Here is a 57,076-nt window from a genome sequence, read left to right on the forward strand (position 1 = left end):
TGCTGCTGCTTGTCGGCGGCGGCGTCCTCGTCCCGCTGGACAAGTTCCCGGACGCGGCCCGCGCCGCCCTGGAACTGCTGCCGATCTCGGCGCTCTCCGGCGGTCTGCGCGCGGTGCTCCAGGACGGGGCCGCGATGCCCTGGCGGGAGCTGGGGATCCTCGCGGTCTGGTCGGTGCTGGGGCTGGGCGCGGCGGGCCGGTTCTTCCGCTGGGAGTGAGCCCGGGGCCTGCGCCTCCGGGCGCGCCCGCGGGCGTACACCGGCCTCGGGCGCGGGCATGCGGGCCTCGGGCGCGGGCGCGCGCTGCCCGCGCCGGGCGGGCGAGAGGCGCGGATACGTCCGCCTCGCCCCCCTCGTGAAGCCGTGCACAAGCGGGCGCCTACCATGGTGCGCGTGCCGAATCTGACCCGCGCCGAGTCGATCTCCGCCCTGCGCAACCCCCTCGCCTTCCTCGCCGGACGCTGGACGCCCACCCCGCGGACCGTCCAGCGCGCGGCCCTGGCCGCCCTCGTGATGGCGGTCGCCATCGTGGTCACGGGCGGCGCCGTCCGTCTCACCGGCTCCGGGCTCGGCTGCCCGACCTGGCCCAAGTGCACCGAGGAATCCCTCACCACCACTGGCGAGATGGGCCTGCACGGCGTCATCGAGTTCGGCAACCGGATGCTCACCTATGTGCTCTGCGCGGCGGTCGGCTGGGCGATCATCGCCGCCCGCGCGGCGAAGCCGGGGCGCCGGGACCTGACCCGGCTCGGCTGGACGCAGTTCTGGCTGGTGATGGGCAACGCCGTACTCGGCGGAATCGTCGTCCTGGTCGGCCTCAACCCCTACACCGTCGCCTGCCACTTCCTGCTCACCACGGCGCTGATCGCGGTGGCCACGGTGATGTGGCAGCGCACCCGCGAGGGCCAGGCCCCGCCGCGTCCGCTGGTCGGCCCGGCGGTGGTCCAGCTGGTCCGGGTCCTGACCGCCGCGACCGTGGTGCTGATCGCGGTGGGCACCGTGGTCACCGGGGCCGGGCCGCACGCGGGCGACTCCAGCGATGTGGAACGGATGCCGCTGGACTGGGAGACCGTCAGCAAGGTGCACGCGGTCTTCGCCTGGATCGTGGTGACCCTCGCCTTCGCCCTCTGGTTCGTCCTCAAGGCGGTCGACGCCCCCCGGGGCCCGCTGCACCGCACCCGCGACCTCTTCCTGATCCTGCTCGCCCAGGGCGCCATCGGCTACGTCCAGTACTTCACCGACCTGCCCGAGGTGCTGGTCGGGGTGCACATGCTCGGCTCCTGCCTGGTGTGGATCGGGGTCCTCCGGGTCTGCCTCTCGCTGCGGGAGCGCCCCGGCGCCCCGGCGGGGGTGCCCGAGCCCGCGAAGGACGAGGTGCTCGAAGGCGCGGCCGCCGGCTGAGCCGCGGGCCCGGTCCCACCGCTCAGCGGTACGCGGCCACCAGGGCGTCGATCGCCGGGGCCAGAAAGTCCCGGGTGAGCGCGGCCCGCCGCCCGAGCCACGCCCCGTCCGCGCCGTCCTTCCGCACGCCGTCCGCCCCCTCGCCGCGGGACTCGCGCGACTCGGCCTCTCCGTAACGGCGTTCACGGATGTCGGCGAGGACCTCCGCGGGCGCCCCGGCCCCGGCCAGTACGGTCAGCGCCTCCCCCTTGGTGATCAACCGGCCCTCGCGCAGCGCCACCGCGGCCCTCGCGTGGGTCAGCAGGCCGAGGTCGACCCAGATGTCCCGGCGCCACAGCTCCGCCCGGTCCACCGCGGGCCGCCAGTAGTCGCGCTGGTCGCGGACGAGGAAGTCCCGCAGCTCCGCGGGGTCCACCGGGGGCAGCAGGTCCACCGGGCCCGGGCCCTGGAAGACCCGGCCGAAGGCGTGCAGTTCGCGGCGGGTGACCGGGGTGACCGGGCGGTCCAGCAGGCGTTCGTGCGCCCAGGCCGGGTGCGCCAGGTCCGCGTCGGTGAGCCGCTCGCGGTCGAGGTAGCCGCAGTGCAGGCGCGCGGCGAGCGGATGGGTGGCGCGCAGGTTCCGGTGCAGCCGGCGCAGGCGGCTCCGCAGGTCCTGGGTGACCGGCCCGTCGAGGACCGCGATCAGGTCGAGGTCGCTGCGGCCCTCCTGGTAGTCGCCGCCGGCCAGCGAGCCGTGCGCCCAGACGGCGACCGGGCGGACGCCGGTGCGCAGCGCGGTGACGAAGTGGTCGAGGAGCAGCGAGGTGGATACGTCGGGCATGGGCACACTCTCGCGGCTCGGGCACGGGCGTTCCAGACCGCTCGCCGCGGGAAACAAGCCACAGAACGGCGAGAACCGGGCGGCGGCACTGGGCCGCACCCGGTTCTCGTATCCGTCTTCTCGGACCCGTCTTCTCGGGGCCGTGTCTCGCGGGACGGTACCCGAGGGGCCTCAGCCGTTCTTCGGGCCGCCGATCTGGATGCCCGCCATGCGCGACCACTCGTACCGGCCGGTCTTCACCTTGGCCGCGAAGTCGCCGTCGAAGTCCTCGTGCACCTCGATACCGGCCTTCTCCACGGCCTGTTCGGCGATCGCGACGGAGGGGGCGACCAGGGTGCCCCACTCGCCGTCCTGACCGACCAGGGCGATCCGGGCGCCGCGCTCGCCGATGTAGGCGATCTGGCCCTCGGTGCCGCCGTGCTCCTTGGCGAAGGAGCCGATCTGCTTGGCGAGCCTGGCCGCACGGCGCTCGGCGCGTGCCGCCTGCTTACTGTCCTCAGCCTGCTGCGTTTCTGCCATAGCTGGATGCTACCGGCGGGTAGATCATCCCGCGACGGCCCTGCGGCGTGGCCTCGGCCACGTGGGCGGGCCGGTTCAGCGCAGGAAGGGGTCCACCGCGACGGCGACGAAGAGCAGCGAGACGTAGGTGATGGACCAGTGGAAGAGACGCATCTCCTTGAGCTTCGCGCCGGTCAGGCCGCCTTTGGCGCGGTTCTGCAGACCGTGCGCCTCCCAGAGCCACCAGCCGCCGGTGACCAGGGCGACGGTGGTGTAGAACCAGCCGGTGTAGCCGAGCGGGGTGAGCAGCAGCGAGACGAGGACCATCACCCAGCTGTAGAGCACGATCTGCTTGGCGACGACCTTGTTGGAGGCGACCACCGGCAGCATCGGGACGCCGACCCGGGCGTAGTCCTCGCGGACCTTCATGGACAGCGGCCAGTAGTGCGGCGGGGTCCAGAAGAACATCACCAGGAAGAGGACGACCGGGGCCCAGGACATCGAGTCGGTGACCGCGGACCAGCCGATCAGGACCGGCATGCAGCCCGCGATGCCGCCCCAGACGATGTTCTGCGAGGTACGGCGCTTGAGGATCATCGTGTAGACGACCACGTAGAAGAGGAGCGCGCCGAGCGAGAGCCAGGCCGAGAGCCAGTTGACCAGGAGGCCGAACCAGAGGGTGGAGACCACCGCGAGGGCGAGGCCGAAGGCCAGCCCCTCGCGCGGCGAGACCATGCCGGTGACCAGCGGGCGCTGGGCGGTGCGGTCCATCAGCGCGTCGATGTCGCGGTCGATGTACATGTTGAGCGCGTTGGCGCCGCCCGCGGAGAGGTAGCCGCCGAGACAGGTGACGAGGACCAGCCACAGGTCCGGGACGCCCTGTTCGGCCAGGAACATCACGGGGACGGTGGTGATCAGCAGCAGCTCGATGATCCGCGGCTTCGTCAGCGCGACGAAGGCCAGCACACGGGCGCCGAAGGGGCGGCGGCCCGGACGCCGGCCGGCCGTGGTCCTGCCGGCGCGGGGGGCTTCCCCGGCCGCCATGCCCTCAACGGCACGGGCGGTGCCCCCAGGACGGGAATCGACGGCCGTCACGCACACCCCTGACAGAGACAAAATCAAAGCAGGCCCGGCGACGTGAAGTCCCCGTCGAGGCCCGCGCGTACCACGCCACTCTAGACGTTGCCCATACCTCGCCCTCCGCCGGGGTGGCCCGTGTCCGGTGGGGGGAGGGAGGTGAACGGGCAGTGATCACCCTCGCGGGAGCCGGCTCGGACGAGCACTCGACTGAGCGCGCTTTGCCCCAGTTGGGCACCCCTCGGCTGAGCACCGCCGCACCCGTTTGTGAACGGCCCTCAAAGTGCCGGATGCCTTGTCAGGAGGCGGATCCCGGCATCGGCGGGCACTCTGGATTCGCGGGCCGGACCGGGACCGCACGGGCGGTAGGCTCGGCAATGGCCGGTGCGCGTCAAGACCGCCGGCATCCGACTTGTGGAGAGGAGCCCTGACTCAGGGTGAGCACCAAGCCGACCACCACAGACCTTCAGTGGACCGATCTGGACCAGCGGGCGGTGGACACCGTTCGCGTACTGGCAGCGGATGCCGTGCAGAAAGTGGGCAACGGTCATCCCGGGACGGCGATGAGCCTGGCCCCGGCCGCCTACACGCTGTTCCAGAAGGTGATGCGGCACGACCCCGCAGACACCGACTGGACGGGCCGCGACCGGTTCATCCTCTCCGCGGGCCACTCCTCCCTGACCCTCTACATCCAGCTGTACCTGGGCGGGTTCGGGCTCCAGCTGGAGGACCTGGAGTCCTTCCGCACCTGGGGTTCGAGGACGCCGGGCCACCCGGAGTACGGGCACACCCCGGGCGTGGAGACCACCACCGGGCCGCTCGGCCAGGGCGTCGCCAACGCGGTGGGCATGGCGATGGCCGCCCGCTACGAGCGCGGCCTCTTCGACCCGGACGCCGCGCCCGGCACCTCCCCCTTCGACCACTACGTCTACGCGATCGCGGGCGACGGCTGCCTCCAGGAGGGCATCTCCGCGGAGGCCTCCTCGCTGGCCGGCCACCAGAAGCTCGGCAATCTGATCCTGCTGTGGGACGACAACCACATCTCGATCGAGGGCGACACCGAGGCCGCGATCTCCGAGGACACCGTCGCGCGCTACGAGGCCTACGGCTGGCACGTGCAGCGGGTGGAGCCGAAGGCGGACGGCGACCTCGACCCCGAGGCACTGTTCCGCGCGATCGAGGCGGCCAAGGCCGTCACCGACCGCCCGTCCTTCATCGCGATGCGCTCGATCATCGCCTGGCCCGCCCCGAACGCGCAGAACACCGAGGCCGCGCACGGCTCGGCGCTCGGTGACGAGGAGGTCGCGGCGACCAAGCGGGTGCTCGGCTTCGACCCGGAGAAGTCCTTCGAGGTGGGCGAGGAGGTCCTCGCGCACACCCGGGGCCTGCTGGACCGCGGCCGCGAGGCCCGCGCCGAGTGGGAGAAGTCCTTCGCCTCCTGGCGCACCGCCAACCCCGAGCACGCCGCGCGCTTCGACCGGATCGCCGCGGACGAGCTGCCCGAGGGCTGGGAGAAGGAGCTGCCGGTCTTCGAGACGGGCAAGTCGCTGGCCACCCGCGCCGCCTCCGGCAAGGTGCTCCAGGCCCTCGGCCCGGTCGTGCCGGAGCTGTGGGGCGGCAGCGCCGACCTCGCGGGCTCCAACAACACGACGATCGACAAGACCTCGTCGTTCCTGCCCGCGGGCAACCCGCTGCCGGGCGCCAGTCCGTACGGCCGCACCATCCACTTCGGTATCCGCGAGCACGCGATGGCCGCCTCCATGAACGGCATCGCGCTGCACGGGAACACCCGTATCTACGGCGGCACCTTCCTGGTGTTCTCCGACTACATGCGCAACGCGGTACGCCTCTCCGCGCTGATGCACGCGCCGGTCACCTACGTCTGGACGCACGACTCGATCGGCCTCGGCGAGGACGGCCCGACCCACCAGCCGGTGGAGCAGCTGGCCTCGCTGCGCGCCATCCCGGGCCTGAACGTCGTCCGCCCCGCCGACGCCAACGAGACCGCGCTCGCCTGGCGGGAGATCCTGCGCCGCCACACCAAGGTGTACGGCAAGGGGGCCCCGCACGGCCTGGTCCTCACCCGCCAGGGCGTGCCCACCTACGAGCCCGACGAGCGCACCGCCAAGGGCGGCTACGTCCTCCAGGAGGCCGAGGACAAGGACGGGCAGACCGTCGAACCGCAGGTGGTGCTCATCGGCACCGGCTCCGAGGTGCAGCTCGCGGTCGGCGCGCGCGAGCAGCTGCAGGCCCAGGGCGTGCCCGCCCGGGTGGTCTCGATGCCGTCCGTGGAGTGGTTCGAGGAGCAGGACCAGGCCTACCGGGACTCGGTGCTGCCGCCGTCGGTGCGGGCCCGGGTCGCGGTCGAGGCGGGCGTGGCCCTGACCTGGTACCGCTTCGTCGGGGACGCGGGCCGGATCGTCTCCCTGGAGCACTTCGGTGCCTCGGCGGACGGCAAGGTCCTCTTCGAGGAGTTCGGGTTCACCGCCGAGGCCGTCGTCGCCGCCGCGCGGGAATCCCTCGACGCCGCAGGACGCTGACGCGAGCAGACGGCAACCGAGCCGTCGGTCCTCGCGTCCACCGGGGCGCACGAAGCGGTGCGCCCGCCGAGCTGAACAAGCAGACGAAGCAGGAGATGCAATTTCCATGACAGACGCACTCAAGCGCCTCTCCGAGGAGGGCGTCGCGATCTGGCTGGACGACCTGTCGCGCAAGCGGATCACGTCCGGCAACCTCGCCGAACTGATCGACCAGCAGCACGTCGTGGGTGTCACCACCAATCCGTCGATCTTCCAGAAGGCGATCTCCGCCGGGGACGGCTACGAGACCCAGGTCGCCGACCTCGCGGCCCGCAGGGTCACCGTCGAGGAAGCCCTCCGCATGATCACCACGGCGGACGTCCGGGACGCCGCCGACATCCTGCGCCCGGTCCACGAGGCGACCGGCGGCCAGGACGGCCGGGTCTCCATCGAGGTCGACCCGCGCCTCGCGCACGACACCCGGGCCACCGTCGCCGAGGCCAAGCAGCTGGCCTGGCTGGTGGACCGGCCGAACACCCTGATCAAGATCCCGGCGACCGAGGCGGGCCTGCCCGCGATCACCGAGGTCATCGGCCGGGGCATCAGCGTCAACGTCACGCTGATCTTCTCCCTGGAGCGCTACCGGGCCGTCATGGACGCCTACCTGGCGGGCCTGGAGAAGGCGAAGGCCGCGGGGCTCGACCTCGCCACGATCTACTCGGTGGCCTCCTTCTTCGTCTCCCGGGTCGACTCCGAGATCGACAAGCGCCTCGGCGCGCTCGGCACCGACGAGGCGAAGGCGCTGCGCGGCAAGTCCGCCGTCGCCAACGCCCGCCTCGCCTACCAGGCCTATGAGGAGGTCTTCGGCTCCGCCGACGGCTCGACGGCCGCCCCCGGCCGCTGGGCCGCCCTGGAGAAGGCGGGCGCCAACCGCCAGCGCCCGCTGTGGGCCTCGACCGGCGTGAAGGACCCGGCGTACAAGGACACCCTGTACGTGGACGACCTGGTCGCGCCCGGCACCGTCAACACCATGCCGGAGGCCACCCTGGAGGCGACCGCGGAGCACGGCTCCATCACGGGCGACACCGTCCGGGGCACCTACCAGCAGGCCCGGGCCGATCTCGACGCCGTCGAGAAGCTGGGCATCTCCTACGACGAGGTGGTGCTGCTCCTGGAGAAGGAGGGCGTCGAGAAGTTCGAGTCCTCGTGGAACGACCTGCTCAAGTCGACCGAGGCAGAGCTCAAGCGCCTCGCGCCCTCGGAGGGCTGACACCTTGTCATCTGCGCACGAAGCGAATCCGCTTCGTGATCCCGCGGACCGGCGGCTCCCGCGTATCGCGGGGCCGTCGGGTCTGGTGATCTTCGGGGTCACGGGCGATCTGTCCCGCAAGAAACTGATGCCCGCGGTCTACGACCTGGCCAACCGCGGACTGCTGCCGCCCGGCTTCGCCCTCATCGGCTTCGCCCGCCGCGACTGGGCGGACGAGGACTTCGCCCAGATCGTGCACGACGCCGTCAAGGAGCACGCCCGCACCCCCTTCCGCGAGGAGGTCTGGCAGCAGCTGCTGCAAGGGATGCGGTTCGTCCAGGGCGACTTCGACGACGACGCCGCATTCGAGCAGCTGGGCGCCACCATCCAGGACCTGGACAAGGCGCAGGGCACCGGTGGCAACTTCGCCTTCTACCTCTCCGTACCGCCGAAGTTCTTCCCCAAGGTCGTCCAGCAGCTCAAGAAGCACGGGCTGGCCGACGAGCAGAACGGCTCCTGGCGGCGCGCGGTCATCGAGAAGCCCTTCGGGCACGACCTGGCCTCCGCGAAGGAACTCAACGCGATCGTGCACGAGGTCTTCGCCCCGGACCAGGTCTTCCGGATCGACCACTACCTCGGCAAGGAGACCGTCCAGAACATCCTGGCGCTCCGCTTCGCCAACACCCTCTTCGAGCCGATCTGGAACCGGTCCTACGTCGACCACGTGCAGATCACCATGGCCGAGGACATCGGCATCGGCGGCCGCGCCGGGTACTACGACGGCATCGGCGCCGCCCGCGACGTCATCCAGAACCACCTGCTCCAGCTGCTCGCGCTGACCGCGATGGAGGAGCCCGCCTCCTTCGACGCGGCCTCGCTGGCGGCGGAGAAGACCAAGGTGCTGCGCGCGGTCCGGCTGCCCAAGGACCTCGGCTCCGCCACCGTGCGCGCCCAGTACGCGGCGGGCTGGCAGGGCGGCGAGAAGGTGATCGGCTACCTCCAGGAGGAGGGCATCGACGCCAAGTCGAAGACCGACACCTACGCGGCCGTCCGGCTCGGCATCGACAACCGCCGCTGGGCGGGCGTGCCCTTCTATCTGCGCACCGGCAAGCGCCTCGGCCGCCGGGTCACCGAGATCGCGGTGGTCTTCCAGCGCGCGCCGCACTCCCCCTTCGACTCCACCGCCACCGAGGAACTGGGGCAGAACGCCCTGGTCATCCGGGTGCAGCCGGACGAGGGCGTGACCCTGCGCTTCGGCTCGAAGGTGCCGGGCACCTCGATGGAGGTGCGGGACGTCTCGATGGACTTCGCGTACGGCGAGTCCTTCACGGAGTCCAGCCCCGAGGCGTACGAGCGGCTGATCCTCGATGTGCTGCTCGGCGACTCGAACCTCTTCCCGCGCACGGAGGAGGTGGAGCTGTCCTGGGAGATCCTCGACCCGATCGAGCAGTTCTGGGACCGGTCCGGCAAGCCCGCGCAGTACCCCGCGGGCACCTGGGGCCCCGTCGAGGCGGACGAAATGCTCGAACGAGACGGACGGAGCTGGCGTCGGCCATGAAGATCGACCTCACGGACACCACGGCCAGCAAGATCAACAAGGCGCTGGTGCAGGGCCGCCGCGCCATCGGCACCCCTGCCGTCGGCATGGTGCTCACCCTGGTCATCGTCACCGACGAGGAGAACGCCTACGACGCGATGCGCGCCGCGGGCGAGGCCTCGCGCGAACACCCCTCCCGAACCCTCGTCGTCATCCGCCGCGTCTCGCGCACGCCCCGGGACCGTACGAGCTCCCGGCTCGACGCGGAGGTGCGGGTCGGCGCCGACGCGGGCACCGGCGAGACCGTGGTGGTCCGGCTGTACGGCGAGGTGGTGGGCCACGCGCAGTCGGTGGTGCTTCCGCTGCTGCTGCCGGACGCCCCGGTGGTGGTCTGGTGGCCGGTCAACGCGCCGCTCGACCCCGCGCAGGACCCGCTCGGCAAGCTCGGCCAGCGCCGGGTGACCGACACCTACGCCGCCGAGCAGCCCATCGAGGAGCTGACCGCGCGCTCGGAGGCCTACACCCCCGGGGACACCGACCTCGCCTGGACCCGGATCACGCCCTGGCGCTCGATGATCGCCGCCGCGCTGGACCAGGTGAACTGCACGGTGACCTCGGTCGTCGTGGAGGGCGAGGAGTTCAACCCGAGCTGTGAGCTGCTCGCCATGTGGCTCGCGGAGCGCCTCGGCGTACCGGTGGAGCGCACCCTCTCGCCGGGCCCCGGACTGACCGCGGTGCGGATGGAGACGGACTGCGGGCCGGTCGCGCTCGACCGCGCCGACGGCTCGCTCGCCACCCTCTCGGTGCAGGGCCAGCCGGAGCGGGCGGTGGCCCTCAAGCGGCGGGAAACCGCCGAGCTGATCGCCGAGGAGCTGCGCAGGCTCGACCCGGACGACACCTACGCGGCGGCGCTGAGCTTCGGCGTGGAGCACCTCTACGACGCGACCGGTGCGCCGGTGCGCGAGCCCGGTTCCGAGGCCCGGGAGACCGCCGGGCCGGACGGGGAGCAGACCGGCTCCGGCGCCGCGGAGAAGAGCGCGCCGGCGAAGAAGGCCCCCGCCAAGAAGGCCCCGGCGAAGAAGGCGACGGCGAAGTGAGCGCACCGCAGCTCGTCGTCCACCGCGACAAGGAGCTGATGGCCCAGGCCGCGGCGGCCCGGCTGATCACCCGGATCGTGGACGCCCAGTCCTCCCGCGGCACCGCCTCGGTGGTGCTGACGGGAGGGCGCAACGGCAACGGCCTGCTCGCCGCGCTCGGCGCCTCGAAGGCCCGGGACGCGATCGACTGGTCCCGGCTCGACCTGTGGTGGGGCGACGAGCGCTTCCTGCCCGAGGGCGACCCGGAGCGCAACGCCACCCAGGCCCGCGAGGCGCTGCTCGACGCGGTGCCGCTCGACCCGGGACGGGTGCACACCATGCCCGCCTCGGACGGGGCGCACGCGGATGTGGACGCCGCGGCCGAGGCCTACGCCCGCGAGCTCGCGGCGGCGGCCGGCCCCGAGGACCACTCGGGGGTGCCCGGCTTCGACGTGCTGCTGCTCGGCGTCGGTCCGGACACCCATGTCGCCTCGCTCTTCCCGGAGTTGCCCGGGGTCCGCGAGCGGGAGCGCACGGTGGTCGGGGTGCACGGCGCGCCCAAGCCGCCGCCGCTGCGGGTCTCGCTGACCCTGCCCGCGATCCGGGCGGCCCGCGAGGTGTGGCTGCTCGCGGCGGGCGATGACAAGGCGAACGCGGCGGCCATCGCGCTCTCCGGCGCGGGCGAGATCCAGGCCCCCGCCGCGGGCGCCCGGGGCCGCGCCCGCACCCTGTGGCTGCTCGACCGGGCGGCGGCCTCCCAACTCCCGGTGGAGCTGCGGCCCCCGGCGGTCGCCTGAGCCCGGGGCCCCCGGCCCGCGAAGAGGCCCGTACCGCGGTGGCGGTACGGGCCTCAGGCGGCTTCGGCCAAGCGGTAGTGGCTGCCGTCCCGTTCGCGGACGAGGAGGCCCTCGATGACGCAGTGGCGCCGCAGGGCCGCGGTGTCGTCGTGCACCTCGGCGAAGGCCTCGTTGATCTCCCGCTCGGTGTAACTGCGGTCGGCGGCGAAGAACTTGGCCGTCAGGTGGACGAGGAGTTCATGGCGGACCGCGGGCCGTACCGGGATGGCGGTCAGGCGGCCGCGGGCGAAGAAGCCGACCAGGGCCCGGGGCACCTCGGGTCTCGGCTCCGCGGGGCGGACCCGCCGGAAGACCTCCGGGTCGGCGGTGAGGCTCCCGTCCTCCTGCCGCTGGACCAGACCGCTCTGCAGCAGCCGGGCGAGCGGGCGCCGCACCTGCTCGACCTCGCGGGGCGCGAGCTGCCCGAGCACGATCCGCGCGTACAGCCGCTGGCGTTCGGGGTCCGCGAGCGCGGCCAGCAGGTGGTCCATGGGTCTCTCCTCGGGAGTCGGGGGGTGCCCGCGCAGTCTTGTCCACGCGGGCGGCTCCCGCATCCCCATTACGGGCGGCGCGGGCGCGGGAACGGGCGCTGTCCGCGCGCCCCCGCGCCCTGCCGCGTGCGGGTCAACGCCCCCGGTACTGGCGGTACTTGGCGACCAGTGCCCGGGTGGAGGGGTCCAGGCCCGGCACCTCGGCGCCCTCGGTGAGCGCGGGCTCGATGCGCTTGGCGAGGACCTTGCCCAGCTCGACGCCCCACTGGTCGAAGGAGTCGATGTTCCAGATCGCGCCCTGTACGAAGACCTTGTGCTCGTAGAGGGCGACCAGCTGCCCGAGCACCGAGGGGGTGAGCTTCCCGGCCAGGATGGTGGTGGTGGGGTGGTTGCCCCGGAAGGTCTTGTGCGGGACGAGTTCCTCGGGGGTGCCCTCGGCGCGTACCTCCTCGGGGGTCTTGCCGAAGGCGAGCGCCTGGGTCTGGGCGAAGAAGTTGGCCATCAGCAGGTCGTGCTGGGCGATCAGCCCGGGCTGGAGGTCGTGCACCGGGTTGGCGAAGCCGATGAAGTCCGCGGGGATCAGCTTGGTGCCCTGGTGGATCAACTGGTAGTAGGCGTGCTGCCCGTTGGTGCCCGGAGTGCCCCAGACGACCGGTCCGGTCTGCCAGTCGACCGGCTCGCCCGCGCGGTCCACGGACTTGCCGTTGGACTCCATGTCGAGCTGCTGGAGGTAGGCGGTGAACCGCGAGAGGTAGTGCGAGTAGGGCAGTACGGCGTGCGACTGGGCGTCGTGGAAGTTGCCGTACCAGATGCCGAGCAGACCCAGCAGGAGCGGGGCGTTGGCCTCGGGGGGCGCGGTGCGGAAGTGCTCGTCGACCAGGTGGAAGCCGTCGAGCATCTCGCGGAAGCGCTCGGGGCCGATGGCGATCATCAGCGCGAGGCCGATCGCCGAGTCGTAGGAGTAGCGGCCGCCGACCCACTCCCAGAACTCGAACATGTTGTCCGTGTCGATGCCGAAGGCGGCCACCTTCTCGGCATTGGTGGACAGCGCCACGAAGTGCTTGGCCACGGCCTCCTGACCGGCCCGCAGCTCGGTGAGCAGCCAGTCCCGGGCGGAGGTGGCGTTGGTGATCGTCTCGATGGTGGTGAAGGTCTTCGAGGCGATGACGAAGAGGGTCTCGGCGGGGTCCAGGTCGCGGACGGCCTCGTGGAGGTCGGCGCCGTCGACGTTGGAGACGAAACGCACCGTCAGCGCGCGGTCGGTGAAGGAGCGCAGCACCTCGTAGGCCATGGCGGGGCCGAGGTCGGAGCCGCCGATGCCGATGTTGACGACATTGCGGATCGGCCGCCCGGTGTGGCCGGTCCACTCGCCGCCCCGGACCCGGTCGGCGAAGGCGCTCATCCGGTCGAGGACGGCGTGCACCTCGGGCACCACATCGGCGCCGTCCACCTCGATCACCGCGTCCCGCGGGGCCCTGAGCGCGGTGTGCAGCACCGCCCGGTCCTCGGTGGTGTTGATCTTCTCGCCGCGGAACATCGCGTCCCTGAGGGCGAACACCCCGGTGGCCTCGGCCAGTTCCCGCAGCAGCCGCAGGGTCTCGTCGGTCACCAGGTGCTTGGAGTAGTCCAGGTGCAGATCGCCGACCTGGAGGGTGTACGCGTCCCCGCGCCCGGGGTGCGCGGCGAACAGCTCCCGCAGCCGCACCTCCCCCAGCTCCTGCCGGTGCTTGTCCAGCGCCTGCCACGCGGCGGTCCGGTCGAGCCGGGAAGGGCTTGTTGCGTTCATACGGGCTTCCGCCTTCTCTCGTCCTTGCGTACGTCGTGCCCCGCCGCTCCAACCTAATTGATCAGAGCGGGCGGCGGCGGACCGCAGGGCGGAGCCGGTGCCCGGGGCACGCGCGCGGCGGAACGGACGCGCCCCAGCGGTGCCGTCCCGCGCGCGGCCCGTGGTCAGGCCGCCGTCAGGACCCGTGAAAACACCGCGGGCCGGGCGCACTTGGGCACCCGGCCGGCATTCTCAGATCTCGCCCCGCAGCTTGGCGAGGGCCTCGGCGAGGATCGCCTCGCCGTCCTCGTCGCTGCGCCGCTCCCGTACGTACGCGAGGTGCGTCTTGTACGGCTCGGTGCGCGGCGGGTCCGGCGGGTTCTCGCGGTCCTGCCCGGCCGGGAAGCCGCAGCGCGTGCAGTCCCAGGTGTCGGGCACGGTCGCGTCACTGGCGAAGCTGGGCTGGGTCTCGTGTCCGTTGGAGCACCAGAAGGAGATGCGCGCCCGGGGCGCGGACTCACCGCGCTCGGCCTCGCCCATCGGCCCCGCCCCGACCCGGCTTCCCCGGATCGCGTTGCCACTTGCCACGGTCGTAACTCCCTGCGTGAAGTGCTGCACTGCGTCGGCAGCGGCTGTGCCGCGAGGGACGACCCCCCTCCGCTGCGGCGCCTGAAGTCTGCGTAAGGCTCAACCCGCGTCCGGTGAGGGGAGAGAACGGCCCCGGCGGACACGCAAGCCCCATGATAGGCCGCGCTCGCGAGCGCGTACCCGGCATGGGGCCGGCGTCAGGTCATACGGCACGGTGGTGCACGTCAGTTGTTGACCTTCATCAGCAACCCGAGCACGACAATGCACGCGAACCACAGCAGACCGACCACGACCGTGATCCGGTCGAGGTTGCGCTCGGCGACCGAGGAGCCGCCGACGGACGACTGCATACCGCCACCGAACATGTCGGAGAGGCCGCCGCCCTTGCCCTTGTGCATCAGCACAAGCAGCATCAGCAGCAGGCTGAAGACGATAAGGGCGATCGAGAACCCCAATTCCACGGCTGGACTCCCTTTCCGGGGCATTCCCCCGGATCTGTACGGACAGCGGGGCCGGACTCAGGTGCTCCGGCCCCGCAAGAGTACGACGGAACTGCGCTAGCGCATACTCACTGGTCGCGGAAGCGCACGATCTTGACGAACTCGTCCGCGTCCAGTGCGGCGCCGCCCACCAGGGCACCGTCCACGTCGGGCTGCGCCATGATCGCGGCCACATTGCCCGACTTGACCGAGCCGCCGTACTGGATCCGCACCTTCTGGGCCAGCTCCGGCGAGTACAGCTTGGCCAGGGAGTCGCGGATCGCCCCGCAGACCTCCTGGGCGTCCTCGGGGGTGGCGACCTCGCCGGTGCCGATCGCCCAGACCGGCTCGTAGGCGATGACCACGGACTCGGCCTGCTCGGCGGGGACGTCCTTCAGTCCGCCCTCGACCTGGGCGAGGGTGTGCGCGACCTGGTTGCCGGCCTTGCGGACCTCCAGGCCCTCGCCCACGCACATGATCGGGGTGAGGCCGTGCTTGAAGGCGGCCTTGACCTTGGCGTTGACGATCTCGTCGGTCTCGTCGTGGTACTGGCGGCGCTCCGAGTGGCCGATGGCCACATAGGTGCACTTCAGCTTGGCGAGCATCGGGCCGGAGATCTCGCCGGTGTAGGCGCCGGAGTCGTGCGCGGAGACGTCCTGGGCACCGTACTTGATCTTCAGCTTGTCGCCGTCGACCAGGGTCTGCACCGAGCGCAGGTCGGTGAACGGCGGCAGGACGGCGACCTCGACGGCCTCGTAGTCCTTGTCCGCGAGCGCGAAGGCGAGCTTCTGGACGTGGGCGATGGCCTCCAGGTGGTTGAGGTTCATCTTCCAGTTGCCCGCCATCAGCGGCGTACGGGTCTCACTCATCAGGTGTTCAGTCCTTTAGTGCGGCGAGGCCGGGGAGCGTCTTGCCCTCGAGGTATTCGAGGCTGGCGCCGCCGCCGGTCGAGATGTGGCCGAAGGCATTCTCGTCGAAGCCGAGCAGGCGCACGGCCGCGGCCGAGTCACCGCCGCCGACGACGGTGAAGGCCGGGCTGTCGAGCAGGGCCCGGGCGACCGCCTTGGTGCCCCCGGCGTAGTCCGGGTGCTCGAAGACACCCATCGGGCCGTTCCAGAAGACGGTGGCCGCGTCCGCGAGCTTGGCGGCGTACAGCTCCTGCGTCTTCGGGCCGATGTCCAGCCCCTCCTCATCGGCCGGGATGGCGTCCGCGGGGACGGTGGTGGGGTGGGCGGGGGCCTTGGTCTTCAGGTCCGGGAAGTCGGGGGCGACCAGGACATCGACGGGGAGCACGAACTCCACGCCGCGCTCCTTCGCCCGGTCCAGATAGTCCCGGCAGGCCGGTACCTGGTCCTCCTGGAGCAGCGACTTGCCGACCTCGTGGCCCTGGGCCTTGAGGAAGGTGTAGGCCATGCCGCCGCCGATCAGGATGCGGTCGGCCTTCTCCAGGAGGTGGTCGATCACGCCGAGCTTGTCGGAGACCTTGGCCCCGCCGAGCACGACCGCGTACGGGCGCTTCACGTCCTCGGTGAGCTTCTGCAGGACCTCGACCTCGGCGCCGATCAGATAACCGGCGTAGTGCGGCAGCCGGGCCGGCAGGTCGAGGACCGAGGCGTGCCCCCGGTGCACCGCGCCGAAGCCGTCGCCCACGTACACATCGGCGAGCGCGGCGAGCCGGTCGGCGAACTCGCCGCGCTCGGTGTCGTCCTTGCTGGTCTCGCCCGGGTTGAAGCGCAGGTTCTCGATCACGGCGACCTGTCCCGGCTGCAGGCCGTCGACGGCCGCCTGCGCGGCGGGTCCGGTGGTGTCCTCGGCGAAGGCGACGGGCGCGCCGAGGAGTTCACCGAGCCGCTCGGCGGCGGGCAGCAGCGAGAAGGCCGGGTCGGGCGCGCCCTTGGGGCGGCCGAGGTGGGAGGCGACGACCACCTTCGCGCCCGCCCCGGCGAGCGCCTCGACGGTGGGCAGCACGGCGCGGATGCGGCCGTCGTCGGTGATGGCGCCGTCGGCGAGCGGCACGTTGAGGTCGGCGCGGACGAAGACCCGCTTGCCTTCGACACCCGCGGCGAGAAGTTCGTCGATCGTCTTCACAACTCAACTCCTAGGAGAGCTCTGAGGTCAGGGGGCTGCCCGGCAGGCATGCGCGACAGGGCCCGGGCGTGCTGCCCGAGCCCTGTCGATCACATCGCGGTGCCTGCCGTGTCAGATACGGATCAGAGCTGCTCGCCGACGAAGACCGTGAGGTCGACGAGGCGGTTGGAGTAGCCCCACTCGTTGTCGTACCAGCCGATGATCTTCACCTGGGTGCCCTCGGCCATGGTCAGCGAGGAGTCGAAGGTGCACGACGACGGGTCGGAGACGATGTCCGAGGAGACGATCGGGTCGGTGGTGTAGGTGAGGCGGCCCTTGAGCTCGGCGCTCTCGGAGGCCTTCTGGAAGGCGGCGTTCACCTCGTCCTTGGTGACCTCGCGGTCCAGGGTGACGACCAGGTCGGTGACCGAGCCGGTCGGGACCGGGACGCGCATCGCGATGCCGTCCAGCTTGCCCTTGAGCTGGGGCAGGACCAGCGCGGTGGCCTTGGCGGCACCGGTGGTGGTGGGGATGATGTTCTCGGCGGCGGCGCGGGCGCGGCGCAGGTCCTTGTGCGGGAAGTCCAGGATGCGCTGGTCGTTGGTGTACGCGTGCACCGTCGTCATCAGGCCCTTGACGATGCCGAAGTTCTCGTCGAGGACCTTGGCCATCGGCGCCACGCAGTTGGTGGTGCACGAGGCGTTGGAGATGACGTGGTCCTTCGCCGGGTCGTACTTCTCCTGGTTGACGCCCATCACGATGGTGATGTCCTCGTCCTTGGCCGGAGCCGAGATGAGGACCTTCTTGGCGCCGCCGGCGAGGTGCTTGGCGGCGTCCTCACGCTTGGTGAAGATGCCGGTGGACTCGATCACGATGTCCACGCCCAGCTCGCCCCAGGGGATGTCGGCCGGGTTGCGCTCGGACAGGACCTTGATGGTGTGGCCGCCGACCGTGATGCTGTCCGCGGTGTGCGACACGTCCTCCTTCAGGCGTCCGAGGATGGTGTCGTACTTGAGCAGGTGCGCCGTCGTCGCAGTGTCACCCAGGTCGTTGACAGCCACGATCTCGATGTCCGCACCCTGCTCAAGGAGCGCACGGAAGTAGTTACGCCCGATGCGGCCGAAGCCGTTGATGCCTACGCGGATCGTCACGAACCGATCTCCTCGTTGGTACGCCGGGTTTCGACGCCGGCGAGTTGTATGGGATGTCCCCGACCGCCTCCGACCCTACCTCTCCCGGCTCCCTTCAGTGACATCGAGCCGCCCCGTGAACGGGCCGGCGGCCACTACCCGTGAGTACGGGTGGTGGCCGCCGCGGCGGTGCACTCGAAGGGGGCCGGTCAACGGGGCCGCCGCGTACGCCCTTCGGCGGCTCGCGGCCCCCGCGGTCCGCTCCGTGAACGGTCCTCGGTCAGCCCGCGAGATTGTCCGCGAGCTCCTCGCTCAGATTGGACTCGGTGCCGGGGATCCCGAGGTCCTGGGCCCGCTTGTCGGCCATCGCGAGCAGGCGGCGGATCCGGCCCGCCACCGCGTCCTTGGTCAGCGGCGGATCGGCGAGCGCGCCCAGCTCCTCCAGGGAGGCCTGCTTGTGCTCCATGCGCAGCCGGCCGGCGGCCGCGAGGTGCTCGGGCACCTCCTCGGCGAGGATCTCCAGGGCGCGCTGCACCCGGGCACCGGCGGCGACCGCGGCCCGCGCGGAGCGGCGCAGATTGGCGTCGTCGAAGTTGGCGAGGCGGTTGGCGGTGGCCCGCACCTCGCGGCGCATCCGCCGCTCCTCCCAGGCGAGCACCGACTCATGGGCGCCGAGGCGGGTGAGCAGGGCCCCGATGGCGTCGCCGTCGCGGACCACCACCCGGTCGACGCCGCGCACCTCGCGGGCCTTGGCGCCGATGGAGAGCCGGCGGGCCGCGCCGACCAGGGCGAGGGCGGCCTCCGGTCCCGGGCAGGTGACCTCCAGCGAGGAGGAGCGGCCCGGCTCGGTGAGCGAGCCGTGCGCGAGGAAGGCCCCGCGCCAGGCGGCCTCGGCGTCACAGGTGGCCCCCGAGACCACCTGCGGGGGCAGCCCGCGGATCGGGCGGCCCCGGCCGTCGACGAGTCCGGTCTGCCGGGCCAGCTGGTCACCGCCGGCGACCACCCGTACGACATAGCGTGAGCCGCGGCGCAGTCCGCCGGGGGCCATCACGATCAGTTCGGAGCTGTGCCCGAAGATCTCCAGGATGTCGCGCTTGAGCCGCCGGGCCGCCATCGCGGTGTCCAGCTCCGCCTCGATCACGATGCGGCCGCTGACGAGGTGCAGCCCGCCCGCGAAGCGCAGGATCGCCGAGACCTCCGCCTTTCTGCAGCAGGTCCGGGTGACGGGGAGCCGGGAGACCTCGTCCTTGACCTCTGCCGTCATCGCCATGGGCCGATCCTTCCATGCATCCGGAAAATACGGTCGTACGCGGCGGCCAGCAGCTCCGGGTCGTGCCTCGGGCTGCCGTCGGTCCGGGCCACCGGAGCCAGTTCGACCGCGGCGCCGAAGCTCTTGGCGGCTTCGGTCAGCACCTCGCGGTCGGGCACGGCGGCCTCGTCGGCCAGCACCACGTCGAGGGCGAGTTTAGGGGCGTGTCGGCCCAAAACCTCCAAATGACGCTGCGGGGAGAAGCCCTCGGTTTCGCCGGGTTGGGGCGCGAGGTTCAGCGAGAGCACCCGGCGCGCCTTGGTGCGGGTCAGGGCCTCCAGCAGTTCGGGCACGAGCAGGTGCGGGATCACCGAGGAGAACCAGGATCCGGGGCCGAGAACCACCCAGTCGGCGTCAAGCACCGCCGCGACGGCCTCCGGTACGGCGGGCGGGTCCTCGGGCACCAGGTGCACGGACTGCACCTCGCCGCGGGTGAGCGCCACGGTGGCCTGCCCGCGGACGGTCTCCACCTCCTCGGGGCGCGCGGGGTCGTGCCCGCGCACCAGGGCCTGGAGTTCGAGGGGGACCGCGGACATCGGAAGGACCCGGCCGTGTGCGCCGAGCAGGGTGCCGACCAGGTCGAGGGCCTGGACGTGGTCGCCGAGCTGCTCCCACAGGGCGACGATCAGCAGATTGCCGACCGCGTGGTCGTGCAGCTCGCCCTGGGAGTGGAAGCGGTGCTGGATGACCCGGGCCCAGGTCTGGCCCCAGTCGTCGTCGCCGCACAGCGCGGCCAGCGCCTTGCGCAGGTCGCCCGGGGGCAGCACGCCCAGCTCGTCGCGGAGCCGCCCGCTGGAGCCGCCGTCGTCGGCGACGGTGACCACGGCGGTCAGGTCCCCGGTGATGCGGCGCAGGGCGGCGAGCGAGGCGGAGAGCCCCATCCCGCCGCCGAGGGCGACCACCTTCGGCTGGGTGCCGCGGCGGCTGGCCCGGCGTGCGCGGCCGGTCCGTGCCGCCGGTACGGCGGGGGTCTCCCGGAGCATTCTGCGCAGCCGGGAAGTGCTCGATGTCATTCGCGTCCCATGTCCCGGTGGACGACGACGGTCTCCACACCTTCGGTGGCGAGTCGGGCGGCGAGCTTCTCCGACATGGCGACGGACCGGTGCTTGCCACCTGTGCAGCCGACCGCGATCGTCACATAGCGCTTGCCCTCGCGGCGGTACCCCGCGGCGATGAGCTGGAGCAGCTCGGTGTACCGGTCGAGGAACTCCTTGGCACCGGGCTGGTTGAAGACATACCCCGACACCTCCTCGTTGAGTCCGGTGAACGGCCGCAGCTCCGGCACCCAGTGCGGGTTGGGCAGGAAGCGGCAGTCCACCACGAGGTCGGCGTCGACGGGCAGCCCGTACTTGTAGCCGAAGGACATGACGGTGGCCCGCAGTTCGGGCTCCTCCTCGCCCGCGAACTGGGCGTCGAGTTTGGCCCGCAGCTCGTGGACGTTGAGGCTGGAGGTGTCGATCACCAGGTCGGCGTCGCCGCGCAGTTCGCGCAGCAGCTCGCGCTCGGCCTCGATGCCGTCGACGATGCGGCCCTCGCCCTGCAGCGGGTGCGGGCGGCGCACCGACTCGAAGCGGCGCACCAGGGCCTCGTCGGAGGACTCCAGGAAGACGATCCGGCGGGTGACGTGCCGGGTCTCCAGATCGGCGAAGGATTCGCGCAGATTGTCGAAGAAGCGTCTGCCGCGCACGTCGACGACGACGGCGATCCGGGCGACGTTGCCCTGCGAGCGGGCGCCGAGCTCGACCATGGTCGGGATCAGCGCGGGCGGCAGGTTGTCGACGACGAACCAGCCCAGGTCCTCCAGACACTTGGCCGCGGTGGAGCGGCCCGCCCCGGACATGCCGGAGATGATCACCAGCTCGGGGATGACCGGTTCGGTGCCCGCCTCGGGCGCCTGCTGCCGGTCGTCGGCCGGGCCGGGCGCCGGTGCGGTGCCGGTCTGCTGTGTCTCGTGCTCGCTCATGATTCCTGCCCCCGTTGTCGGTCGGTGAGGTCCGCGGTGTCCGGAGCGGGGCCGTGGTCGGGGACCGTCGCGGTCCCCGGCTCCCGCTCCGCGACCCAGTCTTGCGCCTCCGCGGACTCCTCGCTGTCCATGATCTCTCCGGTGGCGGTGTTCACGGCGGGCGCGGAGGGTGCCGAGCCGGCCAGGGCGGCGGCGATGGTCTCGGCCGTCTTGCGGCCGACGCCGGGCACCTCGCAGATCTGCTCGATGGTCGCGGCCCGCAGCTTCTTCACCGAGCCGAAGTGCTTGACCAGCGCCTGCTTGCGGGCCTCGCCGAGCCCCGGCACCGCGTCGAGCGGTCCGGACCGCAGCCGCTTGGTGCGCTTCTTGCGCTGGTAGGTGATCGCGAACCGGTGCGCCTCGTCGCGCACCCGCTGGAGAAGGTACAGCCCCTCGCTGGTGCGCGGCAGGATCACCGGATCCCCCTCGCCCGGCACCCAGACCTCCTCCAGGCGCTTGGCGAGTCCGCAGACCGCGATGTCGTCGATGCCCAGCTCGCCCAGGGCCTTGGCCGCGGCGGCGACCTGGGGCGCGCCGCCGTCGACGACGACCAGCTGCGGCGGGTAGGCGAAGCGCCGGGGGCGGCCGTCCTCCTCGCGGGGGCCCGCGGCCTGCTCGCCCTCCGGCTCCTCGCCGTCGACCCACTCCCCCGTCCGCTCCTTCTCGGCCAGGTACCGGCGGAAGCGGCGGGCGACGACCTCGTGCATGGAGCGGACGTCGTCCTGCCCCTCGCCGTGCCAGACCTGGGTGTCCCCGACCCGGCCCTTGATCTGGAAGCGGCGGTACTCGCTCTTGCGGGCGAGGCCGTCCTCGAAGACGACCATGGAGGCCACCACGTCCTCGCCCTGCAGGTGCGAGATGTCGTAGCACTCGATGCGCAGCGGGGCGCTGTCCAGGCCGAGCGCCTCGGCGATCTCCTCCAGGGCGCGGGAGCGGGTGGTGAGGTCGGAGGCGCGCTTGGTCTTGTGCAGACCGAGCGCCTGGAGGGCGTTGCGCTCCACGGTCTCCATCAGCGCCTTCTTGTCGCCGCGCTGCGGGACGCGCAGCGAGACCTGCGAGCCGCGCCGCCCGGAGAGCCACTCCTGCACCGGCTCGACCGGTTCGGGCAGCGCCGGGACGAGCACCTCCTTGGGTACGGCGTCGCCGCGCTCCTCGCCGTAGAGCTGCTGGAGGGCGTGCTCGACGAGGTCGGCGGTGGTGACGGCCTCGACCTTGTCGGTGACCCAGCCGCGCTGGCCGCGCACCCGGCCGCCGCGGACGTGGAAGATCTGCACGGCGGCTTCGAGTTCGTCCTCGCTGACCGCGATGAGGTCGGCGTCGGTGGCGTCGGCGAGGACGACGGCGTTCTTCTCCATCGCCTTGCGCAGGGCTTCTATGTCGTCGCGCAGCCGCGCCGCGCGTTCGTACTCCATGTCCTCGGCGGCCTCGGTCATCCGCGCCTCCAGGCGGCGGATGTAGGTGCCGGTGCGTCCGGCCATGAAGTCGCAGAACTCCTCGGCGAGTTCGCGGTGCTCCTCGGCGTCGACGCGGCCGACGCAGGGCGCCGCGCACTTGCCGATGTAGCCGAGCAGGCAGGGGCGGTCGGTGCGCACCGCGTTCTTGAACACCCCGGCGGAGCAGGTGCGGACCGGGAAGACCCGCAGCAGCAGGTCGACGGTGTCCCGGATCGCCCAGGCGTGGCCGTACGGACCGAAGTAGCGCACGCCCTTCTTCTTCTGGCCGCGCATCACCTGGACCCGGGGGAACTCCTCGTTCAGCGTGACCGCGAGGTACGGATAGCTCTTGTCGTCGCGGTACTTGACGTTGAACCGGGGGTCGAACTCCTTGATCCAGGAGTATTCGAGCTGGAGCGCCTCGACCTCGGTGGAGACGACGGTCCACTCCACGGAGGCGGCGGTGGTGACCATCGTCCTGGTCCGCGGGTGGAGGTGGGCGAGGTCCTGGAAGTAGCTGGCGAGCCGCTGGCGCAGGCTCTTGGCCTTCCCGACGTAGATCACCCTGCGGTGGTCGTCGCGGAAGCGGTAGACCCCCGGGGAGTCGGGGATCTGTCCCGGTTTCGGGCGGTAGCTGGAGGGGTCGGCCATGGTCCACACCCTACGTCCGCGCACCGACGGAGCGGGCCCCCGCGGGCGCCCGCCGGGACGCCCGCGGGGCCCGCCCGCGCCGCTTCCCGGGGCGGAGGGCCGCTCGGGCGGGGCCGCAGGAGGAGCGGCCCCGCCCGGCCTCAGCTCACCGGGCGTTGCGGCGGGCGCGCACCAGCCAGGCCCCGCTCAGGCCGAGCGCCGCGAGGGCGCCCGCACCCGCGAGGGCGGAGGCGGTGGTGACGGCCGGATCCGCGGACTCCCCGGCCCGGGGCGCGGCCGGGGGCGCGTGGCGGTGCCCGGCGGCGGGCTGGGTGACGGCGCCCTTCTGGTCGAAGCCGCCGGCCTCGCCCGCCTTGTCGTAGGCGGAGCCGGGCAGCTTGTCGCCGTAGGCCCGGTGCACGCGCTTCTGGTAGGCGGCGAGGGTGGTGCCCTGTTTGCCGACCGCCTTCTTCGCGTCGGCGTTCAGCGGCAGGACCCGCTGCCCGCCCTGGACGTACCAGGCGCCGATCTGCGGCTCGTGGAAGACCGTGCCGCCGGGCAGCTTCCGCTCGCCGAGGGCGGCGTAGCGGGTCTCGTCGTCGCCGGTGGCGATGTTGACGACCTGCCAGCTGCCGCCCTGCTTCGCGGTCCACAGCGAGGCCTTCTGGCCGTCGGAGGCGACCGCCCTGCCCGCGAGGAACTGCAACTCCCCGACGGCGGCGTCCTTCTCACCCGCCACGAACCGCGGCGAGAGGTAGTAGACGGGCACCGTCTCGGCGCCCACCTCGGGGTCGGCGGCGGCGCGGGAGAGGGCGCCGTCGCGGGCGAAGAAGCGGGCGAGGGTCTCCCGGGTCTCGGCGGAGTCGGCGGCCCGGTGCGCGGCCGAGAGGCTGGCGCCGGAGGGGGCGGCCGGCTTGTCCTGGGCGGTGGCCGCCGGGGCGCCGAGCCCGAGGACGAGCGCGGCGGCGGCCGAGGTGACGAGGGCCGCGGGCAGGCGGCGGTGGAGCGCTGCGGTCATCGTCCTCACGCCCCGATCCGGTAGAGCGAGTGGGTCCAGTCGAAGGAGTTGTTGCTGGTGTACCAGGAGTGCGAGGCCCAGTTGTAGCGGTCGCTGGAGGGCCAGGGGTCGCCCCAGTAGACCAGGCTGCTCGCGGTGTCGAAGCCGTAGATCACGTGCATGTGGCCGCCGCCGCTGGTCCAGCCGATGCGGGTCTCGACGGGCCGGTCGGCGTTGATCTCGCTCTGCACGGTCGAGTAGTTCAGCCAACCGCTCACATACGAACCGGAGTTGATGCCCGCCCAGTCGAAGGCGTTCTGCACGTCACCGAGGGTGGCCTGCGAGTTGGGGCAGCTGCTGTCGGTGGCCCGGCCGAAGGCGGCGTTGCAGAAGGTGTTCTGGCTGTAGTCGTGGCCGTAGTAGTCCGCGATGGTGTTGCCGCTCGCGGCCCAGCACCAGTTGTCCTGCTCCTGCGCCTGCATGGTGATGCCGAGCTGGTTCGAGGCGGCCGCGGCGGCCGGGGCCGTCTGGCCCGTGGGCGCGGGAGCGGCGGAGGCGGTCGTGGCCGGCACCGTGAAGAGGGCCGCGGCGGCGAGCGTGAGCGCGGCGAGCCGTCTGTGCCGGAGGGGGGTTGGGTTTCTGTGACGCATCGTGTTCCTGCCTGCCGTGGGGTGGAGGAGGTGAGGAGCACGTCCGGACGTTGCGATGAGCATCGGGTGTTGTCCAGTGCAGGTCAACACGCTTCAATACGGGATGACCCGCCGACGTGAACGCGCGGCGTACGGATGTGAACGCACCGGCCACGCCCACCAGGGAGCCCCGCCGCCCGGACCCGGCGGGAGCGGCCGGGCGCTGTGAACATTCACAGAAAGGCCAGTTGTATGCCCCACGCCGGCCATGTGGACGCCGCCACGGTGCGCCTCGAAGAGGCCCTGCGCACCGGCCCGTTCGCCCTCGCGCTGCGGGCGGCCCTGGCCGCGCGGCGGATGCCGCTCCAGCGGGTGCAGCACCATCTGGCCCGGCGCGGGGTCAAGCTCGGTGTCACCAGCCTGAGTTACTGGCAGCAGGGCGCCCGCCGCCCGCAGCGGCCGGAGTCGCTGCGGGCCGTGCGGATGCTGGAGGAGATCCTCCAGCTCCCGCAGGACTCGCTGATCCGGCTGCTCGCCCAGCCCGGCGGGCGCGCCGACCCCGAACGCCCGCCCGCCCGCTCGTACCGGGCGATCACCGGCGAGTCCGCCGCGGTGGAGAGCCTGCTCGGCGAGCTGGACGCGCCCCTGGACGGCGGGCTGCACACCCTCAGCCACCACGAGGGGGTGCGCATCGGCGCCCGCCGGGAGCTGCTTGAGCGCGACTCGCACCACATCGTGCGCGCCCACAAGGAGGGCGTGGACCGCTATGTGGTGATCCACCAGGGCGATCCGGGGTGCGCGCCGGAGCGCGTCGAGGTGCGCGCCCTGGAGAACTGCCGCCGGGGGCGGGTGCGGTGGGACGGCGACTCCGGGGTGGTCGTGGCCGAGCTGCTCTTCGACGTCCGGCTGAGCATGGGCGACACCCATGTCTTCCGGTACGGGATCGGTGACGGCACGGCGGGCGAAGCCACCGAGTACATGCGCGGCTTCAGCTTCGCGGGCGGGCAGTACGCCCTCCAGGTGCGCTTCACCGGCGAGGTGCTGCCGGTCCGCTGCCACCGCTTCGCCCGGCTGACCGCCACCGCCCCGCCGAGCGACCGCCGCGAGCTGACCCTCAGCGGCCGCCACCGCTCGGTGCACCTGGTGGAGACCGACGTCACCACGGGGATCCTGGGCATCGGCTGGGACTGGGACTGAGCGCGGGCCCGCCCCGGATCCGGCGCGGGCGCGGGCCCCGGCCCCCGGACCCGCGGCCGCGACCCCGGCACCCCTGACCTGCGCGCACCCCCGGCCGCGATACGTTCGCCGGGCGGCCCCGCCCCGCGCCCTCGGCGTGGCCGCGCCGGAGGACCAGCCGTCCGCACACCGAGAGGACCCGCCACGTGATCGCCGTCGCCGGGGAGGCCCTGATCGATCTCGTGCCCGGGGAGCCGGGTGCCCTGTCCGCGCTGACGCCCTCCCGGGGCGGCGGCCCGTACAACACCGCGGTCGCGCTCGGGCGGCTCGGCGCGGCCCCCGCCTTCCTCTCCCGGATCTCCACGGACGCCTTCGGGCAGTCCCTGATGGCGGGGCTGCGGGAGGCGGGCGTGGACGTCTCGCCGGTGCAGCGCGGGCCGGAGCCCACCACACTGGCGCTGGCCTCGGTCGGCGAGGAGGGCTCCGCCCGGTACACCTTCTACGTCGAGGGCACCGCGGACCGGCTCTTCCGCCGCCCCGAGCGGCTGCCCGAGGGCCTGCGCGCGCTCTGCTTCGGCACCTGCTCCCTCGCGCTGGAACCCGGGGCGAGCGCCTACGAGCAGGTGCTCCGCCGGGCCTCCGCGCGCGGGCTGTTCACCATGCTCGACCCGAACATCCGGCAGGGCCTGATCCCGGACCCCGGGGCCTACCGCGCCCGGTTCCGCTCCTGGCTGGCGGACACCACCCTGCTGAAGCTCTCCGAGGAGGACGCCGAGTGGCTCGGCGGCACCCCCGAGGAGTGGCTCGCGGCGGGGCCCGAGGCGGTCGTCGTGACCCGGGGCGCCGGGGGCCTCGACGTACTGGGGCGGTGGGGGCGGTGCGAGGTGCCCGCGGTGCCGGTGCGGGTGGTGGACACCATCGGCGCGGGCGACACCGTCAACGCGGCGCTGCTGCACCGGCTCTCGGCCCAGGGGGTGCTCGCGCCCGGGTCGCTCGGCGAGCTGGGCGCGGAGCGGTGGCGCGATGTCCTCGGCTACGCCGCCCGGGCCGCCGCGCTCACCTGCTCCCGCGCGGGGGCGCAGCCGCCCACGGCCCGGGAGATGGAGACGGGGGAGGAACCGGAGTACGGCCCCTCCCCCGCCGATCCGGCCTGATCCGGCCGGGATTCAGCCCGCGGTCTTCTTCGCGGCGCGCTTGCGGGGCGCCGCCGTCTTCTTCGCGGCCGTCGCCTTCGCGGCGGTCGTCTTCCCGGCGGCCGCCTTGGCGGACTTCGCCCTGGTCGCGGTCTTCCGGGCGGGCTCGGAGGAGGCGGCGTCGCTGACCCGGTCCGCGCCGAGCACCTCACGCAGGAACTTGCCGGTGTGGCTGGCGGGCACCGAGGCGACCTGCTCCGGGGTGCCCTCGGCGATCACCAGGCCGCCGCCGCTGCCGCCTTCGGGGCCCATGTCCACGACCCAGTCGGCGGTCTTGATGACATCGAGGTTGTGCTCGATCACGATGACCGTGTTGCCCTTGTCGACGAGTCCGGACAGCACGCTGATGAGCTTGCTGATGTCCTCGAAGTGCAGACCGGTGGTGGGCTCGTCGAGGACGTAGACGGTCCGCCCGGTGGAGCGCTTCTGCAGTTCGCTGGCGAGCTTGACGCGCTGCGCCTCACCGCCGGAGAGGGTCGGCGCGGACTGGCCGAGGCGGACGTAGCCGAGACCGACGTCGTTGAGGGTCCTCAGATGGCGGGCGATCGCCGGGACCGCCTCGAAGAAGGCGAGGCCCTCCTCGATGGGCATGTCCAGGACCTCGGCGATGGACTTGCCCTTGTAGTGCACCTCCAGGGTCTCCCGGTTGTAGCGCGCCCCGTGGCAGACCTCGCAGGGGACGTACACGTCCGGCAGGAAGTTCATCTCGATCTTGATGGTGCCGTCGCCGGAGCAGTTCTCGCAGCGGCCGCCCTTGACGTTGAAAGAGAAGCGCCCGGGCAGATAGCCGCGGACCTTCGCCTCGGTGGTCTCCGCGAACAGCCGCCGCACATGGTCGAAGACCCCGGTGTACGTGGCCGGGTTGGAGCGCGGGGTGCGGCCGATGGGCGACTGGTCGACGTGCACCACCTTGTCGACCAGGTCGTCGCCGTCGACGCGGGTGTGCCGGCCCGGTACGCCCCGGGCGCCGTTCAGCTCGCGCGCCAGGTGCGTGTACAGGATGTCGTTGACCAGCGTGGACTTGCCGGAGCCGGAGACGCCGGTGACCGCGGTGAGCACGCCGAGCGGGAAGGAGACGTCGATGTCGCGCAGGTTGTTCTCGCGGGCGCCGTGCACGGTCAGCTGCCGGCCGGGGTCGGCGGGGCGGCGCAGCGGCGGCAGCGCGATGGCCCGCTTGCCGGCCAGGTACTGCCCGGTCATCGACTCCTTGTTGGCGAGGAGTCCCTTCAAGGGGCCGCTGTGCACGACCTTGCCGCCGTGCTCACCGGCGCCCGGGCCGATGTCCACGACCCAGTCGGCGACCTTGATGGTGTCCTCGTCGTGCTCGACGACGATGAGGGTGTTGCCCATGTCCCGCAGCCGGACCAGGGTCTCGATGAGCCGGTGGTTGTCGCGCTGGTGCAGGCCGATGGAGGGCTCGTCGAGCACGTACAGGACGCCGACCAGGCCGGAGCCGATCTGGGTGGCGAGCCGGATGCGCTGGGCCTCGCCGCCGGAGAGGGTGCCCGCGGCGCGGTTGAGGGAGAGGTAGTCGAGGCCGACGTCGACGAGGAAGCGCAGGCGTTCGTTGACCTCCTTGAGGACCCGCTCGGCGATCTTCTTGTCGCGGGCGTTCAGCGTCATCTCGCCCAGGAAGTCCGCGCAGTCGCTGATCGACATGGCGGAGACCTCGGCGATGGACTTCCCCATCATGGTGACGGCGAGCACGATCGGCTTGAGCCGGGTGCCCTCGCAGGTCGGGCAGGGCACCTCGCGCATATAGCCCTCGAAGCGCTCGCGGCTCGCGTCGCTCTCGGCCTCGCTGTGCCGCCGCTTGACGTAGGGCAGCGCGCCCTCGAAGGCGGTGGTGTAGACCCGCTCGCGGCCGTAGCGGTTGCGGTAGCGCACCTCGATCTGGGTCTTGTGGCCGTTCAGCAGGGCCTTCTTGGCGCGCTGCGGCAGACCGGCGAAGGGGATGTCGGTACGGAAGCCGAGGGCGTCGGCGAGGGCGTCGACCAGGCGGCCGAAGTAGTCCTTGGTGTGGCCGTGCGACCAGGGGTGGATGGCGCCCTCGTCGAGCGACTTCTCCTCGTCGGGGACGAGCAGCTCCGGGTCGACCTCCATGCGGGTGCCGATGCCGGTGCAGTCCGGGCAGGCGCCGAAGGGCGAGTTGAAGGAGAAGGAGCGCGGCTCCAGCTCCTCGAAGGAGAGGTCGTCGTAGGGGCAGTAGAGGTGCTCGGAGTACATCCGCTCGCGCTCGGGGTGGTCCTCGGCGAGGTCCACGAAGTCGAGCACCACCATGCCGCCGGAGAGGCCGAGCGCGGTCTCCACCGAGTCGGTCAGGCGCCGCTTGGCACTGTCCTTGACGGTGAGGCGGTCGACGACCACCTCGATGGTGTGCTTCTCCTGCTTCTTGAGCTGCGGCGGCTCGGAGAGCTGGACGGTCTGCCCGTCGACGCGGGCGCGGCTGTACCCCTTGGTCTGCAGTTCGCCGAAGAGGTCGACGAACTCTCCCTTGCGCTCGCGCACCAGCGGCGAGAGCACCTGGAAGCGGCTGCCCTCGGGCAGTTCGAGGACCTTGTCGACGATGGCCTGCGGCGACTGCCGGGTGATGGGCCGCCCGCACTCGGGGCAGTGCGGCTTGCCGACGCGGGCGAAGAGCAGCCGGAGGTAGTCGTAGACCTCGGTGATGGTGCCGACCGTGGAGCGCGGGTTGCGGGAGGTCGACTTCTGGTCGATGGAGACCGCGGGGGACAGCCCCTCGATGAAGTCGACGTCCGGCTTGTCCATCTGCCCGAGGAACTGGCGGGCGTACGAGGACAGCGACTCCACGTACCGGCGCTGGCCCTCGGCGAAGATGGTGTCGAAGGCCAGCGAGGACTTGCCGGATCCGGAGAGCCCGGTGAAGACGATGAGCGAGTCACGGGGAAGGTCGAGCGAGACGTTCTTCAGGTTGTGCTCGCGCGCGCCACGGACGATGAGACGGTCGGCCACGCCGGTCCGCACCTTTCTTAGAGAGAGCGACAGGGGCGGGGCCCCTGCGTCCGCAAGACTATGGGGGGCCGCCTCAGCGGTGGACTGGTTGGGGAAAAACCCCGCACCCGGCCAAGGATGCCTGATACGGAGACCGAGCTTATAGCACGTGCATTCGATTTGCGGCAGGGTCCGCACTCTTTCACCCGATGGTGGGGCGGCGCTATCGTCGGCCCCATGAACGATCATGGGCGGGATCTGCTCTCCGTACGAGAGGCCACCGAGCGGCTGCTGAACGCGACCGCCAAGCTGGACAACGCGGCGCCGGCCGGGCCGTCACGGCTTCCGGGCTGGTCGCGCGGCCATGTCCTCACCCACCTCGCGCGCAATGCCGACGCGCTCGCCAACGCGCTCTCGGGGCGTCCGATGTACCCGAGCCCGGAGGCCAGGGACGCGGCGATCGCCGCGGGCGCGGATCGTGATCTGGAGACGCAGATCACCGACCTCCGCGAGAGCGCGGCCCGCTTCTGGGAACTGTGCCAGGCCCCCGCCGACTGGTCGCGGACGGTGGAACTGCGCAACGGCATCACCGACACGGCCTCCCGGATCCCCTTCCGCCGCCTCTTCGAGGTCGAGCTGCACCATGTCGACCTGGACATCGGCTACGAGCTGGAGGACCTGCCGGCCGAGTTCACCCAGCAGGAGATCGGCTTCCTCGCCGCGCGCTTCCGCCGCATCGGCGAGGTGCCCCGGGTGCTGATCCGCCAGGAGGACGGGCGCACCCTGACCACCGGCCGCGGCGAGGAGGTCGCGGCGACGGTCACCGGGCCGCAGGCGGAACTCCTCGGCTGGCTCACCGGGCGGCGCCCGGGCACCGCCCTCACCGTCTCCGGCGGCGAGCTGCCCGCCCTGCCCTCGCTGTGAGGCGCTGAGTACGCTGGGTGCCATGACCTACAGCGGTGAAGTCACGGTCGGCGGTCCCGCGGACGTGCACGAGCTCACGGACCTGATGATCTCCAAGGTCGCGGTGGGCCCGATGAACAACAACGCCTATCTGCTGCGCTGCCGGGCCACCGGCGAGCAGCTCCTGATCGACGCGGCGAACGACGCGGGGACCCTGCTCACCCTGATCGGCGAGGACGGCATCGCCGCGGTCCTCACCACGCACCGGCACGGCGACCACTGGCAGGCGCTGGCCGAGGTGGTCGAGGCCACCGGCGCCCGTACCTACGCGGGCCGCTACGACGCCGAGGGCATCCCGGTGCCCACCGAGGTGGCCCTTGAGGACGGGGACACGGTGCGGGTGGGCCGGGTCCCGCTGACCGCGCGGCACCTGGTCGGGCACACGCCGGGCTCGATCGCGCTGGTCTACGACGACCCGCACGGCCACCCGCACGTCTTCACCGGCGACTGCCTCTTCCCCGGCGGCGTCGGCAACACCCACAAGGACCCGGAGGCCTTCGCCAGCCTCCTCGGCGATGTCGAGGCGAAGATCTTCGGCCCGCTGCCCGACGAGACCTGGGTCTACCCCGGTCACGGCGACGACACCACCCTCGGCGCGGAGCGGCCGCACCTCGCGGAGTGGCGCGCGCGGGGCTGGTGACCGTCCCAGGACGACCGCCCCCGTTTCGCAACGAAGCGGGGGCGTTCGCGCGTCCAGGCCCGTCGGCGCTCGGGCGGCGTCCTGCCCGAGGCCCAGGACGGGAGCCGGGCCGCTGCCGCCCGGTCGGTCAGGGCTTCTCGCCGTCACGGTCGACGAGGGCCTGGGTCGTCTTCATCTCGCAGAAGCTGACCTCGCCCTTCTTGTGCGAGGTCCCGCTCGGCACACCGTCCACCTTCTCCTCGTAGTCCCGCGCCGCGACCGACCGGGTTCCCCGGTACTGGAAGGTGGCGGGGTCGAGGAGGTACTCCTGGCGCTCGACGGCCTTGCTGCCCAGGTCCGGGTAGAGGGCGACGGCGTCCCGGCCCAGGGGGTCCTTCACCAGGTGCGGCACCACCTCGATCCCGGGGTCCGCGGCGAGGGCCCGGAACAGCCTGGCCATCCCCCGCGGATGCACGGGATAGGCCTCGTCGAGGGTCGACAGGAGCGCGAAGGTCTCGGCCTGCTCACGCGTCAGGCCGGTGTCCTTGCCCATGGGGAACATGTCCGCCGCCCGCTTCCGGATCCCGGCGGGATCGTCCGGCAGCGAGGCGAGCAGGCGATACAGCCGCCGCTGCGAGGGCTCGGTGTCGCCGTCCGTGTCGTCCTCCCGCACGGGACTGTCGTACTGGACCCACTCCTCGCCCACCTCGGGCGCGGCGCCGGGTGCCGCGTCCGACGACCCGGAGCGGCACTGCGCGGTCTTCAGGTAGACCCACTGGCCGTCGCGCGGATGCGGTTCAGGCTGTCGCGACACCACGTCCGCCGCCTGCTCCAGGAGTGCCGTGGCGGACGTCAGGTCGGGGCCGGCGGGCCGCACGCCGCGCTCGGATCCGTCGCCACCGGCGAGCATGGCCGCCATCACCGCGATGGTGACGACCGTCGCGGCGCCCCCCGCGGCCGCCACACGCCAGTCCAGCCGCATCCCGCGGCCGGAGCCCTTCCGCGCTGCTCCCAGCAGCTTCTGGCGGCCGGGGACCAGCCGCGCCCGGTCCGGCGCTGGCGCATCGGCGCGCAACTCGTGCACCTTGGTCATGTCATCCATGGGTTACCGCCCCGTTGTGGTCGCTGACGAGGGTGGGGTCGGCGCCGAGCGCCTTCCGCATCTTGCGGCGCGCCCGGCTCAGCCGGGAGCGGACCGTGCCGACCGGCACCCCGAGGGCGTCGGCACACTCCTGGTAGGTGAAGTCCGCCCAGGCGACCAGCAGCAGCACATGCCGGTCCTTCGCGGGCAGGGCCGCGATCGCCCCGGCCAGCGCCTGCTGCGAGGCCTCGGCCGTCACCCGCTCGTCGGCCCGTTCCGACCAGGACTCGGCCACCGGGTCGACGCCGGTACGGGCCAGCGCCCGCAGCGCCCGTACCTCGGAGCGGCGGTGGCTGCCGATGAGGTTGCCCGCGATGCCGTAGAGCCACGGCCGGGCACTGGCGCGCGCGAGGTCGTAGCGGGCGCGGTTGCGGAAGGCGATGAGGAAGGTCTGCGCCGTGATGTCGTCGGCGTGGCTGTCGCCCAGTCTGCGCAGCACATACCGGTGGATCTCGGCGGCGTGTCTGTCGTAAAGCCTGGCGAATGTCTCCGGCCGCTCCAGGGATTCCTGGATGACCAGCGCGTCGTCGGTGGGTGGCTCCCCCACGAGGCCCTCGCTTCTTCGTGCAGTAGGAGTGGAGTGCGGTCCACTCCCTGTTGTCCGAAGCTGCCAGGAGGGTTCACGCGCGGGTGTCGAACCGGTCGCACAAGGACGCGGCAGTGCGCGCCCGGACAGCCCACGGGCTGGTGAGCCGGGCGCCCGGGGCGGGTTCGCGCCCCGGGCCGCGCGGCCTCAGGCCGGGGCGCTCCCCCGGGCCGCGAGCGCGGCGATCCGTTCCACCGCGAAGGCGTACCCCTGGATCCCGCAGCCCGCGATGACCGCGTCCGCGCGCAGCGAGACGTAGGAGTGGCGGCGGAACTCCTCGCGCCGGTGCACGTTGGAGAGGTGGACCTCGACCACCGGCAGCCCGTCGCAGGCGCTGAGCGCGTCGAGGAGGGCGATCGAGGTGTGGGTGTACGCGGCGGGGTTGATGACGATCCCGGCGTGGTGCAGCCGGGCCTCCTGGATCCAGTCGACGAGCAGGCCCTCGTGGTTGGACTGGCGGAAGTCGACGGTGCCGCCGTGCGCCTCGGCCGTCTTCGCGCAGAGCGCCTCGGCGTCGGCGAGGGTGTCGCTGCCGTAGATCTCGGGCTGCCGCTCGCCGAGCAGGTTGAGGTTGGGGCCGTTCAGGATCATGACGGGGGCGCTGGCAAGGGTGCGCGGCACGGGGTCCTCCGGTGGCTGCGTCGGCGTGTTCCGCAGCCGGTCTATCACGGGGCGGGGCGGGCCCTCGCGGGAGTGCGCCGCTGACCGGCCGCCCGCGCTCAGGGGGTGAGGGCGAACTGCAGATAGGCGGCGAGTATCACCAGGTGCACGCCGCCCTGCAGGGGGGTGGCCCGGCCGGGGACGACGGTGAGGGTGCCGACGGAGACGGTGAGCAGGAGCAGCACCATGTGCGTGGAGTTGAGGCCGAGGACGAGCGGGTCGGAGAGCCAGAAGGAGGCCACCGCCACCGCCGGGATGGTCAGCCCGATGCTGGCCATGGCGGATCCGTAGCCGAGGTTGAGGCTGATCTGCACCCGGTCGCGGCGGGCGGCCCGTACGGCGGCGATGGTCTCCGGCAGCAGCACGAGCAGGGCGATGACCACGCCCACCACGGCCTGCGGCAGATCGGCCGCCCTGATCCCGGACTCGATGGCCGGGGAGACGCCCTTGGCGAGGCCGACGACGCCGATCAGCGCGAGCCCGAGCAGGGCCAGGCTGAGCAGGGCGGTGCGGCGGCCGGGGCCCTCGGCGTACTCCTTCTCCGGATCGACGACCTCGCCGTGCCGGGTGAGCGGCAGGAAGTAGTTGCGGTGCCGCACGGTCTGGGTGGCGACGAAGAGCCCGTACAGGACGAGGGAGGCGAGCGCGGCGAAGATCAGCTGGACCGTGCTGAACTCCGCTCCCGACCTGCTGGTGGTGAACTTCGGCAGCACCAGGCTGAGGGTGGCCAGGGTGGCGACGGTGGCGAGGGCGGCGCCGGTGCCCTCGGGGTTGAAGACGGCGACCCGGTGGCGGAGCGAGGCCGCCAGGAGGCTGATGCCGACGATGCCGTTGCAGGTGATCATGACTGCGGCGAAGACGGTGTCCCGGGCCAGGGTGGCGCCCTTGGGCCCGCCGTCGGCCATGAGGGTGACGATGAGGGCGACCTCGATGATCGTCACGGCGACGGCGAGGACGAGGGAGCCGAAGGGTTCGCCGACCCGGTGCGCGACGACCTCGGCGTGGTGCACGGCCGCGAGGACGGACACGGCGAGGACCACGGAGGCCAGGCCCACGAGGAGCGGGGCGAGCGAACGCCCCCAGGTGAAGATCAGCAGCACCACGGCGAGTACGGGGACAGCCGTGGTCCACTGGGCGGCCAGAGTGCGGGGTCCCCACGTCATGCGGCTGATACTGGCAGTCCTTTCCGGCAGGTGCATGCGCGGTCGCCGCCCCTCGTGCGGGGGCGGCGACCGTGGTCGTCATGCGTCGGTTCACAGGTTCACAGGGGCAGGGCGGGTCAGGCGTCGATGTGCTTGCTCTCGCTCTCCCGCGCGGCGGCCTCGGCCTTGCGGGAGGCCCGCAGGCTGGTGATCGTCGTGATCACGAGGACACCGCAGATGACGCCGAGGGAGACCGGGATGGAGATCTCCGGTACGTGCACCCCGGTCTCGTGCAGGGCGTGCAGCACCAGCTTGACGCCGATGAACCCGAGGATCACCGACAGCCCGTAGCTGAGGTGGACCAGCTTCCTGAGCAGCCCGCCGATGAGGAAGTACAGCTGGCGCAGGCCCATCAGCGCGAAGGCGTTGGCGGTGAAGACGATGTACGGGTCCTGGGTGAGGCCGAAGATCGCCGGGATCGAGTCCAGTGCGAAGAGCACATCGGTGGTGCCGATGGCGAGGATGACGACGAGCATCGGCGTCATGACGCGCTTGCCGTTCTCGCGCACCCACAGCTTGGTGCCGTGGTAGCGGTCGGCCACGCCGAAGCGGCGCTCGACGGCCTTGAGGAGCCGGTTCTCCTCGAACTCCTCGTCCTCCTGGTCCTGGCGCGCCTCCTGGATGAGCTTCCAGGCCGTCCAGATGAGGAAGGCGCCGAAGAGGAAGAAGATCCAGGAGAAGCTGGCGATGATCGCGGCACCGGCGGCGATGAAGACCGCGCGCAGCACCAGGGCTATCAGTACGCCGATGAGCAGGACCCGCTGCTGGTACTGGGTGGGCACCGAGAACTTCGCCATGATCAGCACGAAGACGAAGAGGTTGTCCACGCTGAGCGATTTCTCGGTGATGAAGCCCGCGAAGAACTCGCCCGCGGGCTGGCCGCCCGCGAAGGCGAGCAGGCCGAAGCCGAACAGGGCGGCGAGCGCGATCCAGACCACGGTCCAGATCCCGGCCTCCTTGAGGGAGACCTCGTGCGGCTTGCGGCCGATGAAGAAGTCGATCGCGATGAGGGCACTCAGCCCCAGGATCGTGCAGACCCACAGGGTCGTCGAAACATCCACTGCGCCTCCGGCAGTACGTAACGGCAAGGTCAGCGTCGTCGCTGCCGGAGGTCTCTTCCACCCGGGGCACTGCGCCCGGCGGGCCGGCGCCCCGGGACCGTGACCGGTCCGTACTGACGGGAACGCCGCAGTAGGAGTACTCCCCTCCGCACCAAGGAAGAGTACACGAATAACCAAGGAAGAGTAAAGAAAAAGGTAAAGGGCGCTCAAGTGCCCAGCTGGGACAGGTGAGTTGGCGATCGCCCCGCACGGGCCCTTCCGGCGTCCGTCCGGCGGGAAGGGCCCGTGCGGGGCGATCGGCCGCGTGGTGCGCGGCGGTGATCGGCGGCCCGGGCGCCTGGTGCGGCGCCCGGGCGATCCGGTCAGCGCGCGAGCGGCCAGGTGAGCGAATCGGTGAGCCCCCGGCGCAGCCCCGGGTCCCGTACGGCGGCGGTCGGGTCGCTGACCGTGGCGGTCAGCCGGTGCGCGCGCCGGTCGCCCGCCGGGAGCAGGCCGTCGAGTCCGAGGGAGCGGGCGCCGCGGGCCCCGGTGAGCTCCCGGCCGTCGAGGTACCAGCGCAGCTCCGGCTGGGCACCGGTCCCCGTGAGCCGGGTCACCCCGACCCGTACGGTGTCCCCGGCCGTCAGTCTCCGCCCGGCGGGGGCGCTCGCGGAGAGCATGCTCGCGTGGCGGTGGAAGCCCGCGATCATGGCCTCCCGGCCGACCACGTTGAACTCCCGGCCGAGTGTGCGCATGATCGAGTCCTCGCTCGGGCGGTACAGGCCGAGCGGGTAGTAGCCCGCACCCTCGAAGGCCCCGATGACGCCGCCGTCGGGGGTCGGCTCGCCGAGCCAGCGGTACCACTTGGCCTGCCGGGCCTCCAGCTGCCCCGCGTCGTACACCGAGGTGTTGCTCTCGCCGGTCTCCGCGCCGGTGTAGCGGCCGTACTCCTCGTAGGTGTACTCGTCGGCGAGCTTGCCGAGCGAGTGCCCGGTCTCGTGCACGGCGATCTGGCCGGACTGCTCGTTGCCGCCGGAGAGGGTGGCGATGCCGTCGTAGCCCACCGTGCTGCTCACGTCGTTGTAGCCCGCGCCGCCGTACTTGGTGCTGTTCGAGATCACGATCACCAGGTCCGCGGCGGGCGCCTTCGCGGCGTAGCCCTCCACCTTGCCGGTGTCCACGCACAGCAGCCGCTCAAGACCGTCGCACCAGAAGTACGAGCTGAGCGCGGTGTCCTTGACGACATCCTGCCCGGGGTCGCCGGAGACCCCGGACTCGCGCGAGACCGCGTCCACGGTCCACACATTGAAGAGGTTCTGGTACGTGGTGTACGGCTCGACGCCGGTGATGTCCTGCCACTTCTCCTTGGCGTCGGTGTGGAACCGCTCCTGCTCGCCCTCGGTGTAGCCGTCCCCGATGACCACCACGTCGAGCTTGTCGGCGGTGGAGCCGTTGTTGACGACCTGGCCGACGTCCCCGTCCCCGGCGGGCGCCGGTGCCGCCGCCGAGGCGCGGGCCATCCGCTCGGGGGTGGCGGCCGGGACCTCCACGGGGCGCGGGTGCGCGGTGGGCGAGGAGAAGTATTCGACGTGGTGGCTGCCGCCCCGCGGGGACGTATCGGCCGCCCCGGGATCCGGAGCGGCCGATACGGGTGCGGTGGCGGCGGCGAGGACGGCGGCGAGTATCGCGCCGGCCGCTGCGCCGACTCTGGCTCTGTGCACGGTTGTTACCTCCCGGTGGGGGACGGGCGGGGGCAAGGGAGTACCGAGGCGAGTTAAGTGCCGATGTAAGTGCACTTGATTCAGTGAGCAAAGATAGGAGCCGGTGTGCCGCATGACAATGCCCCGGCGGCCCGATTCCCCTTCTCCGCGGACGACTTGGAAGCGCCACCCGACATGCGGGGCACCCGGTTCGCACGGGTGGCCCTTCGGCCTTTCCATGGTGCTCGACCCGTCGGTTAACTAGCCTTGGTCCACGTACCGGACGAGCGGGCGGGGTCCGGTACGGCGGACACCGGGAGGCGTGCACGGATGGCAGCAGGCGGCAAGGCCCGGCGGCGGACGGACTCCACAGACACCGACACCGGCATCGGACGGCGGGTGCTGCGGCTGCGCACCGAACGCGGCCTCACCCAGCGCGAGTTGGCCGAACCGGCCTACACCGCCGCCTATATCTCCACCGTGGAGTCCGGCAAGGCCCGCCCCTCCCCGGCCGCGCTGCGCCATCTCGCCGCCCGGCTGACGGTGAGCGAGGAGGAGCTGGCCACCGGGCGCCCCGCGCATCTGGCCACCGAGCTGGGCCTGCGCATTACGGAGGCCCGCCGGCCGGCCGGCTCCGGCGACGCGCGGGAGGCCGCCGCCCGCCTGCGTGAACTGGCCGCGGAATGCGCCCGGTTCGCCCTGCCGGAGCAGGAGGCCAGCGCCCGGACCGCGCTCGGCGACTGCGCCCTGGACCTCGGTGACCTCGACCTCGCCCGCGAGAACTACGAGTCGGCCGAGCGGCTCCTGTCCGATGCTCCCCTGCCCCGCCGCGCCGCCGCCGTGCGCGGCCGGGCGGTGACGCACCTGCTCGCCGGTGAACTCCGCTACGCCTGCTATCTCCTGGAGTCCGCGATCGAGGAACTCGGCGCCCAGGGCCTCCAGGATCCGGAGGCCCTGGTGCTGCTGCACAGCGCGGTCATCGCCCCCTACGTCGACATGGGCGCCTACGCCCGCGCCGCGCAGAGCGCCGAACTGGCCCTGTCGCTGGCCCCGCGCGTGGAGGATCCGGCGCTGGTGGCGCGGATGCACCGCGGGGTGGCCCGCGCCATGCTGGCCGCCGGCCGGACCGCCGAGGCCGACGCCTCGCTGGCCAAGGCGCAGGAACTCTACGGTCAGCTGCACATCCGCACCGAGCTGGCGCACTGCCACTGGATGCGGGGCTACGGGCGCGCCCAGGAGGGCGATCTGGCCGCCGCGGAACGGGAGTTGCGGCGCGCCCAGGACATGCTGGTGGCCGAGCGTGCCCAGCTGTTCGCCGCGCAGGTCGGGGTGGAACTGGCGGACGTCCTGCGGCGCCGCGGTCGCCGCGGGGAGGCGGTCGCCGTGCTGGACCGGCTCCTCGACGGCATCGGCGCCGAGCGGGGCGCCGTCCACGCGGGCGCCGCGCACCGCCTGCTCGGCCTGATCAGCGAGGAGGAGGGCGAGACCGGCGCCGCCGAGGGCCACTACCGGGACGCCCTCTCCCTCCTCGCCCACACCGGCGCCGCCGGGGACCTCGCCGACATCTGCCGCCTCCTCGGCGACCTCCTCCGCCGCCTCGGCCGCGTGGAAGCCGCCCTCGACATCTACCGCACGGGCCTCGGCCACCGCGCGGCCCCGGGCACGACGACGCTGGGGCCGGGGGTGGAGGGGGTGCCGTTGTGAGGGGGCCCGCCCGGGCCGGGAGGGGTGCAACCAGTCGGTGCCCGCTCGGTGTCGGCGCCCTCAGGTCGTATCCCGATGCGGCCTAGCGCCGGTACTCCCGCCCCGCCGCTATCCGGTCCAGTACCTGGTGCAGGATCCGGCTGCCGGGTGGGGTGAGGGGTGGTTCGTACGTCCAGGCGTGGCCGACCCAGGGGTCGGCGAGGTGGTCGTCGGCCACCGGGGTCAGGCGCATCAGGGTGCGCCAGAGCGGGTCGAGCAGGGGGCCGTAGGCGGCGGCTGCCTCGCGGTCGGCGATCATCATCAGGTGGACGCCGACCTGGGGGCCCTCGTCGGCGAGGTATCTCAGCTGCGTGACGGCGCGGTCGTCGAAGCCGTGCGGGAAGTCGTGGACCAGCAGCAGGTGTTCGCCGGTGTCGATGTCGGGCGGCAGCGCGTCCGCGGCGCCGCTGCGGACGGCCATCTGGACCAGGTCGACGCGGCGGGCAAGCCGGGTCAGGGTCTCGGAGACCCCGGCGGCGCCGGTGGCGGGCGGTGCGGTGAGCACGCCGGTGCGCAGCAGCGGGTCGAGCGCGGTGGCCGCCGATCCCGCCGGGTCGATGACATGGACGCTGTACTCGCCCGCCGGGTAGGAGGCGAGCAGCCGGGCGACGAGCGCGACGGCGGTCTCCAGGGCGAGGCGGCGCAGGTCGTCCTCGTCGGTGAGGGTGGCGCCGGAGGCGTGCCGGGCGCCGCTGTCGATCCACAGCCCGCGTTCGAGCGGCAGGCGGACCAGCATGGGGATGCGCAGGGGGCTCTCGGGCAGGTGCAGGTCGCCCAGGCGCAGCGCCATCGGCGGTTCGGTGGGCACCTGGTAGCCGTGCCAGACCGGGTTGTCCCAGCGGGCGTAGGCGGGCGGCAGCGCGGGCTCGACGACCTCGGCCTCGGCGCTGAGCTGCGCGAGGTCGCGGTCGAGGGCCTGGCGGGCCTGCTCGACGAGTGCGGTGTTGCGGTCCTGGGCCGCGGCGCGGGCGGCCTCGGCTTGGCCCCCGATGCGGCCGCGCGGGTCGGAGAGGACCTTGTCGAGTTCCTGCTCCAGGCGCGAGTCGGCGAAGTCGACGGCGCTGCGGTACGCGGCGACGGTCCGGGCCAGGTCCTCGAAGACTCCCCAGACCTGGTTGTACAGCCGCTCCTCCATGGACCAGCCGTTGGCGTCGCCCGCGACGGGCACCGCGGGCCGGGCGGGCGGCGCGGCCGGGGGCGGCGGGGTGGCCGTACGGCGGCCGGGGTGCGCGTAGTCGATGGGTCCCGTGGACGGCGGGCGCGCGGGCTCCGGCGCGGGCGGGGCCGCCTGCCCGGGCTGCGTGGCCGGTGACGGCCGGGGGTCCGGAGCGGGCTGCGCGGCTGTCGACGGCTGGGGGTCCGGGGCGGGTCGGACCGCCGATGTCGGCTGGGGGTCCGGGGCCGCCGATGTCGGCTGGGGGTCCCGCGCGGGGGCGGTGCCCGCCGGGTCCGGGGCCGCGGTCCGGGGGGAGTCGCCGGCGGAGGTGCGGGGCGGGGGTGCGGCGACGGAGCGGGCCAGGCCCTGGGCGACGGCTTCGTCGATGGCGGTGGCGAGGTGCTGTGCCTCGGCCAGACCCTGGTCGGTCAGCAGCTCGGCGAGTCCGCCCGCGTAGCCCTGGCCGACGGCCCTGACCTTCCAGGCCTCGCCGCGGCGGTAGAGCTCCAGGGCCACCACCGCGGACTCGGAGGCGAGTCCGGTGAGGGTGTAGCTGGCGATCTCGGTGGCGTCCAGGCCGGTGACGGCGACGAAGGGCGCGGCGAAGGAGCCGAAGTGGGCCGGTCCGCCGCCGGTGCGCGGCAGGGCGAGGAGGATGTTGACGCGCTGTGCCTCGGCGGGGAGGGCGTCCAGGTCGACGGCGAGCCGGTGGGCTGCGGCGGCCTGCTGGGGGACTTCGAGTCCGGGCAGGGCCGGGTTGCCGGGGTGGGCCACCCAGTCGCTGCCGCGGACCCGGTCCTGGTCGTCGCTGAGTGTCGCCCCGGCGGCGACGGGTGCCCCCGCCGAGATCCGGATCTCCAGACGGGTCTGGGTGAGGGCGTGGTTCTGCCCTCGTACCAGCTCGGCCGACATCGCCCTGCTCCCCCTCGCCGGTGCCGCCCCGAGCGGCGCCGTCCGCTGTGCCCGCCGCGCGGCGGGCCGTGTCTGCGGCGCGGTCTTTCGCGCCGGGTGGCCCGCTCCGCGGTGCGGAGGGGCCGTCCGCCTGTGCTGCCCGGTTCGCCCAGGTGGTGTCCGCGGGGTCTCGCCGCCGCCCGGAGGGCGGGGCGGACGAGACCGCGCGGAGGCCGCCTAGAGGTGCGGCAGGATCGCGGGCATCAGGTCCTGGAAGGTGCGGCCGTTGGCCGGAGTGCCCAGGGCCGTCATCTGCCAGCCCTGGCCGGCGCGGTGCACCTTGGCCATGATCTGCGCGGTGTACTGGCCGCCGCCCGCGAGGGTGTAGCGCGCGAGCTCCTGGCCGTTGGTCTCGTCGACCAGGCGGCAGAAGGCGTTCTGCACCTCCTGGAAGGTCTGGCCGGTGAAGGAGTTCACCGTGAAGACGATCTGGTCGATGTGGACCGGGACGCGCTGGAGGTCGACGAGGACGGCCTCGTCGTCGCCGCCCTGGCCGACGCCGCCGACCAGGTTGTCGCCGGTGTGCCGCACGGAGCCGTCGTCGCTGACGAGGTGGCGGAAGAAGACTACGTCCACGGGCTGCTTGTCCGCGAAGAGCACCGCCGAGGCGTCGAGGTCGATCTCCCGGGTGCGCGAGCCGAACAGCCCGCGGCGCGGCGCGGCCTGCCAGCCGAGGCCCATCCGGACGGCGGTCAGCGAGCCGCCGTCGTTCTTCTGCAGGCTGATCGCCTGCCCCTTGGTCATATTGACCGTCACGCGCTCTTCCCCTCGTCGAGCTGTTCCCCCGCGGTCTCCGCGGTCGTGCAGGAAACCCTACGCAGCGCCACTGACAGCGCCCTCCCCCAGGCCGACTTTGTGTCGCTCTTGCAACACATCCGGCCCTCCGGTACGCGGCCGGACCTGCGCAGGCGGCACAGGCGGCCCACCTGCCCCGGGTGCGCCGCCCGGCCCGCGCCGGGGGTTCAGGCCTGACCGGCCTCGCGCATCTGGCGGAGTTCCTTCTTCATCTCGGAGACCTCGTCCCGCAGCCGGGCCGCGATCTCGAACTGCAGGTCCGCCGCGGCGGCCCGCATCCGCTCGGTCATCTCCTCGATCTGCTGGGCGAGTTCGGCGGCGGGGGTGGTGGTGGGCGTGGTCTTGCCCGCCTTCGTCTTCCCGGCGGGCTTCCCGCCGTCCGCCCCGGCCTTGCCGAGCGCGGGCACCGGCGCCTTGGCCTTGCCGTTCGACGCCTGCCGGTAGCCGGTGCCGAGCAGCTTCTCGGTGTCGACCTGCTCGCGGGCGATGGTCGCCACGATGTCGTTGATCTTCTTGCGGAGCGGCTGCGGGTCGACGCCGTTGGCCGTGTTGTAGGCGATCTGCTTCTCCCGGCGCCGGTTGGTCTCCTCGATGGCCCGCTCCATCGCCGGGGTGATCTTGTCGGCGTACATATGGACCTGGCCGGAGACATTGCGCGCCGCGCGGCCGATGGTCTGGATCAGGGAGGTCCCGGAGCGCAGGAAGCCCTCCTTGTCGGCGTCGAGGATGGCGACGAGGGAGACCTCCGGCAGGTCGAGGCCCTCCCGCAGCAGGTTGATGCCGACGAGGACGTCGTACTCACCGGCCCGCAGCTCGCGCAGGAGCTCCACCCGGCGCAGGGTGTCGACGTCGCTGTGCAGATAGCGGACCTGGATGCCCAGTTCGAGGAAGTAGTCGGTGAGGTCCTCGGCCATCTTCTTGGTGAGGGTGGTCACCAGGACGCGTTCGTCCTTCTCGGTGCGGCTGCGGATCTCGTGCACCAGGTCGTCGATCTGGCCCTCGGTCGGCTTGACGACGACCTCCGGGTCCACCAGGCCGGTGGGGCGGATGATCTGCTCGACATGGCCGTCGGAGCGGGACATCTCGTAGCTGCCGGGGGTGGCCGAGAGGTACACCGTCTGCCCGATGCGCCCCTGGAACTCCTCCCATTTCAGCGGGCGGTTGTCCAGCGCGGAGGGCAGCCGGAAGCCGTGGTCGACGAGGGTGCGCTTGCGGGAGGCGTCGCCCTCGTACATGGCGCCGATCTGCGGGACGGTGACATGGGACTCGTCGATGACCAGGAGGAAGTCGTCGGGGAAGTAGTCGAGGAGGGTGTTCGGCGGGGAGCCGGGCAGGCGGCCGTCGAAGTGCATCGAGTAATTCTCCACTCCGGAGCAGGAGCCGATCTGGCGGAGCATCTCGATGTCGTAGGTGGTGCGCATGCGCAGCCGCTGGGCCTCCAGGAGCTTGCCCTGCTTCTCCAGTTCGGTGAGCCGCTCGCCCAGCTCCTTCTCGATGTCGCCGACGGCGCGCTCCAGGCGCTCGGGCCCGGCGACGTAGTGGGAGGCGGGGAAGACGTAGAGGTGGTCGTCGTCGCTGATGACCTCGCCGGTGAGCGGGTGCAGGGTGGACAGCGCCTCGATCTCGTCGCCGAACATCTCGATCCGCACGGCGAGTTCCTCGTACACCGGGAAGATCTCGATGGTGTCGCCGCGGACCCGGAAGGTGCCCCGGGTGAAGGCGAGGTCGTTGCGGGTGTACTGGATGTCGACGAAGCGGCGCAGCAGGTCGTCCCGGTCGATCTCGTCGCCGACCTTGAGGGAGACCATGCGGTCCACGTACTCCTGCGGTGTGCCGAGGCCGTAGATGCAGGAGACGGAGGCGACCACGACGACGTCGCGTCGGGTGAGCAGCGAGTTGGTCGCGGAGTGCCGCAGGCGCTCGACCTCCTCGTTGATCGAGGAGTCCTTCTCGATGTAGGTGTCCGACTGCGGGACGTACGCCTCGGGCTGGTAGTAGTCGTAGTACGAGACGAAGTACTCGACGGCGTTGTTCGGCAGAAGCTCGCGGAACTCGTTGGCGAGCTGTGCGGCCAGGGTCTTGTTCGGCGCCATGACCAGCGTGGGGCGCTGGAGCTTCTCGATCATCCACGCGGTGGTCGCGGACTTGCCGGTGCCGGTCGCGCCGAGGAGGACGACGTCCTTCTCCCCCGCGGTGACGCGCTTCTCCAGCTCGGCGATGGCGGTGGGCTGGTCACCGCTGGGCTGGTAGGGGCTGACGACCTCGAAGGGCGCCACGGTGCGTTCGATCTGGGTTACGGGCCGCATGAAGACCACCGTACGACCCCGCACCGACAACCGGCTCCCGGCGGCCTCGCGACCGGGGCGGGCTCAGCGCTGCGGGGTGCGGACCCGGGGCCGCTGGTGGGGTATGCGCCCGCCGGGGTTGACGGCGGACGGCAGGGTCTCGGGGCCCCGGCCGGGGCGTCCGACGCGCGGGCGGCCCATGACCCGCATCGGGTCGAAGAGCACGATCGCCCCGGCGAGCAGGAGGAAGCCGAGAGGGCCGATCAGCATCGGGGCGAGGAGGGAGGCGGGTGAGTCGCCCGCCGGGTCCGCGGCGGCCCCGTGGTCGTGCAGGCGCACGTCGACCGCGGCCATCCCGGTGTAGTGCATCCCGGCGGTCGCGAGGCCCATGGCGAGGCTGGCGCCGACGCTCCAGGCGAAGCCGCGCACCTGCCCGGCGGCCCAGAGCGCGGCGGTGGCGGCGCCGACCGCGATCAGCACCGAGGCGGTGACGAGGAGGGTGTTGTAGTCGATTCGCCCGTTCAGCCGTATGCCGGCCATGCCGAGGTAGTGCATGGAGGCGATGCCGAGGCCGGTGACCGTCCCACCGGTGAAAAGTGCGGTGCCGCGCGGGCCCCGGTAGCCGACGATGAAGATCCCGACACCGGTCATCACGACGGCCACCGCGAGGCTCGCGACCATGGTCAGCCGGTCGTAGGCGAGGGTGCTCTCCCGTACGTCGAAGCCCATCATCGCGATGAAGTGCATGGACCAGATCCCGGAGCCGATGGCGAGGGAGCCGAGGGCGAGCCAGCCGGCCCGGCGGCGCGGGGGCTCGGCCAGGGAGCGCACGGTGCACCGCAGCCCGAGGGCGCCGCCCAGGCAGCCCATCAGGAAGGCGACGAGGGGTGTGACGAGCCCGTAGCTGAATCCGTCGACCGTGCCGTGCATGCGCCGGTGCTCTCCCCTCCCGTCTCGCGCCTGGAGCCGCCGTCCCGTGCCTGCCCGCGGGTCCGCGGGCGGGGGGCCGTGGCCGAAACAGAGATTATGACCCGCCATCCGGGCCCCGAACGGTTTTCCGGCAAAGAATCACGGTGACTCCCCACTTGTGTCCCCGGAGTGACCAAAGGAGCGCCGGTCTTCAACCTGTGGCAATCCTGGACTGGCCGTCCGTTGACTCTCCGCTGCCACAGTCCCCCCGACCGTGAGGTTCAGACACGAGGAGTCGCCGTGCTAGTACGTGCAGTCGCCATCACGTCCGCCGCCGTCCTGGGAGCCACCGCACTGCTCCAGCCCCCGCTCCCGGCCCGGGCGTCCACGCAGACCTCCGCCGCGCGTCCGGCGGCCCCCGCCGCCACGGACAGAATCAGCGTCATCGCCCACCGCGGGGCCTCCGGCTACGCCCCCGAGAACACCCTCGCCGCCGTCGACAAGGCGCACGAGCTGGGCTTCACCTGGGTCGAGAACGATGTGCAGCGCACCAAGGACGGCGAGCTGGTCGTCCTGCACGACACCGACCTCAAGCGCACCACGAACGCGGAGGAGCTCTACCCCGGGCGCGCGCCCTGGAAGGTCGCCGACTTCACCGCCGCGGAGATAGCCGGACTCGACGCGGGCAGCTGGTTCGGCGCCGAGTTCACCGGGGCGCGGGTGCCGACCCTCAAGCAGTACCTGGAGCGCGTCGACGAGAACCGGCAGAAGCTGCTCCTGGAGATCAAGGCGCCGGAGCTGTACCCGGGCATCGAGCGCGACATCCTGCGCACCCTGGACGAGGAGCACTGGCTCGCCGCCTCGGGCTCCTCCCGGCGGCTGGTGGTGCAGAGCTTCAGCGCGCCCTCGCTGCGCACCCTGCACGGCCTGCGCGGCGGGGTCACCACCGGCTTCCTCGGCACCCCCGCGGTCTCCGACCTCGGTACGTACGCCGAGTTCGCCGATCAGATCAATCCGACCGCCGCCACCCTGACCGCGGACTACGTCACCTCCGTGCACGCGGTGCACGGCGTCCACGGGCGGCCGCTGCACGTGTCCACCTGGACGGTGAACGACGCGGACACCACGCGCCGGGTCGCCGGCTACGGCGTGGACGGCATCATCACCAACGTCCCGGACACGGTGCGGGAGGCGCTGGAGTCCCGCTGACCGCGGACAGGTCACGGCCCGGCGCGTCCAGCCGGGCCGAGGCCGAAAACCGCTGTCCGCCGCCGTTCGACCCCGGCGGCGGTCCGGCGATGTCAGTGGTGGTCCGTACGGTGTCCGCATGAACACCGAGAGGACTGCCGGGGCCCCGGCGGAGACCGGCACGGGCCCCGCGACGGGCACCGGGACAGGCGCGGCGCCGGACACCGGCGAGGGTGCCGGGCAGAGCGCCGGGCCGTGGGCGGCTAAGCGGCTGGTGTGGACGGTGGTCCGCACGGACATCGGCCCGCTGCTGCTCGCGGCCACCGAAGTCGGCCTGGTCAACGTGGTCTTCCATGCCTCGGAGCGGGTGCGCGGGAAGGCACTGGAGAGGCTGGCGGGCCGCCTCGGGATACCGCCGGTCCACGAGCCCGCCTCGCCGCTGCTCGCGGAACCGCTGCGCCAGCTCACCGCCTACTTCGCCGGTGAACTGCACGACTTCTCCCTGCCGCTCGACTGGCGGATGCTCGGGGGCGCCAGGGGGTTCAACAGGCAGGTGCTGGAAGCACTGGCGGCGGACGTGCCCTTCGGCAGCGTCGCCGGGTACGGGGATCTGGCGAGCCGGGTCGGCCGGCCGAGGGCCGCCCAGGCGGTGGGGATCGCCATGGGCTCCAACCCGCTGCCGGTGGTGGTGCCCTGCCATCGCGTGGTGGAGAGCGACGGCGGCATAGGCGGCTTCGGCGGCGGACTGGAGACCAAACGCCAACTGCTCGCCCTGGAAGGGGTACTTCCGCAGCCGCTGTTCTGAGCGCTGCCGCGCGCCGGGCCCCGCGCGGCCGGACACCGGATGGCTGAAGAGGACGGAAGAAGACGGAAGAAGTCGGTAAGAGAGCGCGCGAGCGGACGCGCGCGGGCCGAAGGGGTTTGATCCGCGGGCGCGCCCGCCAGGGATGAGAGGAGGTCCCCGAGCGCGGAGGTGCGCAGTGCTGGAGCTTTCCGAGGAGGTGGGCGAGGCACTGGCGAGCGGACGGCCGGTCGTCGCCCTGGAGTCCACGATCATCGCGCACGGGCTGCCCCGCCCGCGCAATCTCCAGGTCGCCCAGGAACTGGAGGCGGCGGTACGGGAGGAGGGCGCCGTCCCCGCGACCGTCGCCGTACTCGACGGGCGCCCCCTGGTCGGCCTCAGCAAGGCCGAGTTGGAGCGGGTGGCCAACGACGCCTCCGTACGCAAACTCAGTCACCGGGACCTGCCGCTCGCGAGGGCGACGGGGGCGAGCGGCGCCACCACGGTCTCGGCCACCGCGCTGCTGGCCGCCCGCGCCGGACTCCGGGTGTTCGCCACCGGGGGGCTCGGCGGGGTGCACCGCGACTGGGTGCAGACCCAGGACGAGTCGGCGGACCTGGAACTGCTGGCGCGGACCCGGATCACCGTGGTGTGCGCGGGGGTGAAGTCCCTGCTCGACGTGCCCGCCACCCTGCAGCGCCTGGAGACGCTCGGGGTGGCCGTCGCCGGATTCGGCACCGACCGCTTCCCCGGCTTCTACGTGACGGACTCGGGCAGCCCCGTCGACTGGACCCTGCACACGCCCGCGCAGGTCGCCGAGGTCATGCGGGCACAGGACGACCTGGCGGCCCCGGACTCGGCGCTGATCGTGGGCAACCCGGTCCCCGAGGCCGAGCAGCTCGATCCGGCGGTGCACGCCCGCGCCCTGGCGGCCGCGCTCACCGCCTGCGCCGAGGAGGGCATCACCGGGCAGGCCGTCACCCCCTTCCTGCTCGGCCGTTTCGTCCGCGAGACCGACGGCGCCTCCCTGGAAGCCAACCTCGCCGCCGTACGCGGCAATGTCCGCCTCGCGGCCCGTATCGCGGTGTCCTGGTCGCGGCGGTGAGGGAGCGACCGCGGGGGGAAGCGGGAGCGGCCGGGGGCTCCGACGGGGCCGGGGGTTCCACGGGGCCCGGGGCCGCTGGTGGCTTCGCGGGGTCCCGTGGCTCGTCGGAGTCCGGTGGCTCCGCCGGGTCCGGTGATGTCGTCGAGTCAGGTGGCTCCGTCGAGTCCGGGGTCGGGGCCCTGCTGGTGCTCGGGGAGGTGGTCACGGATGTGGTGGCCCGATATCACGGTCCGCTGGCCTCCGGTACCGACACGGCTGCCGAGATCCGCACGCTGCCCGGCGGGGCGGGCGCCAATGTGGCCTGCTGGGCGGCGCGTTGGGGCTGCCCGCGGGTGCGGATGCTCGGCAGCGCGGGGGCGGACTCCGCGCACTGGCACGAGAGCGCCCTGCGCGCGGCGGGTGTCGAGCCGCGGCTCGTCGTCCTGCCCGGGGAGCCGACCGGCACGGTGATCAGTCTGGTCGACGAGAGCGCCGCGGCGGAGCGGACCTTCCTCACCCAGAGCGCGGCCTCCCTCGGGCTGACCCCGGCCCACTGGTCCGCCGCGGAACTCGACGGCGTCGCTCATCTGCACCTCTCCGGCTATCTGTTCTTCTCCCCGACCTCGCGCGCGACGGTACGGGCCGCCCTGGCCTCGGCACGCGCACGCGGGGTACGGGTCAGCGTGGACCCCGCCTCGACCGGCTTCCTCTCCGAACTGGGCGTGGACCGCTTCCTCGAAATGGTGGAGGGGGTCGAGGTCCTGCTGCCGAATCTGGACGAGGCCCGGCTGCTCACCGGACTTCCCGATCCGGCCGGTGCCGCGGCCAAGTTGAGCCGCCAGTTCCCGCTCGTCGTCGTGACCCTCGGTGCCGAGGGCGCACTCGTCGCCCAGGACGGCCGGGTGGCGCCCCGGGTGCCGGGAGAGCCCGCCGTCCCGGTGGACACCACGGGTGCCGGGGACGCCTTCACCGGGGCCCTGCTCGCGGCGCTGCTCGCCGGTGCGCTGCCGGTGGCCGCGGCGGCGGAGGGGTGCCGGGCGGGGGCACTTGCGGTGCGGCACACCGGAGGCCGGCCCGTGGTGTGAGGAGAGCCCCGGGCCTGTGGAAAACCCGCCGTCTGTCCGATGGTCCGGCAAGCACACCCTCGTAAGAGCGGAGCGGAATGTCCCCTTTCCACAGGGCCGCCGCCGGACCCCGCCCCCGGCTGGCAGACTTGCCCGCCAAGCACGGATTCACCGTCCGCCCAGCTCACCTCAGTGCAAGGAGCCACACATGCCCATGGCCGGCAACCTGCGGAAGGTTGGCAGCCTCCGCGGGGTCGACAGCCTGCGGAAGGTGGCGCGCCTTGGCCGCAGAAAACCCCGGGTCGACCTCAGCCACCCGGCGCGCTCACCGCTCGGCTCGGCCGTCGTCAACTGCGTCACCTACCGGCACGGCATACGCCAGCCCGGGAGCAGCGACGTCACGGCCGCCGTCAAGCAGGTGCGCGCCCAGGGGGACGGCTTCGTCTGGCTCGGACTCCACCAGCCCACGGTGCGGGAGTTCGAGGGAATCGCCGAACTCTTCGACCTGCACCCGCTCGCCATCGAGGACGCGGTCCTGGCACACCAGCGCCCCAAGGTGGAGCGGTACGGGCAGACCCTCTTCGCCGTCTTCAAGAGCTGCTACTACGTCGACCACGCCGAACTCACCGCCACCAGCGAGGTCGTGGACACCGGCGAGATCATGGTGTTCGTCGGCCACGACTTCGTCATCACGGTGCGCCACGGCCGGCACGGTTCACTGGGCCACGTCCGCGAGGAACTCGAGTCCAACCCGGAGCAGTTGGCCAAGGGACCGGCGACGGTACTGCATGCCATAGCCGACCACGTGGTCGACGACTACCTGAACGTCGTCGAATCCGTCCAGGCGGACATCGACCAGGTGGAGACGGATGTCTTCGCCGAGGACAGCGCCGGGGTGGATCCGGGACGCATCTACCAGCTCAAGCGCGAACTCCTGGAGTTCAAGCGTGCGGTGGTCCCCCTCGCCCGCCCGCTCCAGGAACTCGCGAGCCGCCCCCTGAGCGTGGTGCAGCCCGAGATACAGGCGTACTTCCGGGACGTGGAGGACCATCTGCTCCGGGTGACCGAACAGGTCGCCGCCTTCGACGAACTGCTCAACTCCATACTCCAGGCACACCTGGCGCAGGTGACCGTCGCGCAGAACGCCGATATGCGCAAGATCACCGCCTGGGCCGCGGTCGTCGCCGTCCCCACGATGGCCTGCGGGATCTACGGCATGAACTTCGACCACATGCCCGAGTTGCACACCCGCTACGGATACTGGGTGACGCTCGGCGCCATCGCCCTGGTCTGCGCGGTGCTGTACCGGGGCTTCCGGAGGAACGGATGGCTGTGAGTTCGCCGTAGACCTCAGGACGCAGGTGTCAGGACGTGGGCGTCAGGCCTTGGCGTAGACGCTTTCCACCCAGCCCGCGAGCTGCTCCTCGGAGAGGTGCCCGGCGAGGTCCGCCTCGCTGATCATGCCGACGAGCCGCTTGTCCTGGATGACCGGAAGCCGCCGGATGCGATGGCCCTGCATCTCGCCGAGGACCTGGCTCACATCGGCGTCGGCCTCGACCCAGCGGGGTGTGCCCTGGGCCATGTCGCCGGCCGTGGTCCGGGCCGGGTCATGCCCCATGGCCACACAGCCGATCACGATGTCGCGGTCCGTGAGGATGCCGCACAGCCGCTCGTTCTCGTCGCTGATGGGCAGGGCCCCCACATCGAGTTCGCGCATCAACTGGGCGGCGCGGTCCAGGGTTTCGTGGGCGGGGATCCAGCGGGCCCCCGGATGCATGATGTCCGCAGCGGTGGTCATGAACGGCCTCCCGGTCATCGGCAGCCGGCGCGGCGCGGGACACGTCGCAAGTCCCGGCCCCTTCATTGTGGGGGCGAGGCGGGGGACACGCACTTGCGGGCGGGGGGGAGGGGCCCCCACCCCACACGTACCCACCCCCCCCCCCCCCCCCCCCCCCCCCCCCCCCACCCCCCCCCCCCCCCCCCCCCCCCGGGGCGGGGGGGGTCACCCCATTTGGGGGGGGGGGGGGGGGGGCCCCCACCCCACACGTACCCTCCACCCCCACGCACCCCCCACCCCCACCTCACTCCCCCGCCCCACCCCAAGCCGGATGCCGGTCGTCGTCCGCGCGTACCACCACGTCGGCGGCGCTGACGGGGTCGGTCTCCCGCTCGTACCGTGCGAAGGCGGGCAGTGTCCACTGCTGGTCCTGCGGAGTGCGTCTGCGCAGCGCGGCGGGTGACAGGTTCAGGTGGACGGTGAGGTCGAAGGGGAACCAGTGGTGCAGCAGCAGGGGCCCGTGGAGCAGCAGGATGCCGCCGGGCGGGAGTCGGGTACGGGGACTGCGGGTCGCGCGGTCGGTGGCGGGGTCCCAGAGGTCGGGGAGGACCCGGCCGGTGCCGCCCTCGTCCAGGGGTGTGAGGACCTCCCGCCACAGGGCCTTGATGTCGAACCATCCGTCGTAGAAGGACTCGGGGTCCTCGTGGCCGAACTCGAAGCGCAGGGAGGCGGGGCGCAGGAACCCCTCGGTACCGACGACGAGGGCGGGCCGTCCGCGGAGGCGCAGTTCCGCCGCGAGGCGTTCGGCCAGTTCGCCGGGCCGGGCGGCGGGGGCTCCGTCGACGGCCGCGCGTACGTGTGCCCCGCCGTCCTGCGGTTCCACGCGGAGCAGCCGCTCGGCGAGGTTCCGGCCGAGCCGTTCCCAGGTGATCGGTTCGAGTCGCACCTGATCATGATGCCCCTCGGCCAACGCACGGGACAGCCGCGTCCGTCCCCGAAGAAGCCGCCCGGCATCGCCCTCCCCCGTCCCTCCCCGCACACCGCCTACGCCGCGATCCTGGCCACGAGGGCAACCTCCTGACACAGTGGCGCACGCCGGGGTGACCGACGGCGACCCCCGGTGTGCCCCCCGGCGCGCGCGGCGACCCCAGCCCCGGCAGACCCGAGCCCCGCCCTCCCCCACTCCCGAAAACCAGGACCCAGCCCCAGCCCCAGCCCCAGCGCTCAGCCCCCAGAACTCAAGGAGCAGCCCATGGTCGAAGGACCGTACTTCGTGTTCACCGTGCTGGCGGCGCTGGCCTGTGGTCTGGTGGCCGGGGTCTTCACCGCGTTCTCGGCCTTTGTGATGCGGGGACTCGCCGCGCTGCCGCCGAACCGGGGGCTCGCCGCGATGCAGTCGATCAACGTGGCGGCGGTGCGGCCGGCCTTCATGGCGCTGTTCCTGGGCGCCGCGGTGCTCAGCGCGGTGGTCGCCGTGTTCACCTTGGTGAAGTGGCCGGAGGAGGCCGCCGTGGAGCTGCTGCTCGGCGCGGCCCTGTATCTGGCGGGGTCGTTCGGCGTGACCATGGCCGCGAACGTGCCCCGCAACACGGCTCTGGCGGAGCTGGATCCGGAGGCGCCGGAGAGTGAGGAGCCCTGGCGTGCCTACGTCGGCGAGTGGACCGCGTGGAACCACATCCGCGCCGGTGCCGCGCTGGCCGCCACGGCCTGCTTCCTCCTCGCCCTCACCTGAGCACGACGCACCCACCACCACCCCCGCACCCGCCGCACCACGTACCGCATCCCTCACACCACCCCCGCACCCGAAATCCCGCACCCCCGACCTTCGCGCCGCCCGCCCCCTCCGTCGTATCGTGGGCTGGAGGTGTTCGCCGTGCCCCGGGCGTTCGCCGCACCCCAGGCAAGGGAGACGGCCCATGGCCGACCCCAAGGGTTTCCTCACCACCGGCCGGCAGGAGTGGCCGCGTCGTCCCGTGGACGAGCGGGTCCGGGACTGGGACGAGGTGTATGTGCCGGGCGGGCTGCTGCCGATCATCTCGGAGCAGGCGGACCGGTGCATGGACTGCGGGGTGCCGTTCTGCCACGAGGCCTGCCCGCTGGGGAATCTGATCCCCGACTGGAACGATCTGGTGGCCAGGGACGACTGGCGGGCCGCGTCGGAGCGCCTGCACGCCACCAACAACTTCCCCGAGTTCACCGGGCGCCTGTGCCCGGCGCCCTGTGAGTCGGGGTGTGTGCTGGCCATCAACCAGCCGGCGGTCACGATCAAGAACGTGGAGGCGGCGATCGCCGACCGCGCCTGGGAGGACGGTCTGGTGCCGCCGCGTCCGCCGGACCGCCTGTCGGGGCGCTCGGTCGGGGTGGTGGGTTCGGGTCCCGCGGGTCTGGCGGCCGCGCAGCAGTTGACGCGGGCGGGGCACACGGTCGCGGTGTACGAGCGGGAGGACCGTGCCGGGGGTCTGATGCGGTACGGGATCCCGAGTTTCAAGATGGAGCGGGTGCATCTGGAGCGCAGGCTGCGGCAGATGGCGGAGGAGGGGACGGTCTTCCGTACGTCGACGGCGGTGGGCAAGGACGTCGGGGCGAAGGAGTTGCTGGCGCGGCACGACGCGGTGGTGCTGGCGGTGGGTGCCACCGCCGGGCGTGAACTGGCGCTGCCGGGCCGGGAGTTGGCGGGGATCCACCAGGCGATGGAGTATCTGCCGCTGGCGAACCGGGTGGGCGAGGGGGATCTCGCGCGGTCTCCGCTGAGCGCCTCGGGCCGGCATGTGGTGATCGTGGGCGGCGGGGACACGGGCGCGGACTGCCTGGGTACGGCGGTGCGCGAGGGGGCGGCCTCGGTGACCCAGCTGGACATCTATCCGCGACCGGCGCGGGGGCGGGACGAGGAGGCGGAGCCCTGGCCCACGTATCCGAAGATCTACCGGCTGACGCCCGCGCACGAGGAGGCCCGTGAGGTGCGCGCGGCCCCCGTGGCGGATGCCGACGCGCGGCTCTTCGCCTCCTCGACGGTGCGGTTCTCGGGGGACGCCGCGGGGCATGTGCGGGAGCTGCACCTGGTGGAGGTGGACGAGCGGCGGCGGACCCGGGAGGGCACCCGGCGCTCGCTGCCCGCGGATCTGGTGCTGCTGGCGCTCGGCTTCTCCGGACCGGACCGTACGGACGGTGTCGCGGAGCAGTTGGGTCTGGAGGTCGACATCCGGGGGACGTACGCGCGCGACGCGGGGTTCGCGACCAATGTGCCCGGGGTCTTCGCGGCGGGCGACGCGGGGCGGGGCCAGTCGCTGATCGTCTGGGCGATCGCCGAGGGTCGGGCGGTCGCGGCGGCGGTGGATCGCTGGCTGTCCGGGAGTACGCGGCTGCCGTCGCCGATCGGTCCGTACGACAGTCCGATGCGGGTGTGACCGGGGAGGCGGTGGCAGTCGGCGGCGGTGAGCGACCGCCCGGCCCGCCACCTCGCCCCGGGCGCTGATCACTCCCCTGCCCTGCCCGGCAGCGGGAGGGACAGAGCCCAGCCCGGACCCTTGCGCCCCTGCCCTGCCTCTTCCCTTGCCCCTGCCCCTAAGCCTTGCGAGCCACCGCTCCGAAGCCCGGCATGGGCTGGAAGTCCTCCTGGCCTTCGACGGGTTCGCCGAGTTCGGGGTGCCAGGTGTCGAGAACGGCGACGCCCGGTTCGACGAGTTCGAGCTTGTGGAAGAAGCGTTCGACCTCGTGGCGGTCGCGCAGGGCGAGGGTGATGCCGCTCTTCTTGTAGAGGTCGTCGGCCTCGTCGGCGTTCTCGCGGGTGAACTGGCCGGTGCCGTGGGACAGCATGAGGTAGCTGCCGGAGGGCAGGGCGTCCATGAAGCGGTCGACGAGTTCGTAGGCGCCGTCCTCGTCGGGGACGAAGTGCAGGAGCGCGATGAGCGAGAGCGCGATGGGACGGGTGAAGTCGAGGGCCTCGCGGGCGCGTTCGATGATGGTCTCGGGGTCGCGGACGTCGGCCTGGAGGTATTCGGTGCTGCCTTCGGGGGTGCTGACCAGGAGTGCTTCGGCGTGGGCGAGGACGATGGGGTCGTTGTCGCAGTAGACGATGCGGGCGTCGGGGGCGATCTGCTGGGCGACCTGGTGCAGATTGGGCGCGGTGGGGATGCCGGTGCCGATGTCGAGGAACTGCCTGACGCCCTGGCCGGCGAGCCAGCGGGTGGCGCGGTGCATGAAGGCGCGGTTGGCGCGGGCCATGATCGGGATGCGGGGTTCGATGGCGAGGAGCTGGCGTCCCATTTCCTCGTCGACCGGGTAGTTGTCCTTGCCGCCCAGCCACCAGTCGTACATCCGTGCCGGGTGCGGCTTGCTGGTGTCGATGCGGGAGCTGGGGGTGGCGTCGTGCCCGGTCATGAGGAACTCCGTAGGTCCGTGGGGCGTTGGGCGGGTGACGGGTGCGGTCGGCGGGGGCTCGGGGTCGAAGCGGCGGCCGGGGGCATGGGGGCGGAGGTCAGGAGAGCAGGAAGTCGGCTTCGCCGGACTTGGCGCCCTGGATGAAGGCGGTGATCTCGCCGGAGGTGTAGATGAGGGCGGGTCCGTCGGGGTCCGCGGACTGGCGTACGGCGACGCGGCCGTCGGCGAGTTTCATGGCTTCCACGCAGTTGCCGCCGTTGCCGCCGCTCCAGGGCCTGAGCCAGCCTTCGGTGCCGAGTTCGCGTGCGGGCATGCCGTTGTATATCCGGGAGCGGTCCACTCAGAACTCCTTGCGGAGATCGCGCAGGATCTCCTTCGTGCGGTGTGCCGTCGCGGCGTGTGCCGCCATGCGGTCCATGACCTCCAGGTGGGTGGCCACCTCGGCGCGGGCGTCGAGGTAGACGGCTCCGGTCAGGTACTCGCTGTAGACCATGTCCGGGAGTTCGGGCATGGCGAATCGGAACAGCACGAAGGGCCCGTAGGTGCCGGGGTGCGGACCGGCGGCGAACTCGGCGATCTGCAGGGTCACATTCGGCATGTCCATGGAGGCGAGGAGCCGGTCGATCTGGGCGCGCATGGTGGCGTTGTCGCCGACCGGGCGGCGCAGCGCGGTCTCGTCCATGACGACCCACAGCCGCGGGGGGTCCTCTTCGCGGGTGAGCAGTTCCTGGCGGCGCATGCGCAGGGCGACGTGCCGTTCGGTGTCCTCGGGGACGGTCTGCCCGATGGCGCCGGAGACCATGACGCCACGCGCGTAGTCCTCGTTCTGCAGGAGGCCGGGGACGAAGTGCGGGTCGTAGGAGCGGATGAGGCTGGCGGCGCCCTCCAGGCTGACGTACATGGAGAACCAGCCGGGCAGGATGTCGTGGAAGCGCTGCCACCAGCCGGGTTTGTTGGCCTCCTCGGCGAGGGTGACGAAGGCTTCGGCCTCTTCCTCGCCGACTCCGTAGGACTTCAGGAGGAGTTGGAGGTAGGGGATCTTGAAGCCGACCTCGGCCATCTCCATGCGCCGGACCGTGGCGGGCGCGACGCGGAGGATCTTGGCGGCCTCCTCGCGCTTGAGGCCGGCGCGTTCGCGCAGGTCCTGAAGTCGCCGCCCGAGGACGACCTGGCCGACCGTCGGCGCGGACCGCGGCTCGCTC

At 72.3% G+C, this 57,076-nt stretch carries 51 protein-coding genes (2 of these 51 only partly in view); 19 read left to right on the top strand and 32 right to left on the bottom strand.

Translation table 11 applies throughout. The features are described from left to right. Both HFV08_RS08340 and HFV08_RS08345 read left to right on the top strand, forming a co-directional pair. Nucleotides 1-218, top strand: the 3' portion of a protein-coding gene (locus HFV08_RS08340) for an ABC transporter permease (RefSeq protein WP_168537411.1). 574 nt of this gene lie to the left of the window's left edge; only the last 218 of its 792 coding nucleotides appear in the window; its start codon lies beyond the left edge, outside the window; its stop codon occupies nt 216-218. A 165-nt stretch (nt 219-383) separates the two neighbouring features. After that, on the top strand, nt 384-1,400 hold the full coding sequence (locus HFV08_RS08345) for a COX15/CtaA family protein (RefSeq protein WP_168537413.1): 1,017 nt from the start codon (nt 384-386) through the stop codon (nt 1,398-1,400). Between the two features lie 22 nt (nt 1,401-1,422). Here HFV08_RS08345 and HFV08_RS08350 read toward each other — a convergent pair whose 3' ends face one another. The 3 genes from HFV08_RS08350 to HFV08_RS08360 all read right to left on the bottom strand — a co-directional run bounded on the left by HFV08_RS08350 (nt 1,423) and on the right by HFV08_RS08360 (nt 3,762). Then, nucleotides 1,423-2,220, bottom strand: a complete 798-nt coding sequence (locus HFV08_RS08350; RefSeq protein WP_168537415.1) for a nucleotidyltransferase domain-containing protein — start codon at nt 2,218-2,220, stop codon at nt 1,423-1,425. Nucleotides 2,221-2,391: 171 nt separating this feature from the next. Further along, a complete protein-coding gene (locus tag HFV08_RS08355; RefSeq protein ID WP_168537417.1) occupies nt 2,392-2,739 on the bottom strand; it encodes a hypothetical protein in 348 nt (115 codons plus the stop codon). Between the two features lie 75 nt (nt 2,740-2,814). Next, the gene (locus HFV08_RS08360; protein ID WP_168537419.1) at nt 2,815-3,762 is read right to left on the bottom strand and encodes a heme o synthase; all 948 of its coding nucleotides are present in this window, start codon (nt 3,760-3,762) and stop codon (nt 2,815-2,817) included. Between the two features lie 470 nt (nt 3,763-4,232). On the opposite strand from HFV08_RS08360, the gene tkt reads away from it, so the two are divergent. From tkt to pgl, 5 genes are all read left to right on the top strand, one after another. After that, the gene (gene tkt / locus HFV08_RS08365) at nt 4,233-6,335 is read left to right on the top strand and encodes a transketolase (protein ID WP_168537421.1); all 2,103 of its coding nucleotides are present in this window, start codon (nt 4,233-4,235) and stop codon (nt 6,333-6,335) included. Between the two features lie 106 nt (nt 6,336-6,441). Beyond that, complete coding sequence (gene tal, locus HFV08_RS08370) at nt 6,442-7,584, top strand: transaldolase (protein ID WP_168537423.1); 1,143 nt, start codon at nt 6,442-6,444, stop codon at nt 7,582-7,584. A 4-nt stretch (nt 7,585-7,588) separates the two neighbouring features. Continuing rightward, nucleotides 7,589-9,121, top strand: a complete 1,533-nt coding sequence (gene zwf / locus HFV08_RS08375; RefSeq protein ID WP_168537425.1) for a glucose-6-phosphate dehydrogenase — start codon at nt 7,589-7,591, stop codon at nt 9,119-9,121. Continuing rightward, a complete protein-coding gene (gene opcA, locus HFV08_RS08380) occupies nt 9,118-10,197 on the top strand; it encodes a glucose-6-phosphate dehydrogenase assembly protein OpcA (protein WP_168537427.1) in 1,080 nt (359 codons plus the stop codon). Before zwf ends, opcA begins: the two co-directional genes overlap by 4 nt. Then, nucleotides 10,194-10,973: a 6-phosphogluconolactonase gene (gene pgl / locus HFV08_RS08385; protein ID WP_168537429.1), complete on the top strand. Its 780-nt coding sequence runs from the start codon at nt 10,194-10,196 to the stop codon at nt 10,971-10,973. The genes opcA and pgl overlap by 4 nt, the downstream gene beginning before the upstream one ends. A 53-nt stretch (nt 10,974-11,026) precedes the next feature. Here pgl and HFV08_RS08390 read toward each other — a convergent pair whose 3' ends face one another. From HFV08_RS08390 to HFV08_RS08450, 13 genes are all read right to left on the bottom strand, one after another. After that, complete coding sequence (locus HFV08_RS08390; protein ID WP_168537431.1) at nt 11,027-11,503, bottom strand: DUF2087 domain-containing protein; 477 nt, start codon at nt 11,501-11,503, stop codon at nt 11,027-11,029. A 133-nt stretch (nt 11,504-11,636) separates the two neighbouring features. Further along, nucleotides 11,637-13,289: a glucose-6-phosphate isomerase gene (pgi, locus tag HFV08_RS08395; protein ID WP_168537433.1), complete on the bottom strand. Its 1,653-nt coding sequence runs from the start codon at nt 13,287-13,289 to the stop codon at nt 11,637-11,639. A 231-nt stretch (nt 13,290-13,520) separates the two neighbouring features. Then, nucleotides 13,521-13,856, bottom strand: a complete 336-nt coding sequence (locus tag HFV08_RS08400; protein ID WP_078845255.1) for an RNA polymerase-binding protein RbpA — start codon at nt 13,854-13,856, stop codon at nt 13,521-13,523. A 224-nt stretch (nt 13,857-14,080) separates the two neighbouring features. Beyond that, nucleotides 14,081-14,317 (bottom strand): preprotein translocase subunit SecG, encoded by a 237-nt coding sequence (gene secG, locus HFV08_RS08405; protein WP_186095476.1) that lies wholly within the window; start codon nt 14,315-14,317, stop codon nt 14,081-14,083. A gap of 107 nt (nt 14,318-14,424) precedes the next feature. Beyond that, nucleotides 14,425-15,204: a triose-phosphate isomerase gene (gene tpiA / locus HFV08_RS08410; protein ID WP_168537435.1), complete on the bottom strand. Its 780-nt coding sequence runs from the start codon at nt 15,202-15,204 to the stop codon at nt 14,425-14,427. A gap of 7 nt (nt 15,205-15,211) precedes the next feature. Then, a complete protein-coding gene (locus HFV08_RS08415; protein WP_168537437.1) occupies nt 15,212-16,423 on the bottom strand; it encodes a phosphoglycerate kinase in 1,212 nt (403 codons plus the stop codon). 122 nt (nt 16,424-16,545) lie between these two features. Then, entirely contained in the window at nt 16,546-17,553 is a 1,008-nt protein-coding gene (gap, locus tag HFV08_RS08420) for a type I glyceraldehyde-3-phosphate dehydrogenase (RefSeq protein ID WP_168537446.1), read from the bottom strand. 259 nt (nt 17,554-17,812) lie between these two features. Further along, entirely contained in the window at nt 17,813-18,802 is a 990-nt protein-coding gene (gene whiA, locus HFV08_RS08425; protein ID WP_168537448.1) for a DNA-binding protein WhiA, read from the bottom strand. Beyond that, nucleotides 18,793-19,854: a gluconeogenesis factor YvcK family protein gene (locus HFV08_RS08430; RefSeq protein WP_168537450.1), complete on the bottom strand. Its 1,062-nt coding sequence runs from the start codon at nt 19,852-19,854 to the stop codon at nt 18,793-18,795. The genes whiA and HFV08_RS08430 overlap by 10 nt, the downstream gene beginning before the upstream one ends. Beyond that, nucleotides 19,851-20,804: an RNase adapter RapZ gene (gene rapZ / locus HFV08_RS08435; protein WP_246341605.1), complete on the bottom strand. Its 954-nt coding sequence runs from the start codon at nt 20,802-20,804 to the stop codon at nt 19,851-19,853. Before rapZ ends, HFV08_RS08430 begins: the two co-directional genes overlap by 4 nt. After that, nucleotides 20,801-22,927, bottom strand: a complete 2,127-nt coding sequence (gene uvrC / locus HFV08_RS08440; RefSeq protein WP_168537452.1) for an excinuclease ABC subunit UvrC — start codon at nt 22,925-22,927, stop codon at nt 20,801-20,803. The genes rapZ and uvrC overlap by 4 nt, the downstream gene beginning before the upstream one ends. Before the next feature lie 145 nt (nt 22,928-23,072). Continuing rightward, nucleotides 23,073-23,924: a hypothetical protein gene (locus HFV08_RS08445; RefSeq protein ID WP_168537454.1), complete on the bottom strand. Its 852-nt coding sequence runs from the start codon at nt 23,922-23,924 to the stop codon at nt 23,073-23,075. A gap of 5 nt (nt 23,925-23,929) precedes the next feature. Further along, entirely contained in the window at nt 23,930-24,553 is a 624-nt protein-coding gene (locus tag HFV08_RS08450) for a papain-like cysteine protease family protein (protein WP_168537456.1), read from the bottom strand. 231 nt (nt 24,554-24,784) lie between these two features. Here HFV08_RS08450 and HFV08_RS08455 point away from each other — a divergent pair, with 231 nt between their 5' ends. Next, the gene (locus HFV08_RS08455) at nt 24,785-25,729 is read left to right on the top strand and encodes a hypothetical protein (protein ID WP_168537458.1); all 945 of its coding nucleotides are present in this window, start codon (nt 24,785-24,787) and stop codon (nt 25,727-25,729) included. 185 nt (nt 25,730-25,914) lie between these two features. Further along, the gene (locus HFV08_RS08460) at nt 25,915-26,862 is read left to right on the top strand and encodes a carbohydrate kinase family protein (protein WP_168537460.1); all 948 of its coding nucleotides are present in this window, start codon (nt 25,915-25,917) and stop codon (nt 26,860-26,862) included. 12 nt (nt 26,863-26,874) lie between these two features. On the opposite strand, the gene uvrA is transcribed toward HFV08_RS08460, so the two are convergent. Beyond that, entirely contained in the window at nt 26,875-29,874 is a 3,000-nt protein-coding gene (gene uvrA, locus HFV08_RS08465) for an excinuclease ABC subunit UvrA (RefSeq protein WP_168537462.1), read from the bottom strand. Nucleotides 29,875-30,090: 216 nt separating this feature from the next. On the opposite strand from uvrA, the gene HFV08_RS08470 reads away from it, so the two are divergent. Continuing rightward, complete coding sequence (locus HFV08_RS08470) at nt 30,091-30,777, top strand: maleylpyruvate isomerase family mycothiol-dependent enzyme (protein ID WP_168537464.1); 687 nt, start codon at nt 30,091-30,093, stop codon at nt 30,775-30,777. Nucleotides 30,778-30,799: 22 nt separating this feature from the next. Then, nucleotides 30,800-31,456, top strand: coding sequence for an MBL fold metallo-hydrolase (locus HFV08_RS08475; protein WP_168537466.1), 657 nt, complete (start codon nt 30,800-30,802; stop codon nt 31,454-31,456). A gap of 127 nt (nt 31,457-31,583) precedes the next feature. Here the strand turns inward: HFV08_RS08475 and HFV08_RS08480 are convergent, their stop codons facing one another. From HFV08_RS08480 to HFV08_RS08505, 6 genes are all read right to left on the bottom strand, one after another. Continuing rightward, on the bottom strand, nt 31,584-32,528 hold the full coding sequence (locus HFV08_RS08480) for a CU044_5270 family protein (RefSeq protein WP_246341606.1): 945 nt from the start codon (nt 32,526-32,528) through the stop codon (nt 31,584-31,586). Nucleotide 32,529: 1 nt separating this feature from the next. After that, nucleotides 32,530-33,123, bottom strand: coding sequence for an RNA polymerase sigma factor (locus HFV08_RS08485; protein WP_168537470.1), 594 nt, complete (start codon nt 33,121-33,123; stop codon nt 32,530-32,532). A gap of 186 nt (nt 33,124-33,309) precedes the next feature. Then, nucleotides 33,310-33,783, bottom strand: a complete 474-nt coding sequence (aroQ, locus tag HFV08_RS08490; RefSeq protein WP_168537472.1) for a type II 3-dehydroquinate dehydratase — start codon at nt 33,781-33,783, stop codon at nt 33,310-33,312. Between the two features lie 98 nt (nt 33,784-33,881). Continuing rightward, on the bottom strand, nt 33,882-34,985 hold the full coding sequence (locus tag HFV08_RS08495) for a calcium:cation antiporter (protein ID WP_168537474.1): 1,104 nt from the start codon (nt 34,983-34,985) through the stop codon (nt 33,882-33,884). Between the two features lie 116 nt (nt 34,986-35,101). Next, nucleotides 35,102-36,085 carry a TerC family protein gene (locus HFV08_RS08500; protein WP_168537476.1) on the bottom strand — a complete coding sequence of 328 codons (984 nt, stop codon included), beginning with the start codon at nt 36,083-36,085 and terminating at the stop codon, nt 35,102-35,104. 362 nt (nt 36,086-36,447) lie between these two features. Continuing rightward, nucleotides 36,448-37,785: a M64 family metallopeptidase gene (locus HFV08_RS08505; protein WP_312885473.1), complete on the bottom strand. Its 1,338-nt coding sequence runs from the start codon at nt 37,783-37,785 to the stop codon at nt 36,448-36,450. Nucleotides 37,786-38,094: 309 nt separating this feature from the next. Here HFV08_RS08505 and HFV08_RS08510 point away from each other — a divergent pair, with 309 nt between their 5' ends. After that, nucleotides 38,095-39,468 (top strand): helix-turn-helix domain-containing protein, encoded by a 1,374-nt coding sequence (locus HFV08_RS08510; protein ID WP_168537480.1) that lies wholly within the window; start codon nt 38,095-38,097, stop codon nt 39,466-39,468. Between the two features lie 82 nt (nt 39,469-39,550). On the opposite strand, the gene HFV08_RS08515 is transcribed toward HFV08_RS08510, so the two are convergent. From HFV08_RS08515 to HFV08_RS08530, 4 genes are all read right to left on the bottom strand, one after another. Beyond that, the gene (locus tag HFV08_RS08515) at nt 39,551-41,575 is read right to left on the bottom strand and encodes a TerD family protein (RefSeq protein WP_168537482.1); all 2,025 of its coding nucleotides are present in this window, start codon (nt 41,573-41,575) and stop codon (nt 39,551-39,553) included. Between the two features lie 216 nt (nt 41,576-41,791). Then, nucleotides 41,792-42,370 (bottom strand): TerD family protein, encoded by a 579-nt coding sequence (locus HFV08_RS08520; RefSeq protein ID WP_168537484.1) that lies wholly within the window; start codon nt 42,368-42,370, stop codon nt 41,792-41,794. Nucleotides 42,371-42,576: 206 nt separating this feature from the next. Next, nucleotides 42,577-44,715, bottom strand: coding sequence for an excinuclease ABC subunit UvrB (uvrB, locus tag HFV08_RS08525; protein ID WP_168537486.1), 2,139 nt, complete (start codon nt 44,713-44,715; stop codon nt 42,577-42,579). 63 nt (nt 44,716-44,778) lie between these two features. Next, on the bottom strand, nt 44,779-45,624 hold the full coding sequence (locus HFV08_RS08530) for an MHYT domain-containing protein (RefSeq protein ID WP_168537492.1): 846 nt from the start codon (nt 45,622-45,624) through the stop codon (nt 44,779-44,781). Nucleotides 45,625-45,903: 279 nt separating this feature from the next. Here HFV08_RS08530 and HFV08_RS08535 point away from each other — a divergent pair, with 279 nt between their 5' ends. From HFV08_RS08535 to HFV08_RS08555, 5 genes are all read left to right on the top strand, one after another. After that, nucleotides 45,904-46,812, top strand: coding sequence for a glycerophosphodiester phosphodiesterase (locus HFV08_RS08535; protein ID WP_168537494.1), 909 nt, complete (start codon nt 45,904-45,906; stop codon nt 46,810-46,812). A gap of 253 nt (nt 46,813-47,065) precedes the next feature. Beyond that, a complete protein-coding gene (locus HFV08_RS08540; protein ID WP_376770592.1) occupies nt 47,066-47,596 on the top strand; it encodes a methylated-DNA--[protein]-cysteine S-methyltransferase in 531 nt (176 codons plus the stop codon). A gap of 142 nt (nt 47,597-47,738) precedes the next feature. Further along, nucleotides 47,739-48,677: a pseudouridine-5'-phosphate glycosidase gene (locus tag HFV08_RS08545; protein ID WP_168537498.1), complete on the top strand. Its 939-nt coding sequence runs from the start codon at nt 47,739-47,741 to the stop codon at nt 48,675-48,677. 179 nt (nt 48,678-48,856) lie between these two features. Continuing rightward, nucleotides 48,857-49,741, top strand: a complete 885-nt coding sequence (locus HFV08_RS08550) for a carbohydrate kinase family protein (protein ID WP_246341622.1) — start codon at nt 48,857-48,859, stop codon at nt 49,739-49,741. Nucleotides 49,742-49,928: 187 nt separating this feature from the next. Next, a complete protein-coding gene (locus HFV08_RS08555; protein WP_168537502.1) occupies nt 49,929-51,056 on the top strand; it encodes a magnesium and cobalt transport protein CorA in 1,128 nt (375 codons plus the stop codon). A 42-nt stretch (nt 51,057-51,098) separates the two neighbouring features. Here HFV08_RS08555 and HFV08_RS08560 read toward each other — a convergent pair whose 3' ends face one another. Together HFV08_RS08560 and HFV08_RS08570 are read right to left on the bottom strand one after the other, a co-directional pair. After that, on the bottom strand, nt 51,099-51,518 hold the full coding sequence (locus tag HFV08_RS08560; protein WP_168537504.1) for a CBS domain-containing protein: 420 nt from the start codon (nt 51,516-51,518) through the stop codon (nt 51,099-51,101). Between the two features lie 283 nt (nt 51,519-51,801). Then, nucleotides 51,802-52,443, bottom strand: a complete 642-nt coding sequence (locus HFV08_RS08570; RefSeq protein ID WP_168537506.1) for a nucleoside/nucleotide kinase family protein — start codon at nt 52,441-52,443, stop codon at nt 51,802-51,804. 306 nt (nt 52,444-52,749) lie between these two features. Here HFV08_RS08570 and HFV08_RS08575 point away from each other — a divergent pair, with 306 nt between their 5' ends. Together HFV08_RS08575 and HFV08_RS08580 are read left to right on the top strand one after the other, a co-directional pair. Continuing rightward, the gene (locus HFV08_RS08575) at nt 52,750-53,229 is read left to right on the top strand and encodes an anthrone oxygenase family protein (protein WP_168537508.1); all 480 of its coding nucleotides are present in this window, start codon (nt 52,750-52,752) and stop codon (nt 53,227-53,229) included. A 184-nt stretch (nt 53,230-53,413) separates the two neighbouring features. Then, nucleotides 53,414-54,901, top strand: a complete 1,488-nt coding sequence (locus HFV08_RS08580) for a glutamate synthase subunit beta (RefSeq protein ID WP_168537510.1) — start codon at nt 53,414-53,416, stop codon at nt 54,899-54,901. A 157-nt stretch (nt 54,902-55,058) separates the two neighbouring features. Here HFV08_RS08580 and HFV08_RS08585 read toward each other — a convergent pair whose 3' ends face one another. The 3 genes from HFV08_RS08585 to HFV08_RS08595 form a co-directional block, all read right to left on the bottom strand. Then, nucleotides 55,059-55,874, bottom strand: coding sequence for an SAM-dependent methyltransferase (locus HFV08_RS08585; RefSeq protein WP_168537512.1), 816 nt, complete (start codon nt 55,872-55,874; stop codon nt 55,059-55,061). A 97-nt stretch (nt 55,875-55,971) separates the two neighbouring features. Beyond that, nucleotides 55,972-56,187 carry a DUF397 domain-containing protein gene (locus HFV08_RS08590; protein ID WP_078845505.1) on the bottom strand — a complete coding sequence of 72 codons (216 nt, stop codon included), beginning with the start codon at nt 56,185-56,187 and terminating at the stop codon, nt 55,972-55,974. A gap of 27 nt (nt 56,188-56,214) precedes the next feature. Next, nucleotides 56,215-57,076: the 3' portion of a Sco1979 family transcriptional regulator gene (locus HFV08_RS08595; protein ID WP_168537514.1), read on the bottom strand. The gene runs 2 nt beyond the window's last position; 862 of the gene's 864 nt are visible here — the last part of the coding sequence; its start codon straddles the right edge of the window (only 1 of its three bases is visible, at nt 57,076); its stop codon occupies nt 56,215-56,217.

It is taken from the genome of Streptomyces physcomitrii, from assembly GCF_012273655.1.
Lineage (GTDB): Bacteria > Actinomycetota > Actinomycetes > Streptomycetales > Streptomycetaceae > Streptomyces > Streptomyces physcomitrii.

What these genes read in the sequence shown, in the direction of transcription:
- HFV08_RS08480 (WP_246341606.1), bottom strand. Translation starts at nt 32,528, where the DNA reads ATGACCAAGGTGCACGAGTTGCGCGCCGATGCGCCAGCGCCGGACCGG.
- uvrB (WP_168537486.1), bottom strand. Translation starts at nt 44,715, where the DNA reads ATGCGGCCCGTAACCCAGATCGAACGCACCGTGGCGCCCTTCGAGGTC.
- HFV08_RS08470 (WP_168537464.1), top strand. Translation starts at nt 30,091, where the DNA reads ATGAACGATCATGGGCGGGATCTGCTCTCCGTACGAGAGGCCACCGAG.
- HFV08_RS08350 (WP_168537415.1), bottom strand. Translation starts at nt 2,220, where the DNA reads ATGCCCGACGTATCCACCTCGCTGCTCCTCGACCACTTCGTCACCGCG.
- HFV08_RS08530 (WP_168537492.1), bottom strand. Translation starts at nt 45,624, where the DNA reads ATGCACGGCACGGTCGACGGATTCAGCTACGGGCTCGTCACACCCCTC.
- HFV08_RS08555 (WP_168537502.1), top strand. Translation starts at nt 49,929, where the DNA reads ATGCCCATGGCCGGCAACCTGCGGAAGGTTGGCAGCCTCCGCGGGGTC.
- tpiA (WP_168537435.1), bottom strand. Translation starts at nt 15,204, where the DNA reads ATGAGTGAGACCCGTACGCCGCTGATGGCGGGCAACTGGAAGATGAAC.
- tal (WP_168537423.1), top strand. Translation starts at nt 6,442, where the DNA reads ATGACAGACGCACTCAAGCGCCTCTCCGAGGAGGGCGTCGCGATCTGG.
- HFV08_RS08590 (WP_078845505.1), bottom strand. Translation starts at nt 56,187, where the DNA reads ATGCCCGCACGCGAACTCGGCACCGAAGGCTGGCTCAGGCCCTGGAGC.
- HFV08_RS08390 (WP_168537431.1), bottom strand. Translation starts at nt 11,503, where the DNA reads ATGGACCACCTGCTGGCCGCGCTCGCGGACCCCGAACGCCAGCGGCTG.
- HFV08_RS08345 (WP_168537413.1), top strand. Translation starts at nt 384, where the DNA reads ATGGTGCGCGTGCCGAATCTGACCCGCGCCGAGTCGATCTCCGCCCTG.
- HFV08_RS08430 (WP_168537450.1), bottom strand. Translation starts at nt 19,854, where the DNA reads ATGACATCGAGCACTTCCCGGCTGCGCAGAATGCTCCGGGAGACCCCC.
- opcA (WP_168537427.1), top strand. Translation starts at nt 9,118, where the DNA reads ATGAAGATCGACCTCACGGACACCACGGCCAGCAAGATCAACAAGGCG.
- HFV08_RS08545 (WP_168537498.1), top strand. Translation starts at nt 47,739, where the DNA reads ATGAGAGGAGGTCCCCGAGCGCGGAGGTGCGCAGTGCTGGAGCTTTCC.
- HFV08_RS08450 (WP_168537456.1), bottom strand. Translation starts at nt 24,553, where the DNA reads ATGCGTCACAGAAACCCAACCCCCCTCCGGCACAGACGGCTCGCCGCG.
- whiA (WP_168537448.1), bottom strand. Translation starts at nt 18,802, where the DNA reads ATGGCGATGACGGCAGAGGTCAAGGACGAGGTCTCCCGGCTCCCCGTC.
- HFV08_RS08495 (WP_168537474.1), bottom strand. Translation starts at nt 34,985, where the DNA reads ATGACGTGGGGACCCCGCACTCTGGCCGCCCAGTGGACCACGGCTGTC.
- HFV08_RS08580 (WP_168537510.1), top strand. Translation starts at nt 53,414, where the DNA reads ATGGCCGACCCCAAGGGTTTCCTCACCACCGGCCGGCAGGAGTGGCCG.
- HFV08_RS08585 (WP_168537512.1), bottom strand. Translation starts at nt 55,874, where the DNA reads ATGACCGGGCACGACGCCACCCCCAGCTCCCGCATCGACACCAGCAAG.
- HFV08_RS08355 (WP_168537417.1), bottom strand. Translation starts at nt 2,739, where the DNA reads ATGGCAGAAACGCAGCAGGCTGAGGACAGTAAGCAGGCGGCACGCGCC.
- pgi (WP_168537433.1), bottom strand. Translation starts at nt 13,289, where the DNA reads ATGAACGCAACAAGCCCTTCCCGGCTCGACCGGACCGCCGCGTGGCAG.
- rapZ (WP_246341605.1), bottom strand. Translation starts at nt 20,804, where the DNA reads ATGAGCGAGCACGAGACACAGCAGACCGGCACCGCACCGGCGCCCGGC.
- HFV08_RS08360 (WP_168537419.1), bottom strand. Translation starts at nt 3,762, where the DNA reads ATGGCGGCCGGGGAAGCCCCCCGCGCCGGCAGGACCACGGCCGGCCGG.
- HFV08_RS08510 (WP_168537480.1), top strand. Translation starts at nt 38,095, where the DNA reads ATGGCAGCAGGCGGCAAGGCCCGGCGGCGGACGGACTCCACAGACACC.
- HFV08_RS08445 (WP_168537454.1), bottom strand. Translation starts at nt 23,924, where the DNA reads ATGACCGCAGCGCTCCACCGCCGCCTGCCCGCGGCCCTCGTCACCTCG.
- HFV08_RS08455 (WP_168537458.1), top strand. Translation starts at nt 24,785, where the DNA reads ATGCCCCACGCCGGCCATGTGGACGCCGCCACGGTGCGCCTCGAAGAG.
- HFV08_RS08560 (WP_168537504.1), bottom strand. Translation starts at nt 51,518, where the DNA reads ATGACCACCGCTGCGGACATCATGCATCCGGGGGCCCGCTGGATCCCC.
- HFV08_RS08475 (WP_168537466.1), top strand. Translation starts at nt 30,800, where the DNA reads ATGACCTACAGCGGTGAAGTCACGGTCGGCGGTCCCGCGGACGTGCAC.
- HFV08_RS08575 (WP_168537508.1), top strand. Translation starts at nt 52,750, where the DNA reads ATGGTCGAAGGACCGTACTTCGTGTTCACCGTGCTGGCGGCGCTGGCC.
- HFV08_RS08515 (WP_168537482.1), bottom strand. Translation starts at nt 41,575, where the DNA reads ATGTCGGCCGAGCTGGTACGAGGGCAGAACCACGCCCTCACCCAGACC.
- uvrC (WP_168537452.1), bottom strand. Translation starts at nt 22,927, where the DNA reads ATGGCCGACCCCTCCAGCTACCGCCCGAAACCGGGACAGATCCCCGAC.